Origin of the sequence: Brevibacterium sp. LE-L, from assembly GCF_050214925.1 — a bacterium.
GTDB lineage: Bacteria > Actinomycetota > Actinomycetes > Actinomycetales > Brevibacteriaceae > Brevibacterium.
The window spans coordinates 2,980,504-3,037,677 of record NZ_CP189759.1 but is presented as its reverse complement, the minus strand read 5'-3'; the positions used below and the strand labels follow the sequence as shown (position 1 = coordinate 3,037,677).

49 protein-coding genes (2 of these 49 cut by a window edge) are annotated in these 57,174 nt (G+C 65.0%); 16 read left to right on the top strand and 33 right to left on the bottom strand.

Features of this window, described 5'->3' with window-relative positions; genetic code table 11:
- The 7 genes from iadA to ACQE2J_RS13725 all read right to left on the bottom strand — a co-directional run.
- Positions 1-726 carry the 5' portion of a beta-aspartyl-peptidase gene (gene iadA / locus ACQE2J_RS13755; protein WP_135537960.1) on the bottom strand. Its footprint begins 417 nt before the window's first position, so the window shows 726 of its 1,143 coding nt (coding positions 1-726); its start codon is at positions 724-726; its stop codon lies beyond the left edge, outside the window.
- A 23-nt stretch (positions 727-749) separates the two neighbouring features.
- A complete protein-coding gene (locus tag ACQE2J_RS13750; protein ID WP_425119981.1) occupies positions 750-1,580 on the bottom strand; it encodes an ABC transporter ATP-binding protein in 831 nt (276 codons plus the stop codon).
- Positions 1,577-2,368 (bottom strand): ABC transporter ATP-binding protein, encoded by a 792-nt coding sequence (locus tag ACQE2J_RS13745; RefSeq protein ID WP_426936484.1) that lies wholly within the window; start codon positions 2,366-2,368, stop codon positions 1,577-1,579. The genes ACQE2J_RS13750 and ACQE2J_RS13745 overlap by 4 nt, the downstream gene beginning before the upstream one ends.
- The gene (locus ACQE2J_RS13740) at positions 2,365-3,300 is read right to left on the bottom strand and encodes an ABC transporter permease (protein WP_135537966.1); all 936 of its coding nucleotides are present in this window, start codon (positions 3,298-3,300) and stop codon (positions 2,365-2,367) included. The genes ACQE2J_RS13745 and ACQE2J_RS13740 overlap by 4 nt, the downstream gene beginning before the upstream one ends.
- Positions 3,297-4,397, bottom strand: a complete 1,101-nt coding sequence (locus tag ACQE2J_RS13735) for an ABC transporter permease (protein WP_426936483.1) — start codon at positions 4,395-4,397, stop codon at positions 3,297-3,299. Before ACQE2J_RS13735 ends, ACQE2J_RS13740 begins: the two co-directional genes overlap by 4 nt.
- 20 nt (positions 4,398-4,417) lie before the next feature.
- Positions 4,418-5,986: an ABC transporter substrate-binding protein gene (locus ACQE2J_RS13730; RefSeq protein ID WP_426936482.1), complete on the bottom strand. Its 1,569-nt coding sequence runs from the start codon at positions 5,984-5,986 to the stop codon at positions 4,418-4,420.
- A 202-nt stretch (positions 5,987-6,188) separates the two neighbouring features.
- Positions 6,189-7,676 (bottom strand): malate:quinone oxidoreductase, encoded by a 1,488-nt coding sequence (locus ACQE2J_RS13725; protein WP_426936481.1) that lies wholly within the window; start codon positions 7,674-7,676, stop codon positions 6,189-6,191.
- Positions 7,677-7,740: 64 nt separating this feature from the next.
- On the opposite strand from ACQE2J_RS13725, the gene ACQE2J_RS13720 reads away from it, so the two are divergent.
- Positions 7,741-8,664, top strand: a complete 924-nt coding sequence (locus ACQE2J_RS13720; protein WP_135537970.1) for a LysR family transcriptional regulator — start codon at positions 7,741-7,743, stop codon at positions 8,662-8,664.
- A gap of 92 nt (positions 8,665-8,756) precedes the next feature.
- Here ACQE2J_RS13720 and ACQE2J_RS13715 read toward each other — a convergent pair whose 3' ends face one another.
- The 3 genes from ACQE2J_RS13715 to ACQE2J_RS13705 form a co-directional block, all read right to left on the bottom strand.
- Entirely contained in the window at positions 8,757-10,889 is a 2,133-nt protein-coding gene (locus ACQE2J_RS13715; protein ID WP_240689596.1) for an iron ABC transporter permease, read from the bottom strand.
- A 3-nt stretch (positions 10,890-10,892) separates the two neighbouring features.
- Positions 10,893-11,936 (bottom strand): ABC transporter substrate-binding protein, encoded by a 1,044-nt coding sequence (locus ACQE2J_RS13710; RefSeq protein ID WP_135537971.1) that lies wholly within the window; start codon positions 11,934-11,936, stop codon positions 10,893-10,895.
- An 83-nt stretch (positions 11,937-12,019) separates the two neighbouring features.
- The gene (locus ACQE2J_RS13705) at positions 12,020-12,907 is read right to left on the bottom strand and encodes an ABC transporter ATP-binding protein (protein WP_135537973.1); all 888 of its coding nucleotides are present in this window, start codon (positions 12,905-12,907) and stop codon (positions 12,020-12,022) included.
- 229 nt (positions 12,908-13,136) lie between these two features.
- Between ACQE2J_RS13705 and ACQE2J_RS13700 the strand changes: the two genes are divergently transcribed.
- The 3 genes from ACQE2J_RS13700 (at position 13,137) to ACQE2J_RS13690 (ending at position 17,188) form a co-directional block, all read left to right on the top strand.
- Positions 13,137-14,270 (top strand): metallophosphoesterase family protein, encoded by a 1,134-nt coding sequence (locus tag ACQE2J_RS13700; protein ID WP_135537975.1) that lies wholly within the window; start codon positions 13,137-13,139, stop codon positions 14,268-14,270.
- Positions 14,267-16,873: an AAA family ATPase gene (locus ACQE2J_RS13695; RefSeq protein ID WP_135537977.1), complete on the top strand. Its 2,607-nt coding sequence runs from the start codon at positions 14,267-14,269 to the stop codon at positions 16,871-16,873. The genes ACQE2J_RS13700 and ACQE2J_RS13695 overlap by 4 nt, the downstream gene beginning before the upstream one ends.
- An 81-nt stretch (positions 16,874-16,954) precedes the next feature.
- On the top strand, positions 16,955-17,188 hold the full coding sequence (locus ACQE2J_RS13690) for a hypothetical protein (RefSeq protein WP_135537979.1): 234 nt from the start codon (positions 16,955-16,957) through the stop codon (positions 17,186-17,188).
- A 91-nt stretch (positions 17,189-17,279) separates the two neighbouring features.
- Here the strand turns inward: ACQE2J_RS13690 and ACQE2J_RS13685 are convergent, their stop codons facing one another.
- The 4 genes from ACQE2J_RS13685 to ACQE2J_RS13670 form a co-directional block, all read right to left on the bottom strand.
- Positions 17,280-18,998, bottom strand: a complete 1,719-nt coding sequence (locus ACQE2J_RS13685) for a class I adenylate-forming enzyme family protein (RefSeq protein ID WP_135537981.1) — start codon at positions 18,996-18,998, stop codon at positions 17,280-17,282.
- Positions 18,999-19,082: 84 nt separating this feature from the next.
- Positions 19,083-20,288: an acyl-CoA dehydrogenase family protein gene (locus ACQE2J_RS13680; RefSeq protein WP_426936480.1), complete on the bottom strand. Its 1,206-nt coding sequence runs from the start codon at positions 20,286-20,288 to the stop codon at positions 19,083-19,085.
- A 45-nt stretch (positions 20,289-20,333) separates the two neighbouring features.
- Entirely contained in the window at positions 20,334-21,128 is a 795-nt protein-coding gene (locus ACQE2J_RS13675) for an SDR family oxidoreductase (RefSeq protein WP_135537985.1), read from the bottom strand.
- Positions 21,125-22,147, bottom strand: a complete 1,023-nt coding sequence (locus tag ACQE2J_RS13670) for a phosphotransferase family protein (RefSeq protein ID WP_135537987.1) — start codon at positions 22,145-22,147, stop codon at positions 21,125-21,127. The genes ACQE2J_RS13675 and ACQE2J_RS13670 overlap by 4 nt, the downstream gene beginning before the upstream one ends.
- 176 nt (positions 22,148-22,323) lie before the next feature.
- On the opposite strand from ACQE2J_RS13670, the gene ACQE2J_RS13665 reads away from it, so the two are divergent.
- Positions 22,324-23,295 carry an NADPH:quinone oxidoreductase family protein gene (locus tag ACQE2J_RS13665; protein WP_135537989.1) on the top strand — a complete coding sequence of 324 codons (972 nt, stop codon included), beginning with the start codon at positions 22,324-22,326 and terminating at the stop codon, positions 23,293-23,295.
- Positions 23,296-23,469: 174 nt separating this feature from the next.
- On the opposite strand, the gene ACQE2J_RS13660 is transcribed toward ACQE2J_RS13665, so the two are convergent.
- Positions 23,470-24,843 (bottom strand): MFS transporter, encoded by a 1,374-nt coding sequence (locus ACQE2J_RS13660; protein ID WP_135537991.1) that lies wholly within the window; start codon positions 24,841-24,843, stop codon positions 23,470-23,472.
- Between the two features lie 423 nt (positions 24,844-25,266).
- Here ACQE2J_RS13660 and ACQE2J_RS13655 point away from each other — a divergent pair, with 423 nt between their 5' ends.
- From ACQE2J_RS13655 to ACQE2J_RS13645, 3 genes are all read left to right on the top strand, one after another.
- Positions 25,267-26,247, top strand: a complete 981-nt coding sequence (locus ACQE2J_RS13655; protein ID WP_205683302.1) for an NADP-dependent oxidoreductase — start codon at positions 25,267-25,269, stop codon at positions 26,245-26,247.
- Between the two features lie 158 nt (positions 26,248-26,405).
- On the top strand, positions 26,406-28,019 hold the full coding sequence (locus ACQE2J_RS13650) for a BCCT family transporter (RefSeq protein WP_135537993.1): 1,614 nt from the start codon (positions 26,406-26,408) through the stop codon (positions 28,017-28,019).
- A 10-nt stretch (positions 28,020-28,029) separates the two neighbouring features.
- Complete coding sequence (locus tag ACQE2J_RS13645) at positions 28,030-29,274, top strand: CynX/NimT family MFS transporter (protein ID WP_135537995.1); 1,245 nt, start codon at positions 28,030-28,032, stop codon at positions 29,272-29,274.
- 93 nt (positions 29,275-29,367) lie between these two features.
- Here the strand turns inward: ACQE2J_RS13645 and ACQE2J_RS13640 are convergent, their stop codons facing one another.
- From ACQE2J_RS13640 to ACQE2J_RS13625, 4 genes are read right to left on the bottom strand one after another with little or no spacing between them, the layout of a single operon-like run.
- Positions 29,368-30,093: a DeoR/GlpR family DNA-binding transcription regulator gene (locus ACQE2J_RS13640; RefSeq protein WP_135537997.1), complete on the bottom strand. Its 726-nt coding sequence runs from the start codon at positions 30,091-30,093 to the stop codon at positions 29,368-29,370.
- Between the two features lie 10 nt (positions 30,094-30,103).
- Positions 30,104-31,150 (bottom strand): 4-hydroxythreonine-4-phosphate dehydrogenase PdxA, encoded by a 1,047-nt coding sequence (gene pdxA / locus ACQE2J_RS13635; RefSeq protein WP_135537998.1) that lies wholly within the window; start codon positions 31,148-31,150, stop codon positions 30,104-30,106.
- Positions 31,151-31,195: 45 nt separating this feature from the next.
- Complete coding sequence (locus ACQE2J_RS13630) at positions 31,196-32,629, bottom strand: four-carbon acid sugar kinase family protein (RefSeq protein WP_135538000.1); 1,434 nt, start codon at positions 32,627-32,629, stop codon at positions 31,196-31,198.
- A complete protein-coding gene (locus ACQE2J_RS13625; protein ID WP_205683303.1) occupies positions 32,626-34,089 on the bottom strand; it encodes a GntP family permease in 1,464 nt (487 codons plus the stop codon). The genes ACQE2J_RS13630 and ACQE2J_RS13625 overlap by 4 nt, the downstream gene beginning before the upstream one ends.
- A gap of 388 nt (positions 34,090-34,477) precedes the next feature.
- Between ACQE2J_RS13625 and ACQE2J_RS13620 the strand changes: the two genes are divergently transcribed.
- Together ACQE2J_RS13620 and ACQE2J_RS13615 are read left to right on the top strand one after the other, a co-directional pair.
- Positions 34,478-35,818 (top strand): amidase, encoded by a 1,341-nt coding sequence (locus tag ACQE2J_RS13620; protein WP_135538002.1) that lies wholly within the window; start codon positions 34,478-34,480, stop codon positions 35,816-35,818.
- A 111-nt stretch (positions 35,819-35,929) separates the two neighbouring features.
- Positions 35,930-36,970, top strand: a complete 1,041-nt coding sequence (locus tag ACQE2J_RS13615; protein WP_167854352.1) for a LacI family DNA-binding transcriptional regulator — start codon at positions 35,930-35,932, stop codon at positions 36,968-36,970.
- A 101-nt stretch (positions 36,971-37,071) separates the two neighbouring features.
- Here the strand turns inward: ACQE2J_RS13615 and ACQE2J_RS13610 are convergent, their stop codons facing one another.
- The 5 genes from ACQE2J_RS13610 to ACQE2J_RS13590 all read right to left on the bottom strand — a co-directional run bounded on the left by ACQE2J_RS13610 (position 37,072) and on the right by ACQE2J_RS13590 (position 41,279).
- Entirely contained in the window at positions 37,072-37,311 is a 240-nt protein-coding gene (locus ACQE2J_RS13610) for a hypothetical protein (protein ID WP_135538006.1), read from the bottom strand.
- A gap of 29 nt (positions 37,312-37,340) precedes the next feature.
- A complete protein-coding gene (locus ACQE2J_RS13605) occupies positions 37,341-38,093 on the bottom strand; it encodes an SDR family NAD(P)-dependent oxidoreductase (protein WP_135538008.1) in 753 nt (250 codons plus the stop codon).
- Between the two features lie 38 nt (positions 38,094-38,131).
- Complete coding sequence (locus ACQE2J_RS13600; RefSeq protein ID WP_135538010.1) at positions 38,132-38,911, bottom strand: SDR family NAD(P)-dependent oxidoreductase; 780 nt, start codon at positions 38,909-38,911, stop codon at positions 38,132-38,134.
- Positions 38,912-38,974: 63 nt separating this feature from the next.
- Complete coding sequence (locus ACQE2J_RS13595) at positions 38,975-39,862, bottom strand: polysaccharide deacetylase family protein (RefSeq protein WP_135538012.1); 888 nt, start codon at positions 39,860-39,862, stop codon at positions 38,975-38,977.
- Positions 39,863-40,217: 355 nt separating this feature from the next.
- Entirely contained in the window at positions 40,218-41,279 is a 1,062-nt protein-coding gene (locus tag ACQE2J_RS13590; RefSeq protein ID WP_135538389.1) for a 2,3-butanediol dehydrogenase, read from the bottom strand.
- Between the two features lie 144 nt (positions 41,280-41,423).
- Between ACQE2J_RS13590 and ACQE2J_RS13585 the strand changes: the two genes are divergently transcribed.
- Both ACQE2J_RS13585 and ACQE2J_RS13580 read left to right on the top strand, forming a co-directional pair.
- On the top strand, positions 41,424-43,538 hold the full coding sequence (locus tag ACQE2J_RS13585; protein ID WP_135538014.1) for a heavy metal translocating P-type ATPase: 2,115 nt from the start codon (positions 41,424-41,426) through the stop codon (positions 43,536-43,538).
- Positions 43,539-43,672: 134 nt separating this feature from the next.
- A complete protein-coding gene (locus ACQE2J_RS13580; protein WP_135538016.1) occupies positions 43,673-44,170 on the top strand; it encodes a hypothetical protein in 498 nt (165 codons plus the stop codon).
- Positions 44,171-44,278: 108 nt separating this feature from the next.
- Here the strand turns inward: ACQE2J_RS13580 and rraA are convergent, their stop codons facing one another.
- From rraA to ACQE2J_RS13560, 4 genes are all read right to left on the bottom strand, one after another.
- The gene (gene rraA / locus ACQE2J_RS13575; RefSeq protein ID WP_135538018.1) at positions 44,279-44,746 is read right to left on the bottom strand and encodes a ribonuclease E activity regulator RraA; all 468 of its coding nucleotides are present in this window, start codon (positions 44,744-44,746) and stop codon (positions 44,279-44,281) included.
- Positions 44,747-44,791: 45 nt separating this feature from the next.
- Positions 44,792-45,814: a D-cysteine desulfhydrase gene (locus tag ACQE2J_RS13570; protein ID WP_135538020.1), complete on the bottom strand. Its 1,023-nt coding sequence runs from the start codon at positions 45,812-45,814 to the stop codon at positions 44,792-44,794.
- A gap of 36 nt (positions 45,815-45,850) precedes the next feature.
- Positions 45,851-46,327 (bottom strand): hypothetical protein, encoded by a 477-nt coding sequence (locus tag ACQE2J_RS13565; RefSeq protein WP_135538022.1) that lies wholly within the window; start codon positions 46,325-46,327, stop codon positions 45,851-45,853.
- Positions 46,328-46,558: 231 nt separating this feature from the next.
- Complete coding sequence (locus ACQE2J_RS13560) at positions 46,559-47,902, bottom strand: dicarboxylate/amino acid:cation symporter (RefSeq protein WP_135538024.1); 1,344 nt, start codon at positions 47,900-47,902, stop codon at positions 46,559-46,561.
- Positions 47,903-48,062: 160 nt separating this feature from the next.
- Here ACQE2J_RS13560 and ACQE2J_RS13555 point away from each other — a divergent pair, with 160 nt between their 5' ends.
- The 3 genes from ACQE2J_RS13555 to ACQE2J_RS13545 all read left to right on the top strand — a co-directional run bounded on the left by ACQE2J_RS13555 (position 48,063) and on the right by ACQE2J_RS13545 (position 51,856).
- A complete protein-coding gene (locus ACQE2J_RS13555) occupies positions 48,063-49,064 on the top strand; it encodes an acetamidase/formamidase family protein (RefSeq protein WP_135538026.1) in 1,002 nt (333 codons plus the stop codon).
- Between the two features lie 68 nt (positions 49,065-49,132).
- The gene (locus ACQE2J_RS13550; protein WP_135538028.1) at positions 49,133-49,891 is read left to right on the top strand and encodes an SDR family NAD(P)-dependent oxidoreductase; all 759 of its coding nucleotides are present in this window, start codon (positions 49,133-49,135) and stop codon (positions 49,889-49,891) included.
- A 108-nt stretch (positions 49,892-49,999) separates the two neighbouring features.
- Positions 50,000-51,856 carry an acyl-CoA dehydrogenase gene (locus tag ACQE2J_RS13545; RefSeq protein WP_240689597.1) on the top strand — a complete coding sequence of 619 codons (1,857 nt, stop codon included), beginning with the start codon at positions 50,000-50,002 and terminating at the stop codon, positions 51,854-51,856.
- A 63-nt stretch (positions 51,857-51,919) separates the two neighbouring features.
- On the opposite strand, the gene ACQE2J_RS13540 is transcribed toward ACQE2J_RS13545, so the two are convergent.
- The 3 genes from ACQE2J_RS13540 to ACQE2J_RS13530 all read right to left on the bottom strand — a co-directional run bounded on the left by ACQE2J_RS13540 (position 51,920) and on the right by ACQE2J_RS13530 (position 54,829).
- Complete coding sequence (locus tag ACQE2J_RS13540; protein ID WP_240689598.1) at positions 51,920-52,654, bottom strand: phosphatase PAP2 family protein; 735 nt, start codon at positions 52,652-52,654, stop codon at positions 51,920-51,922.
- Positions 52,655-52,722: 68 nt separating this feature from the next.
- Entirely contained in the window at positions 52,723-53,391 is a 669-nt protein-coding gene (locus ACQE2J_RS13535) for a response regulator (protein ID WP_426936479.1), read from the bottom strand.
- A gap of 112 nt (positions 53,392-53,503) precedes the next feature.
- On the bottom strand, positions 53,504-54,829 hold the full coding sequence (locus tag ACQE2J_RS13530; protein ID WP_426936478.1) for a sensor histidine kinase: 1,326 nt from the start codon (positions 54,827-54,829) through the stop codon (positions 53,504-53,506).
- A 158-nt stretch (positions 54,830-54,987) separates the two neighbouring features.
- On the opposite strand from ACQE2J_RS13530, the gene ACQE2J_RS13525 reads away from it, so the two are divergent.
- Positions 54,988-55,806 (top strand): DUF4352 domain-containing protein, encoded by an 819-nt coding sequence (locus tag ACQE2J_RS13525; protein WP_426936477.1) that lies wholly within the window; start codon positions 54,988-54,990, stop codon positions 55,804-55,806.
- A gap of 66 nt (positions 55,807-55,872) precedes the next feature.
- On the opposite strand, the gene ACQE2J_RS13520 is transcribed toward ACQE2J_RS13525, so the two are convergent.
- Both ACQE2J_RS13520 and ACQE2J_RS13515 read right to left on the bottom strand, forming a co-directional pair.
- Positions 55,873-56,664 (bottom strand): fructosamine kinase family protein, encoded by a 792-nt coding sequence (locus tag ACQE2J_RS13520; RefSeq protein ID WP_426936476.1) that lies wholly within the window; start codon positions 56,662-56,664, stop codon positions 55,873-55,875.
- Between the two features lie 4 nt (positions 56,665-56,668).
- Positions 56,669-57,174, bottom strand: the 3' portion of a protein-coding gene (locus ACQE2J_RS13515) for a 3-keto-5-aminohexanoate cleavage protein (protein ID WP_426936475.1). Its footprint extends 262 nt past the window's final position; the window shows 506 of its 768 coding nt (coding positions 263-768); its start codon lies beyond the right edge, outside the window; the stop codon is at positions 56,669-56,671.

Sequence of the window (57,174 nt, the reverse complement as noted above, 5' to 3'; positions counted from 1 at the left end):
GGCAGCCAGATCGACCGCGTCGGCCAGCAGCTCAGGGGACCGGGTGATGTGGGTGGCGTAGATGGCCTGCGGTGCGATCGGATAGTCGTCGATGAGCCGATGCAGCGGGGCCAGGCGGGTCGTGTAGGGGCCGACGTGGAAGTGGGTGATTCCGGCCTTGCCGGACAGCAGCCCACCGACATGAGACTGGCTGACGAGCTCGGCCAGAGCCTCGACGGTGGGTTGGAACGAACGGCGGTCCGAGATCGCAACCTCGCCGACACCGATGACTTTGTCGATGAGGACGACATCATCGACGACGGCACCAGTCAGGGTCCGTGCCGGGACCTGGTAGCTGCCCGTATAGATGAAGGTGGAGATGCCTTCGGTCTCGAGAGCTCGGGCCTTGGCGAGGAGGTCGGCGTGGCTGCGGGTGACTCCGTCGGTTCCCAGACAGCCGATGACGGTGGTGACTCCGGCGCGCACGATGTCGCTGACCACGATCTCGGGGGTGCGGTTGGCGTAGCCGCCTTCGCCTCCGCCACCGGAGATGTGGACATGAGGGTCGATGAAGCCTGGAGTGGCTGTGAGCCCCTGGGCATCGATGACGGTGGCGTTGGGAAGACCATCGAGCGCCTCGGCGGGGAGATCACCGATGAAGGTGATCTGCTGCCCTTCGATGAGGATGTCCTGCTTACCGAGTCGTTCCGGGGCGCAGATATCGGCACCGCGCAGCAATGTGACCATGTTCCGCCTTCTCCTTGCAGCTGTTATCCGGGGATGATTCCCTTGCCGTCGACCTGGGGAATCGCAGCCAGCAGCTTCGTCGTGTACGGGTGCTGAGGGCTGTCCCAGATCTGATCGGTCGGGGCGACTTCGACGATGCGCCCGGCTTCCATGACGGCGACGCGATCAGCGATGTCACGCACGACTGACAGATCATGACTGATGAAGATCATCGACGCCCCGGACTTGATCGCGAGATCGCGCATCATGCGTGCGATTCGGGCCTGCAGGAAGGCATCGAGGGAAGCGATCGGTTCATCACCGACGAGCACCTTCGGCCCCGCCGCCAGAGCTCGGGCGATCGCGATGCGCTGCCGCTGCCCGCCGGAGAACGAATGGGAGTAGCGCTGTGCTGCGTCGGACGGAAGGTCGACCGCGTCGAGGAGTGATTCGACACTCCAGCGCCCGGAAGGGTCCAGAGCCAGCGCATCCTCGAGCTGGTCGCGAATTCGCCGACGGGGATTGAGCGAGGCATAGGGATTCTGGAAGACCATCTGAATGCCCAACAGGCGCGTGTCGCGCTTCTTCAGCCCCAGTGCCCTCACAGGACTGCCGTCGAAGGAGATCTGTCCTCCGGCCGGCTTCTCCAATCCGCAGATGAGCTTCGCCAGAGTGGACTTGCCGCAACCCGATTCCCCGACGAGCCCGAGGACTTCGGAGCGGCCCAGCTGCAGTGAGACACCGTCGACGGCGCGGAAGCGACCCCCGCCGTCGAGCTTGTATTCGCACGATACGGAATCGAGTGTGAGCAGAGGTGTTTCAGCCGAACCGTGCTTCTCGTCCGCCTCGGTTGGGGTGTCATCGGTCGATGTCATCGGGCGACCTCCGCTCCCGGCAGTGATTCGATGAGTGAACGAGTGTATTCGTGCTCAGGCGCGGTGATCACCGTTTCTCGGTCGCCGGTTTCGACGACGACGCCGTTCTGCATCACCACGATGGTGTCGGTCACCGACGACAGCACCCCGAAGTCGTGGGTGACGAGAAGCACCGCGAGGTCGAGATCGTCGCAGAGCTCCCTGAGCAGTCGGAGGATGCCGGCCTGCACCGTGACGTCGAGCGCTGTAGTCGGTTCGTCGGCGATGAGGACCTTCGGATCGCAGATGATTGCTGAGGCGAATGCGATTCGCTGGAGTTGGCCGCCGGAGAACTGGTGGGGATACTTATGGATTGCCTCGTCCGGATGCGGAACTTTCGTCCGACCGAGGATATCGACGGCTTTCGCAAGGGCCTTCTTCTTCGGCATCTTCTGGTGATGTCGCAGATGATCGGTGATCTGATCGCCGACGGTGAGCATGGGGTGGAACGCTGAGGCGGGATCCTGAAACACCATGGACAGCTGCACCCCGCGGAGACGATTGTGCTGTTTCGCGGGCATACCGACGAGCTCAACACCGTCGAAGTCGATGCTTCCGCTCAGTTCGGCCCCGGCGGGGGAGAGGCCCATGATGGCCAACCCGGTCTGAGTCTTACCGGATCCCGAAGCTCCGGCGACGCCGGTGATGCGGCCTGCTTCAAGATCGAATGAGACATCTTTGAGGATGTGTGCGGTCGTCTTGCCTGTGGTGACGGACAGGTTGAGGCCGTTGATGCTGATCATGCTCATGAGGTCGTCTCACCCACTTCCTGGGCAGTGTGCGGATCGAGGCTGTCACGCAGACTGTCTCCGATGAAATTGAAAGCCATGACGATAGTGAGAATGCACAGGCCGGGGAAGAACGCGATCCACCACGCAGCGAACTGCGAAACGCCTTCACTGATCATGGCACCCCAGTCCGGTGTCGGTGGGACCGCACCCAGAGACAGGAACGACAGTCCAGCCATGGTCAGGATGGCGGAACCGACATCGAGAGTGGCGAGGACGATCACCGGTGAGATGACGTTCGGAGCGATCTCACGCAGAAGGGACCTGCCTGCGCTGAATCCGAGGAGACGTCCGGCGATGACATATTCGCTGCTGCGCGCCGTCATCACCAGGGATCGGGTGACGCGGGCGTAAGACGGCCACGAAACGAGCAGGATCGCGATGATCGCATTCTTCAGGCCGGGTCCGAGCGCGGCGGCGATGACCATGGCCAGGATGATTGTTGGGAAGGCGAAGACGAGGTCGGCGATGCGCATGATGATCTCGTCGACGGCGCGGCCGAAGTAGCCGGCGATCGCACCGAGCACCGAGCCGAGGAGCGCAGAGCAGATGACGACGAACACAGCAGCAGGAAGAGTGGTCCTGGCGGCGACGACGATGCGTGAGAACACGTCGCGCCCGAGGGTGTCTGTGCCGAGGATGTTCTCAGCCCCCGGCCCAGTGAGCCGAGGGAAGTCCTGCGCCAGTGGATCGAACGGTGCGACAAGCGGTGCGAAGATCGCGAGGATCAGCCAGATGACGAGGATGGCAGCTCCGACGAAACCGAGCGGGGTGCGCAGCGATTTCGGGAACCGGAACTGCCAGCGTTTCACTACCGGGCCGAGGGGGTCCCCGGTGGCTGCCTCGGTGCGGGTCGATCCGGTGGCGGGGTGTTTGGGAGAACCGATACTCATCGCACCCTCACTCTCGGATCGACGAAGCCGTAGATCAGGTCGACGATGAAGTTGACGAGAATGTAGACGATGCCGATGACGAGGCCAACTCCCATGATCACGGGGAGATCGAGCGTCGTCGCTCCGCGATACGCATACTGGCCGAGTCCGTTCCAGGCGAAGACCGTTTCGGTGAGGACCGCACCGGAGAGCAGGGACCCGAACGCGAGTCCGACGACGGTGATGATCGGGACCAGCGCTCCGCGGAAGATGTACTTGAACACCACCGTGCGGGTTGGCAGCCCTTTGGCTTTCGCCGCGGTGACGTAGTCGAATCTGATGATGTCGAGGACGCTGGATCGACTGAATCGGGTGAGCAGTCCGATGGTGAAGAGTGCGAGCACGCACGAAGGCAGAACGAGATGTCCGAGAGCGTTCGTGAAGGTCGCCATCTGTCCGGAGAACAGCGCATCCACGGTGTAGAGCCCAGTGACCTTCGGCGGCGGAGTGATCCACGGGTCGAGTCGGCCGGCGCCGGGGACTACCCGGAGTTTGAAGAAGAACACGAAGTAGGCGACGGTCGCGATCCAGAAGGTCGGTGCCGAGATGCCGATGAGGCTGAGTGTGCGAATTGCATGGTCGACGATCGTGTTCTGTCTGAGAGCGCTGAGGAGTCCGAGGAGCAGACCGACAACGACCGAGATGAGGATGGCGCCGATGCCGAGTTCGATAGAAGCAGGAAAGACCTGGCCGATCGACTCCAGCACGGGCGTGCGTGTCTGGTTGGACACTCCCAGATCACCGTGCAGAAGATTGCTCAGATACGTGAAGTACTGGACGATGAGCGGCTGGTCGAGTCCGAGCTCTTCCCGTGTCTGAGCGACGATCTCCGGGTCCGCCGCCGCCCGGTCGCCGAGGATCGCCGCGACCGGGTCGGTGGGGACGAGGTTGGTGAGCAGGAACGTCACCACGGTGACTCCCCAGATCAGGAGGATTGAGATTCCGATCCGGATGAGGATGAAGCGCAGCAGAGGGTGGAGCTTGGGCGGTTCGATCCGCTGAGCCGCGTCGTTTTCAGCAGGGCCGGGCGGAGCCGCATCGCGGGTGCCCTGTGGCACAGTGGAGGCTCCCGCCATCCTCACTCGGCCTTCGCGAAGTCGAATGAGGTGTCAGCGTTGGAGACGAACTTCTGGATGCTCGACCCGACGGCGACGGTGTCGACCGGCTGGACCAGAGGAATCCACACTCCGGTGTCGGTGGTCGCTTTGTACAGCTTCTTGTAGGCAGCGTCACGGTCACTGTCCTTGGCCTTCGACGCTTCTGCTGCAAATTCTGCCAACTTGGGATCGGCGTCCTTTCCCCAGTTGACTCGTTCGGCGACGCTTCCGCCGGGGATGAAGACGTTGTAGTTCGTCGGGTCGGGAAAGTCGGCGCCCCAGGTGCCGATGCCCATGGGCTGTTTGGCCGAGCGGAACCCGTCGAGCTGAGTCGAACTCGGCGCAGGCTTGAGATCGAGGTTGATGTCGGCCTCCTTCAGCTGTGCCTGCAGGGTCTCCGCCAGCTGAGCCAGATCAACGCCGTTGACGGCCTGATCGCTCGAGTAGTGGAAGGGGATCTTCTCCCCGTCGTAACCGGCCTTCTTCAGAAGGGCCTTTGCCTTGGTGAGGTCACGTTCAGGAGCGTCGTCCTTCGATACTGCGCCGACGAATTCGTTCGGCACGAGGCTGGCCATGCGCTGCGATCCCTCTCCCGCGAGATCGATGAGCTTGTCATAGTCGATCGCGGCCATCACAGCCTTGCGGAAGTTCGGATCGGCGGCGGGCCCGCCGAGCTTCTCATCGGTGTTGTTGAAGATGTAGAGGCTGCGTGTCGACGGCAGGCTCGAGACCTTTCCCATCGACTCGTCGATCTGCTTCGCCTGATCGGCGTTGAGATCGTAGGCAACCTGGGCCTGACCGGACTGGATATCGGTCAGTTGGGTTTCGGCGGAGACGTTGCGCAGAACCACCCGCTTGAATTTCGGCTTCGGGCCGCTGTAGTGCTCGTTCGCCGTCAGCACCACCTGGCTGTCGGCATCGTACTTCTCAACCTTGTACGGTCCCGACCCTTGGGAGTTCTCGTTGAGGAACTGTTCGGCACCGTCGTTCTCATCCGTCGTTCCCTCGTTGTCTTTGACGACCTTCGAATTCACGATGCCGATCGAAGCGTTCGGCAGGATGTAAGGCAAGGCCGGATTGGGATCCTTGCTGATCAGCTTCACGGTTTCGTCATCGACCTTCTTCACCTTCACTCCATCGAGGAAGAAGGAGGGGTTGCCCTTGATGCCCTGGAGTCGCTCGAAGGAGAAGACGATGTCATCGACCGTGACCGGATCACCATTGGAGAATTTCGCATCCTTGTCCTTGAGGGTGAGTGTCATCTCCTTGTCGTCATCGGACATCTCGAATGAGCAGAGACCGTCGGTCGGTTTGGTCAGGTCACCGTCTTCGAACTCGAGCGCCGTCTGGTAGACGGCATTGTCAATGGTGGAGCCGGTGAACTCGAACTGTCGATGAGGATCGATCGTCTTGAGATTGAACGCTGTCTCCGCGACGATCGTGTCGCCGGCGCCCCCGGAGTCGTCAGAACCGCCGTTGCAGGCGGCAAGGCCCGCAGTCAGCGCGAGAGTCGAACAGATTGCCACGAAATTGCGGGTCAGACGCTTCATTGTGATCTCCCAAACGTTCAGTGTTGTAGGTCACACTAGAGTTGAAACGCCGGTTGTGCAATTCAACTTGCCACAACATTGTGGGGTTTCTGCTGTGGGCTTCCGCCAACGTCGCATCGGGCGAAACGGAGTCATGTGCAATTGCCTCTTCCACCGCCGAATCCGCGCTTTCGCGGTCGGCCTGCGACCGTGTTCATGTCGATCACCCACCGACCCGGTCCAACCCGAGGGGCGCAGCGGTATCGGCAAGCGTACGAGCGACCGCTTCGGCGTCCCAGTCGGTGCGGTCCCTGTCCGGGATGGCTTCGGACAGGACGGTCTTCCAAGCGTTGTGCCATTGGGTGGGGAAGGCGCGTTTGAGCAGATCGAGCATGATCGGCACCGCCGTCGATGCTCCGGGGGACGCGCCCAGCAGACCCGAGATCGACCCGTCGGCGGAGACGACGAGTTCCGTGCCCTGCTGGAGGATCCCGATCCGTGTGGGATCCGGTCTGACCAGCTGCGCTCTCTGCCCTGCGGGAATGAGCGTCCATTCGTTCTGACGCGCCTGGGGGAAATACCGTCGCAGCTGGGCGAACTTTCGGGTGGGACCGGCCGCCAGCTCCTTGACGAGGAAAGCGACGAGATCAAGATTCTGCACACCGGCCGCGGCGAGGACGTGCAGATTGTCCCACCGCAGTGTGGTGAAGAAATCGGTGAGTCGACCGTGCTCGAGCAGCTTCGTGCTGAAGGTCGCATACGGGCCGAAGAGCAGATGCTCCCGCCCGTCGACGACTCGTCGATCGAGGTGCGGCACCGACATCGGCGGGGCGCCGACATCGGCCTGACCGTAGACCTTCGCCTGGTGCCGGGCGACCACGGCCGGTGTCGAGCACCGGTAGAACGCGGCCCCGACCGGAAGGACGGCATAGCCGCGGACTTCAGGAACCTTCGCCTTCTGCAGAAGTCGCAGGGCGAACCCGCCGGCTCCGACGAAGACGGTCTTCGCCCGCACCCGGAATCTCCCGGCCGGTGACGCACCGGTGATCTGCCAGCCCGTCCCGGTGCGGTTGAGCCCATTGACTTCGTGACCGGTGCGCACCTCACCGGCGGCCGATGCGATGATGCTCGTCAGCGCACGAGTGAGTGCGCCGAAGTCGATATCCGTGCCTCGAGGATGGCGAGCGGCCGCCATCGGCTCACCGGTATTCGGTCGTCCGTCCATGGTCAGCGGCGCCCACTCGGCGATGACCTCGGGATCCTCGGTGTACTCCATGTCCGCAAACAGGGGGTCAGTGCGCAGGGTCGTCACCCGCGCACGCAGGTAGGCGACATCCTCGGCGCCGAAGACGAGATTCATATGCGTGGACGGATGGATGAACTCACTCGGCTCGAGCAGGCCCAGGCGCACGAGATGCGCCCACCATTGCCGGCAGAGGTGGAACTGCTCGGCGATCGAGGCCGCCTTCGACCCGTCGTCGGGATCCGGCATGTAATTGAGTTCGCAGAAGCCCGAATGCCCGGTTCCGGCGTTGTTCCAGGGATCGCTGCTCTCTGCGGCGAGGTCCTCGGCGCGTTCGAGCATGAGAATGCGCCACTGTGGTTCGAGCAGAGCGAGCATCGAGCCCAGGGTCGCTGACATGATGCCGCCGCCGATGAGCACGACGTCGGCGGCGGGAAGGGACGTGGAAGAGGCGGTGTGCGTTGTCATGTTTTCACCATGCGCTTCCCGGAATCATCCGTCCAATGAGCGGTTGGAATTATATGATCCGAATATGGAACAGTCATCTGAACCTCGCGGTGTCCCGCTGGCGGCGCTGCGGGAATTGGTCGCGTTGGCCGACGAGGACGGGCATCTGACCGACGCGGCCGCGTCGCTCGGCATCCCGCAGTCGACGATGAGCCGGCGCATCCACAGCCTCGAGTCCCGCCTCGGCGTGCCGTTGACCGTCCCGCGGGGCAGAGCCATCGGTCTCACCGACGCGGCCAGGGATCTTGTTGCGGCGGTGCGCACACCCCTGCGTGAGATCCACACGGCACTGGCCGACACCGCCGAGGTGGCCGATCCCGAGCATGGGACGATCCGATTCGGGTTCCCGCTGACGATGGGCGCCGGTGAGGTCCCCGACCTGCTGGCCGCTTTCAACCGGGCCCATCCGGGCATCCGGCTCGACCTCAAACAGGCCCACGGAGCCGAACTCGTCGCCGATCTGCAACGCGGTGCCCTCGACCTGGCGATCATCATCCCGGCCCCGCCGGAGGTTCCGCACGAGATCCTCGCCAGCCAATCGGTCGTCGCCGCCGTGCCTGCCGTCCATCCTCTGGCCGAGCGGAAGCAGACCACCGTGGCCGAGCTGGCGGGCGAGGAATTCATCTCCACTCCCGCGAGCTACAACCTGCGGACGCTGACCGACCGATGGTGTGCAGCCGCCGGTTTTGTCCCGCAGGTGAAGATCGAGGTCACGGAATTCTCGACGATCCGCGAATTCGTCGGCCGGGGGATGGGTGTGGCGCTCATTCCGCGCGCCGGACGTCCGGTGGACACCATCACCGAGGTGGAGCTGCGGGGGCCCGGCTACGTCCGGGAGATCGCCCTGTGCTCGGCGGTGCGCCGGCCCGGCCGCGTGGTGACCCGCCTGCGTGACTTCGTCCGTGAACAATCGGCCGGCTGGGCCCGACAGGGCGGGCCCGAAGGCTGACCGACGACAGAGAAAGCCCAGGGGCTGACTGACGGCTGAGAACCTGCGCGCCGCCGATGCAGACCGGCGGCACAGGGTGCGGTCGGGTCGGGTCAGGCGCGCGAGCGGGCGAGCAGATACACGAAGTAGGGGGCACCGATGAGGGCGACGATGAGCCCGGCCGGAATCTGTGCGGGAGCGATGACGGTCCGACCCAGTGCGTCGGCGACGACGAGCCCCACCGCGCCGAGGATCATCGCAGTGGGTACGACTCGCAGATGTCGGCTGCCGACGAGAGCACGGGCGGCGTGCGGAGCGACGAGACCGATGAACCCGACGACCCCGACCGCCGAGACGCTCACGGCCGCGAGGACGGCGGCAATGATGAGCACGCTCAAGCGCACCGGTTCGCGGGCAACACCGACCAGTCGGGGAGTGTCGTCATCGAGGGCGAGCAGATCGAGCTCTCGAGTCCACACGAATGCCACCGGGATCGCGATGAGCAGAACCACGGCGACGGGCGCGACATCGGCCCACACCCGGCCGTACGTGGAACCGGACAGCCAGGTGAACAGGGCGGGGGTGTCCCAGGGGTTCGCGCGGACGAGGAACAACGTGGTCAGCGCGGTGAATCCGAACCACAGGCCGATGCCGACGAGCACGAGACGGTCGGTGTTCATCCCGCCCCGCCACGACAGGCCGTAGACGATCGCGAAGGCCACGAGTGCACCGGCGATGCCGACAGCGGAGACGAGCCCGACCCCTGCACCCGGGATCACGGTGACGACGATGACCGCGCCCAGACCGGCCCCGCCCGTGATGCCGAGCAGACCGGGTTCGGCCAGAGGATTGCGGGCGCTGGCCTGGACGAGTGTGCCCGAAAGCCCGAGAGCGGCACCTGCGGCCAGCGCCGCCGCGACCCGCGGAGACCGCGAATCGAACGCGAAATCGATGACCGGCGCCGCCCGATCCTGCAGCCACAGAAGGACGTCGCCGAGGAGGTAGAGCCGTTCCCCGACGAGCAGCCCGAGAATCGAGACGACGAGGAGCAGCACGGCACCGGCACCGATGACGAGACCGGCCCGACGGGGGCCGATCACCGTCGACCGTGCCGCCGACGTCGCCTGCGCGGGTGTCGACGCGCGCAGCGTCCGGGCGAGGAGGACGAGCACGATGGCGCCGAGGACCGTCGTCGTCACCCCGGACGGCAGGGTGATCGCGGCAGTGGCGCCGATGATCGCCCGCAGCACCGCATCGGCGAGGATGACGATGATCGCCCCGATGAGCCCGGCCGCGGGAATGAGCACGGCATGCCGGGCGAGGATCGGGAAGGCCTTGGCAAGCAGCCGGGCAATGACGGGAGCGCAGAGCCCGACGAAGCCGATCGGTCCGGCCAGGGTCACCGCCGTAGCGGTGAGGACGACGGCCAGAAGGATCCCGATGGCCCGAGTGGATCGGACCGAGACTCCCAACGCGGAGGCCGCATCATCGCCGAGTCCGAGCAGATCCAAACGCCGGGACAGGGCGATCGCCGCGACGAGGATGAGCGCGATGACCGGGATGCTGCGCAGGGCCGCGGTGCCATCGAGCTGATTGAGGGTTCCTGAACCCCACGCGAAGAGACTCGTCGTCTCCTCGGAGAAGAGGATGAGCAGCGCCGAGGTGCCCGCCTGCAGGGCCATCGCCGTCGCCGTTCCGGCCAGTACCAGACGCGTCGTCGACGACTCCGCACCGCCGGCGAGTCCGAGCACGAGGGCTGCAGCGAGCAGACCGCCGAGGAACGCGACCCCGCCCGAGGCCCACATGGGGATGCTGATCCCGAAGGCGGTGACCACGGTGACAGCGAAATAGGATCCGCCGGTGACCGCAAGGGTATCCGGAGAGGCCAAGGGGTTGCGCGCCAGGGATTGGAACAGCGCCCCGGCGATGCCGAGAGCGATTCCGACGAGGATGCCCGCCCCCACGCGCGGCAGCCGCGACCCGAGGACTATGTCACGGACACCGGGTCCCGCCTCGGCGAGGGGAGAATCCGACCCGATGAGGGAGGCCAGCAGATCCCGGACGCCGATTCCCGAGGTGCCCTGGGTGATGTGCCAGATCGAGAGGAGGGCGAGGACGATGATGAGCCCGAGCAGAACCCCGGCGGCTGACAACGCACCGACGACCCCGCCGCGCCGACTGGCAACGGTCGGCGCCGCCGGTTCCCGGCCTGCGTGCGGGGTCATCGTGGGTGCGGTCGCGGTCATGGACTACTTCGTCAGCGCGTCGACGTAGGCGTTGAGGACCTGTTCGGAGGACTTCGGTCCGCCGAAGGTCCAGATTCCGGCCGGGAAAGCGGTGACGCGGTCCTCCTTGACGGCAGGGATGTTCGCCCAGATGTCGTTCTTCTTCAGCAAGTCGACGTAGTCCTCGGACTCGGGGTCCTCGGTGCCGGTGTAGAAGAAGTTCGCCTCGCCGACCTTCGCGATGCCCTCGATGTCGGTCTGTCCCAGCCCGTACGCGGGGTCGACTTCGCCGGTCCACGCGTTCTTCAGACCCAGTTCCTCGCCGAGCTCACCGATGAGCGAACCCTGCCCGAAGGGACGCAGCGCAACGTTCGAACCGTTGACCCAGCCGTCGAAGTAGACGAATTCCGTGGTCTCCGGCTTCGCCTCGGCGATGGTCTTCTTCGCATCCTGGAGTTCGGTGTCGAAGTCGCTGAGCACGGCTTCGGCGCGTTCGGTGCGGCCGGTCGCCTCGGCAACGGTGGTGAACGTGTCCTTCATGTATTTGACCGGGTCGTCTCCGTTCGCACCGGCCATTGCCATGACGGGGATTCCCTGGTCCTCGAGCTGCCCGACGATCTTGTCCTTGCGGTTCGCCGTCTCGATGATGACGAGATCCGGGTCGGCCGAGAGGATCGACTCGACATTGGGTTCCTGACGGGTGCCCACGTCGGTGGTGGATTCGGGCAGCGCCTCTGCAGTGTCCCACGTGGTGAATCCCTTGACGTCGGCCGCTGCGACAGGGTCGACGCACAGGGTGAGCAGATCCTCGGTGTACTGCCACTCGAGCGAGACGACCTTCGTCGCCGGCTTGTCGAGGGAGACCTCGTGGCCGGTGTCATCGGTGACCGTGACCGGATCCGTCGAGGTGGTGGTCGAGTCGTCCTGGCACGAGGCTGAGGACTGCGACTGCGCGTCCGCGGGGGCGTCGGTCTGCGTGGTCCCGCACCCGGTCAGAGCGAGGGCGCAGATTGCCGTCGCCGAGGCGAACGCAGCGAATGCGGAACGGGGCAGGGGTGTTGTCGTCATGGTCTTCTCTCTGGTGAGCCGATGAATGATCGGACGGTCTCGATTTTCGGTCGGTGAGGTGATTCGGCTGGGGGCGCCTGGGTTCAGACGGCAGCGCGGCGGCGTCGCCGGTGGAGGGCTTCGACCCTGACCAGCCCTGTGTCGTCGTCGATGCGAGTGGAGATGGGCAGGCCGTAGACCTCGCTGAGGACTTCGGCGGTGAACACGCCCTCGCAGGTGCCGGCCGCGCGAATGCGTCCCCGATCGAGCAGGACCACGTGATCGGCCACCGTGGCGGCATGCCCGAGGTCGTGGAGGACGACGCCGACGGCGATGCCGTGGTCGTCGGCGAGTTCGCGCATGAGGTCGAGGATCTCCGCCTGGTAGCGCAGATCGAGATGGTTGGTCGGTTCGTCGAGCAGGAGCACGCCGGTGTCCTGAGCCAGGCAGGTGGCCAGCCACACGCGCTGGAGTTCGCCGCCGGAGAGCTGATCGACGGGCCGATCGGCCATGTCCGTGGTACCGGTGAGGGACAGTGCCCGGTCGATGGCGCTGCGATCTGCATCCGTGAGCCCGGCGAAGCGCTTCCGATGCGGATGCCGACCGAAGGTGACGACTTCACGGACGCTGACTCCGCTCGGATGCGGGCGCGACTGCGAGAGCAGGGTGACGGTCCGGGCGAATTCCTTGGCCGTCAGGGCGGCAGCGTCGGTGGTGGAACCGGCGGCGGCACTGCTGCCTGCTTCGGCAGCTGCGCCTACTTCGGCGCCGCGGGTTTCGGCACCGGCGGCATTGCCAGCGGCGCTGATGACGACATCGCCCGCGGCGATCGGGTGGAGGCGAGCCAAAGAGCGCAGCACGGTCGATTTGCCCGAGCCGTTGGGGCCGAGGAGGGCCGTCACCTGTCCGGGGACGATCGACAGGCTGACATCGTGGACGACCTCGGTCCGGTCATACTTCAGGAGCAGCCCTGAGGCGGTCAATGCAGTCACGTTCACAAATGCTTAGCCTAACCTAATTAGCTGCGTGCGGTCGCGGGTTCGCGTCTGCGGAGGTCCTCAGGCCGGCGCAGTCGCCGTCCGTTGGTGCGGTATGATTTCGCGTTTGCCGAGGTGAAAGCGGTGGGACGGCACCGCGAGCGTGCTATGAGTCACTTATGTCAGAGGTGAAAGATATGGTGGGAACTCGCCCGTAGGATGGGGATGAGATGAGGAGGTGCAGATGAGATTCATCGCCACGGGGGACTGGCAGCTGGGCATGACGGCACACTTCCTCAGCGCGGAGGCCCGCCCGCGGTTCCACCGCGCCCGACTCGATGCCGTCTCGCGCATCGGCGCGCTCGCCGCGGAGAGGGGAGCGGAGTTCGTCCTCGTCTGCGGCGACGTCTTCGAAACCAATCAGCTCGATCGGGCCATCATCGCCCGCACCTTCGAAGCGCTCGCCTCGTGCCCGGTTCCCGTCGTCCTGCTGCCCGGCAACCATGACCCCTTGGACGCAGCGTCGATCTACGACTCCTCGGCCTTCACGCGGAGAGTGCCCGCCCACGTTCATGTGCTCCGGGACAGTGAGCCCTTCGAAGTGATCCCGGGAACCGAGATCGTCGGAGCTCCGTGGTTCTCCAAACACCCCCAGGGCGATCTTGTCGCCGCCGCTGCCGCAGACCTCACCGAGGTGGCCCCCGGCTCCGTCCGCATCATCGCCGGTCACGGCGCCGTGAGCGTTCTCAATCCTGACCGGGATTCCGTCGCGACCATCGACACCGACCATCTGCGGACCCTGCTGCGCGAGAACCGTGCCCAGTTCATCGCCCTCGGCGATCGGCACGCCACCTATGAGGTCGCCGAACGGATCTGGTACCCCGGTGCCCCCGAAGTCACCTCGCGCCGTGAAGACGACCCCGGCAATGTCCTCCTCGTCGACATCGACCCGGACACCCATGAGGCCGAGGTCGAAAAGATCGCGCTCGGCACCTGGACATTCACAGTCGTCGAAGCCGATCTCAACTCAGCCGACGATGTCGACGCGCTCGAACAGCGACTCAACGCTGTGGCCGACAAAGACAAGACCGCGGTGTGGCTCGTCCTGCGCGGCACTCTGCCGACGGCCGCGAAAGCCAGGCTCGATGAGATCCTCGAGCATTTCACCGACCTCTTCGCCCTCGTCTCCTGGTGGGAGAGGCACACTGATCTCGCCGTCATCGCCGCAGACGAGGACTTCGCCGACCTGGGACTGAGCGGATACCTGCAGGAGACGCTCGACGAGCTCTCCGCTCGCGCCACGGCCGATGACGACTCAGCCCTGGCGGCCCAGGACGCACTCGGCCTGCTCTACCGATTCGCCAGGAGCAACTCATGAGACTCCACTCGATCCGCCTCGTCAACTATCGTGGCATCGCCGAGGCCACCGTCGAATTCGGTTCCGGGGTGACGATCGTCGAAGGTCCGAACGAGATCGGCAAATCCTCGATCCACCAGGCCATCACCCAGCTGCGAGAAGACAAAGCCAGCTCCCGCAAAGCCAGCGTCAAGGACACCCAGCCCGTCGGCTCCGACGTCGGCCCCGAAGTCGAGCTGCACCTGACGACCGGCGAATACGAAGTCCGCTACAGCAAACGCTGGCTCAAACAGTCCTTCACCGAGCTGAACATCCTGCGCCCCGTCCCGGAACAGCTCAGCGGCGACGAAGCCCACGAACGGTTCCTCGCCATCCTCGACGACACCGTCGACGTGGATCTGCTCGACGCCCTCGACGTCGCGCAGGGCAGAAGCCTGGCTCAAGCCTCATTGGCCGAGATCAAAGCCCTGCACGGTGCACTGAACGAATCGGGAGAAGAACCGGCCGACCACGACGCCTTCCTCAACCGGGTCGAGGCCGAATACGGCAAACACTTCACCGCCAGGGGCAAAGAGACCGGCGAATTGAAGAGGCTCGGCGAGGAATTCCCGGCAGCCGAGGAGCTGTATGAGAACCTGGTCGCCCGCAGCGAGGACATGGATGCGCTCATCGACCGGCATGCACGCGCCACTGACCGGCTGAACAGCGTGAATGAGCAGCTGAAGGCGGCAGTCACCGAAAGGGCAGAAGCCGAAGAAGCCTCCCAAGCGCTGTCCGGACTCAAGGCCGAACTCGACAGAGCCCGCGAGTCGGCAGAGTCCGCGCAGCGCGAAGAGCAGCGAGCGGTCGAAGCCAGGGACCGTCGTCAGGAACTCATCACCGAGACCACGGCCGCGCAGAAAGCCCTGCAGGCTGCCGAAGCGGACCGTGACAAAGCCGTGAGTGCCGAAAGCGAACACGACACCGAATTCGCAGAGGCACAGAACGAGCTGGAAGCGAAGCAGAACACGCTCGACGAGGCGCGAAACGAATCGAAGACGGCATCGGCAAACCTCGCTCGAGCCCGCGCCCGCCGCGAGGTCAGCGAACTGCGCCGACGTCTGAGGAACATCCGCGAACAGGAGCAGAAGGCCACCGAGGCGAAGGCGAACATCGGATCGATCTCCGTCACCGCCGCCGATTTCGACCGTCTCAGCAGCCTCGTCACCGAGGTGCGGATCGCGGAGAAGACGAAGACTGCCGCTGCCGCGCAGATCGTCGCCACCCGTCTCGGCGCGAGGAGCGTCAGCATCGACGGCACAGCACTGTCAGCAGACTCGACCGAAGAATTCGCCGTCGTCAAAGACATGCGGATCATCATCGATGAGGCCGCCGACATCACTGTGCGCCCCGGCCAGTCACCGGCCGAGCTCGACCGGGCGGTCGATTCCGCGCAGACCGCGCTCGATGCCGAACTCGACCGGCTCGGGGTCGACACCCTCGCCGAGGCGCGTGAGCGCGCCGATGTGCGCACCGCAGCAGAAGCGGTTCTGGCCGAAGCGAACTCCACCCTGCGTGTGCTCATCGGCGACGACGACCGAGCCGGACTCGATGCGGCGCTGTCTCGAGCCGAACTGCTGGCCGGTGACTCGGCAGACGAGAACAACGGCGACGAAGATTCCGTCGAAGACCTCGAAAAGGCCGTTGAAAGGGCAACAGCACACGGTGAGAGTGCACAGGAAGCCGTCGAGTCCGCGCGGGCGGCGCTCGATCGCACTCGCGTCGATCGGGACGAGGCGCGAGTCGCGGCGGTTCGCGCCCATGCCCACTTCGAGCAGGCGTCGACGACCCGGAAGACCCTCACCACCCGACTCGCGTCTGAGCGAGAAGCGAATTCCGACGAGGCACTCGAGGTCGCGGTCACGAGCGCAGCAGAGCATTCGGAGGAACTTGCGACTGCTGCGGCGTCGGCTCGTGCACGATACGAGGCGGCGGATCCGGAGACCCTGGAGATGCGGCTGCAGAATGCCGTTCAGCTGCTCGAGAGCAAACAGAAGCAGCAGGACTCCGACCGGCAGGAAGTCGACCGTCTCTCGGCACTCATCGATGACCGGGCCGGGGAGGGCATCTACGATCAGCTCAAAGCGGCGGAGGAGAAGCTCGAATCGCTGCGATCGGACCTCAACCGAGTACGTCGTCAAGCCGAAGCGATCCGGTTGCTCAAGGAGACCGTGCTCGCGCACAAGGAGGAAGCGCAGCGGAAGTACGTGGCCCCGTTCAAGGAGCAGATCGAACGCCTCGGCCGGGTGATCTTCGGTCAAGGACTGTCGGTGGAGATCTCCGAGGACCTCGAGATCGTCTCTCGCACACTCAACGGCCGCACGGTCGCCTTCGACTCGCTGTCGGGCGGGACGAAGGAGCAGCTGGCTCTCATCGGCCGACTCGCCGTGGCCACGCTTGTCGACGAAAGCTCGGGTGCTCCGGTCATCCTCGACGACGCGTTCGGCTTCTCCGATGAGAAGCGGTTGGCCGCGCTCAACGTCATCCTCGGCAATGTCGGCCGCAACGCGCAGGTCATCCTGCTCACCTGCCAGCCCGACCGTTTCGGGAGCATCGGCGGTGCGGAGACCGTCAGCCTGACCTGAGGTCGGCCACTCCCGCCTGACGTCGGCAAACAGCCTGCTTTCCCCCTCAGCTGTACAGCTGCCATGCGTGAATCTGAGGCCATGGTTGAGAAGACTTACAAAGACGAAGTCATCGTCCGCTACTCAGGCGGCGGGTACTACCGGACACGTTGGATCCCCTTGGTGTCGTTCAAGTCAATCCGTCTCGGTGCTTACCGGTACCAGAAGTGCCCGGTCCACGGACGGTGGGAAACGGTGGGGATCGTCGACGACGAGGACCTGAGCCCAGAGATCATCAGCGAAGCCGACCGGTACCCCGCTTCCCGCATCCCCTGACCGGCACCGGTTGTCTTGAATTCCTGGAGCGGGATCCGGCGAGCGGCCCTTCCTCTCTCCTCCGAAGCGTCGGTTGCTCAGCCGCGCAGCCTCACTTCGAGTTCGTCGCCGCCTTGCGCGCCGCCTCGGCGGCTTCGACGGCATCGGCCCGAATGGTTCGGCGCAGGATCTTGCCCGAACTCGTCTTCGGCAGCTGATCGATGAAGCTCACCTGGTGCGGAGCCTTGTATGAGGCGAGCTTCGTGCGGCAGAACGTCATGATCTCCTCCGCGGTCGCCTCGGCGCCGGGCTGCAGGGTGACGAAGGCCGCGACGTCCTCTCCGCGGTAGTCGTCGGGAATACCGACGACGGCGGCCTCCTGGACAGCCGGGTGCATGTAGAGGACGTCCTCGACCTCACGCGGCCAGACCTTGAAGCCCGAGGCATTGATCATGTCCTTCTTCCGGTCGACGATGAACAGCCAGCCGTCCTCGTTCATGAAACCGACATCACCGGTGTGCAGCTCGCCGTTCGGGATCTGCTCGGCAGTGGCCTGCGGATTGTTGAGGTAGCTCGAGACCACCTGCGGACCGGAGATCGCGACTTCGCCGACCTCATCCGGGCCGACTGGTTCACCATTGTCGTCGAGGATGCGGATCATCGCGTCGGGCTGGGGGAGGCCACAGGCGAGGTTGCCGCTGTCAGGGTCGACCGGCGCCTTGAAGCCGTGGGGGACGGTAGCGACCTGCGCGCAGGTCTCGGACAGACCGTAGCCCTGTCCGACATAGATCTTCGCGCGTTCCTCGAACTTATTCACCAGCCCCTCCGGCAGCGGTGCGCCTCCGGACATGAGCGACTTGAACGATGCGAACTTCTCCGCTGCGAAGTTCGGATGCGCCAGCATCGCCGTGTAGATCGTGGCGGGACCGGCCATATACGACGGCTTCTCTCGAGCACACAGGTCGATGAGCGAACCGGGATCGAACCGGTAGTTGAGGCTGAACCGAGCAGCGCCGGCCACGGCCGCGAGGAACTGGCAGATGAAGCCGGTGATGTGGAACAGCGGGGCGAGGGAGACGAATCCGTCGCCGACTTCATGGTCGGTATTGCGCAGGCAGTACCGGGAGTTGCTCGAAATGTTCGCATGCGTTGCCGCAGCGCCCTTCGACCTTCCGGACGTTCCCGACGTGTAGGCGATGAGCCCGAGGTCGGACGGTTCGGGGGAGTGCGGGGTGAAGTCGGTGTCGAGGTTGTCGGACACGACCGCGGAGAACTCGAACCGGCCGTCTTCGGCGGGAAGATCTGCGAAACGCGGCATCTGAGCGAACATCCCAAAGATCGCTTCCGGCCCTTCGGTCTGGAAATTCCGGTCGTCGTTGAGCACGACGAGGGGGAGATCCGCTGCGTAGTCCTTGACCCTGTCAAGGTAAGCCGCCTGAGAGACGACGAGCCCTTTGATCTCGGAATCGGCGAAGATGTGTGTCAGTTCCCCGCGATACATCGGGTTGAGAGGAACCACCGTGCCGCCAGCCTTCCAGATCCCGTAGGTCGAGACCACGAAGGCGGGAGAATTCTGATCGTAGATGCCCACGCGATCACCGGGCCCGATGCCGTGTGCGGTGAGGAAAGCGGCGAAGGCGGTCGACCACTGGTCGAATTCGGCCCAGGTGAGGCTGAATCCGTAGTAGTTGATGCCCTCGGCATCCCCGTGGGCCGCCACGGTCGCTGCCAGGTCGGCCAGCGGGGTGGAGTCCGGGAGCACATACGGTTCCTGAGCGACATCTCCCAAGGTGGTCAGCCAGGGGCGGGAGTCGAACCAACTGTTCGTCATTGAACATCCTTTCTCGGCGTAACCGGGCCCGCACATCATCAGGCGGGCCCGGTGGTGTTTCACTGTATCGCGGCCGACGTGGAATCAGCCGCGGTACTTCTTGAATTCATTGCGGGCGATCGACCGCTTGTGCACCTCGTCGGGGCCATCGGCCAGACGCAGTGTGCGCATGTGCGCCCACAGCCTCGCCAGCGGGAAGTCGTCGGTGACGCCGCCTCCGCCGTGGACCTGGATGGCCCGGTCGATGACCTTGAGCGCCATGCTGGGGGCGACGACCTTGATCTCGGCGATCTCGTTCTTCGCGACCTTGTTGCCGTACTTGTCCATCATGTCCGCGGCATGCAGGGTGAGCAGTCGGGCCTGATCGATCTCGATCCGGGACTCGGCGACCCAGTCCTGGATGTTCGCCCGGCTCGAGAGCTTCTCACCGAAGGTCACTCGCTCCTCGGCACGCTTGACCATGAGCTCGAGTGCGCGTTCGGCGGCCCCGATGGCGCGCATGCAGTGGTGGATGCGTCCGGGACCCAGACGGGCCTGGCTGATGGCGAAGCCTTCGCCCTCACCCTTGAGGATGTCCTTGAACGGCACGAGCACATCCTCGAACACGATCTCGGCATGCCCTTCCCGGTCCGCATAGCCGAAGACGGGAAGGTTGCGGACCACATTCACCCCGGGGGCGTCGATGGGCACGACGAGCATGGACTGCTGGCGGTGCACCTCGGCGGTGGGATCGGTCTTGCCCATGACGATGAGCACACGGCAGTTCGGGTGCATGCCGTTGGAGGCGAACCACTTGCGGCCGTTGAGCACGAAGCCCTCGTCGGTGCGGTCCTTGCGCATCTCGACGTTCGTGGCATCGGAACTGGCCACGGCCGGTTCGGTCATCGCGAAGGCCGAGGCCATCGTGCCCTCGAGCAGAGGGCGCAGGTACTTCTCCTTGTGCTCATCGGTGCCGAAGAGGGTGAAGACCTCCATATTTCCGGTATCCGGGGCGTTGCAGTTGATGGCCTCCGGCGCGATCTCGATGCTGCGACCGGTGATCTCGGCCAGGGGCGCGTATTCGAGGTTCGTTAGCCCCGGGCCCCATTCGGGGTGCGGGTGGAACAGGTTCCACAGTCCCTGCCTCTTCGCTTCGGCTTTGAGGTCCTCGAGGATCTGCGGCTGCGTGTGCGGACTGGCCGCGGCGGCCATCTGATCGTGGTAGATCGGTTCGGCTGCGTAGACGAATTCGTCCATGAACGCCGTGAGGCGTTCCTGATATTCGCGTCCCCGTTCGGTCGTTTCCAACACGTGGGCTCCTTCTGCTTCGTTGTGGTTCGTCGGGTTCGGTGAGGATCAGAGGTCGTTGAGACGTGCTTGGTATCGCGACATGCCGCGCAGCCACCGGTCGTAATCGCTGCTTTTCATCCGGTACATCTCGAGCACTTCGGGGTGGGGGAGGATGAGGAACTGCTCGTCTTCGACCGCGTCGACGACGATGGTCGCCACCTCGTCGGCTTCGAGCACAGTCCCCGCTGAGGTCACTGCCTTCTGTGCTGCACCCCCGTCGGTTCCTGCGGCATCGAGGAGGTTCGTGTTCACGCCCATCGGGCAGATCACCGAGGCGCGGATTCCGTCCTCGCGGTACGTCATGGCCAACCATTCGGCGAACCCGACCGAGGCGTGCTTGGTCACCGAATAGGCGGCCGACCCGATCTGCGTGAGCAGACCGGCCGCGGAGGCAGTCGCAACGAAATACCCCGAACCGGCTTCCTGCCAGCGGGGAACCAGGGCCTGGGCGGCACGGACGTGAGCACGTAAGTTCACATCGATGATCGTGTCCCAGTCCTCATCGGAGTCCCCGAGCATCCCCGGACCGATGATCCCGGCATTGGCGAAGTATGCGTCGACCCCGCCGAGGCGGTCATCGGCGAAGGCGATGAGCTCGCTGATCCCGGCCACCGAAGACACGTCCCCGGTCCACGCGTGAGCGCTGCTGCCGAGCGCGGCCGCGGTGTCAGCGACGCTGGGGGAGAGATCGGCGAGGACGACCGCGGCACCGCGGTCGATGAGTTCGGCGGCCAGGGCGGCACCGATCCCACCAGCGGCACCGGTGACGATGACTGACTGACCGGACACGTGCGAGGTCATGATCTCTCCAGGAGTTCGAGGGCTTGGCGGGCAAGGTCTTCGACGCCTTCGCCGGCGACTTCGGGATCGAGGTCGAGGTCGCCCATCTTCCCCGTCGCCAGGCGGGTGTAGACGCCTTCGCGAATGCAGGCGAGCTTCCACATCGCGAACGCGGAGTAGTAGCCGACGTCGTGGACTTCGTGGCCGCTGACCTCCTGATAGCGGTCGATGAGTTCGGCCGTGGTGGGAAACCCGTCTGAGGCCCGCGGAACCCAGATGCTCGTGTACTCCTCGGGGACGGTGAGCATTGCGACGAAATAGCCGAGGTCGGTGAGCACTTCACCGATGGCGGTGAGTTCCCAGTCGACGACGGCATTGACCGCGCCGGTCGGGGAGAAGATCATGTTGTTGGGTTTGAAGTCTCCGTGCGCGATTCCCACCGGGGACCCGGCCGGATCGGGCATGGCCTCGAGCAGCGCATCGTGGACCTCGTGGATGGCTGGGGTCTCGCGCATGGCGATCGCCTCGACCTGTCCCAGCCAGCGTCGCAGCTGTCGTTCGATGAGTCCGCCGGGTCGTCGCAGATCGGACAGGCCGACCGCGTCGATGTCGACAGCGTGGATGGCCGCCAGTGCGTCGACCATTGCGAAGGCACAGTCGCGTCGGTTCGTCTCCGGCAGCTCCGCCCAGTCAGCGGGAGTGTTGAGCGGGGAACCGGGGCAGTGGTCCATGAAGACGAACGGCACGTCGAGGACCTCGGGATCGTCGACGATGTCGAGGACATTCGGCACCGGGACGGCACTGTCGGACAGGGCCGCCATGATCCGGCCCTCGCGGGCGACGTTGTGTGCGCTGCCGCCCTCGTGGCCCAAGGGCGGGCGGCGCAGCACCCAGCGGGGTCGACCGTCGACGGTGATGGTGAACGTGAGGTTCGAACGCCCGACGGACATCACTTCGACGTCGTAGTCGCTGATGCCGAACCTGCGTTCGATCCATCTGCCGATGCGCTGGGCATCGAATCCTGCCGGTTCCTGCGTCATCCTTGACCTTCCCGAGTGAACAATCGTTCAGTTGAGTTCACAGTATTCAAACCACGCGAGGGAGTCAAGCGGTGAAAGTGATCACGGTCACTGCCTCCGATGTGATAGAGGTGAAGTGATCACCGACACCGAGGCCGGGGTGGCCCCGTGTGTGACCAAGCAACAGTGAGGACACTATGAAAGCCATTCGCGTCACCGCTCTGACCGGTCCCGACGATGTCGAATTCGCCGAGGTGGAGCGTCCGGTCCCGGGACCGGGACAGGTGCTCATCGAGGTTGCGTATGCCGGGGTGACCTTCCCTGAGCTGCTGCAGACTCGCGGCATGTACCAGGTCAAGCACGACCTGCCCTTCACGCTCGGATCCGAGGCCTCCGGAGTCGTCGTCGAGGTGGGGCCGGACTCCCGCTATTCCGTAGGCGACCGGGTTGCGGCGATCACGGGGTCGGGCACGTTCGCCGAATACCTCGTCGCCGGTGACGAAGCCACGGTGAAGGTCCCCGACGCTGTCACGCTCGCCGATGCGGCCGGCATGCCGATGAACGTGCTCACCGCCGACTTCGCGCTGCGGGTGCGAGCGAATGCGCAGCCAGGTCAGAGCCTGCTCGTCCATGGCGCCGCCGGCGGTCTCGGCTCGGCGGCAGTGCAGCTGGGTCTGGCCATGGGGCTCGACGTCATCGCGGTCGTCTCGACCGAGGCGAAGGCCGAGGCGGTGCGTGAACTCGGTGTGAGCCATGTGGTCTTTGCCGAGGGCTTCAAGGATGCGACGAAGGAGATCCGCCCGAAGGGCGTCGATTTCGTCTTCGACCCGGTCGGGGGAGATCGTTTCACTGACTCCACGCGCGTACTCGCCCCGTTCGGACGCCTGCTCGTCCTCGGCTTCACGGCTGGGGAGATCCCCTCGATCAAGGTCAACCGACTGCTGCTCAAGAACATCTCCGTCGACGGCGTCGCCTGGGGTGCGGCGACCTGGGGCAGCCCGACCTATATCCACGAGCAGTGGGAGGCTGTGGGGGAGCACCTGGCGGCCGGACGCCTCAACCCGCTCAGGCATGCGACCTACCCGCTGACGGGCGCCGCCTCTGCGCTCAGGGAACTCGACGAACGCTCTGTCCGCGGCAAGGTCATCCTCGAAGTCGCCGGGGATTGAGCCGTGGACGTCTGACCGGGGCTTCTTCGGCGACGAACTGGTCCCGATAGGCAGCGGACCGAGACCACTCCGGCCCCTTGGACTCAGATGACCGACGGCGCTGCAGGCGAAGATTTCCGCTGCAGCGCCGTCGGTCGGGTCGGGCGTAGGCGATTCGTCAGGTCGACGCGTCGATCACTTCGCTCCGGAGAGCACAGGCTCATCGAAGACGATGTCGGCGCCCTCTTCGGGCAGACCGCATCCGCGCAGTGAAGCGCCCTTGGTCTCCTTCATGAACAGCGCCGCGATGAAGCCGATGAGGCAGGCGCCCATGACGAAGTAGGCCGGTATGAGTGTGTTGCCCGTGGCGCCGATGAGCGCCTCGGCCGCCGATGGCGCGGTGCCGCCGAACAGTGCGGTCGAGACGTTGTAGGAGATCGCGAAGCCCGCGAAGCGCACGGGACCGGGGAACATCGCCGGGAACGTCGCCGAGATCGTCGAGATCTGCGGAATGTAGAGGAGTCCGAGGACCGCCAGGCCGACGAGGGCCCAGACGAAGCCGTTGGCCATGAGCATGAACATCGGGATCGCTGCGACGAAGAGTCCGATGAGGGAGAAGTACCAGACGGGCTTGCGCCCGACCTTATCGGAGAGCATTCCGCCGAAGGGAATGAGAATCATCATGAACGCCTGAGCCAAGAACATCACGGTCAGCGAGGCATTCGATCCCATGCCGACGGGCCCCTGGAGATAGGCAGGCATATAGGACAGCAGCGTGTAGTTCACGACGTTGACCGCGACGACCATTCCGCCGAGGATGAGCAGCTGCTTCCAGTGGTCGGTGAACAGAATGCGGAAGACTTCCTTGACCGACTTGCCCTGTTCGGCGTTGTCGAGTTCCTCGTAGACGGGGGACTCATCGAGCTGCGAACGCATGTAGAGCCCGACGACGCCGAGGACACCGGCGAAGACGAACGGGATCCTCCAACCCCAAGCCATCATGGATTCTTCGCTGAGGCCCAGCTGCAGGAGCAGGACGAAGAGCGAACCGGCGGCCATTCCGGCCAGAGTGCCGAATTCGAGGAAGCTGCCGAAGAAGCCGCGGCGCTTGTCAGGTGCGTATTCGGCCATGAAAGTCGCGGCTCCGCCGTACTCGCCTCCCGAGGAGAAGCCCTGGATGACGCGCAGCAGCACGAGGATGATCGGTGCAGCGACGCCGATCGTCGCGAAGCTGGGCAGCAGTGCGATGCAGAAGGTCGATCCGGCCATGAGCAGGATCGTCAGGGCCAGGACGCGCTTGCGACCGAGTCGGTCGCCCATCGGTCCCCAGACGATGCCGCCGAGGGGGCGGAAGATGAAGGAGACGGCGAAGGTCAGCAGCGCCAGAAGTTGGCCGTGGCTGCCGGGAAAGAAGTGCTCGGTGATGTAGACGATGGATACGGCGTAGAGGCCGTAGTCGAACCATTCGGTGGCGTTGCCCAGCGCTGAGGCGCCGACGGCTTTGCGCACCGTCTTGAGGTCTGCCTCGGCAGGGGCCTGGGCGTCAGGATGTGTGTTGGGGTTACTCACAAGATCCTCCGATCGTGCAGGGCCATCATCGAGGTGGCCCTCAAGAGAGAAGCGATTACGAACGCTACGAGCATCGACGGGGCCTTTCAACGTGCCGGGTCTGTCAAGCCGGCGGCGTGTCTACGTCGACCTCCGAGGAATGTGAGCGTCTGACCTGGGGAAATACTCTGCCGACGGGGAATCGGCGCCCCCACGGGGTTTCCCAGGAAACTCTTCAGTTATCGTTATCTGAATTCTCTTGACACAAAGTCTCTTTCATGGCTGACTTCGTGCTGAGCGAAGTACGGAGTAGTGTTCGCGCTTTGGTGCTTCGCATCGACATCGGATCTCCCCGGCGCTCGGACGGAACCTTCGCCCGCGCAGCGATTTCGAACCGGTCGACGCCCCCTGGCGCTCGCCCGAAAGACGCGGGAAGATGGGGCCATGACGGAAACGAACGCGGATACATCAGTCATCTCTGACAGGGCCACGATGCGGGCCATCAGCCAGGACGAGCTCGGAGGCCCCGAAGTCCTCCATGAGGTCGAGCTGCCCGTCCCGAAGCCGGGCCCATCCCAGATCCTCGTCCGCGTCCACGCCGCTGGTATGAACCCCACGGACTGGAAGCACCGAGGCCACCGTGCCTTCCTCCCAGCACCGCCGTTCGTCCTCGGCTGGGACGTCTCCGGTGTCGTCGAGGCCGTGGGCATCGGAGTCACCCTGTTCAAGCCCGGCGACGAAGTCTTCGGCATGCTGCCGTATCCCTTCGGTGTGGGGGCCCATGCCGAATTCGTCCTCGCCCCGACCCGTGCCTTCGTCCCGAAGCCGGAGGGCATCGACCATGTGCAGGCCGGGGCGATCCCCCTTGCGGCTCTGACTGCGTGGCAGGCTCTCGTCGACACCGCCGAGATGGCAGAAGGCGACCGAGTCCTCATCCATGCCGCTGCGGGAGGAGTCGGCCATCTGGCTGTGCAGATCGCGAAGGCCCGGGGCGCCTATGTGATCGGAACTGCGAGCGCACCGAAGCACGGCTTCGTCCGTGATCTGGGCGCGGATGAGGTGATCGACTATCACGAGGTCGACTTCGCCGAGGCAGCGCAGGACATCGATATCGTCCTCGACACGATCGGTGGGGAGTACCAGCCGCGTTCGCTGCAGACGATGAGAAGAGGCGGAATCCTCGTCTCGACCATTCCGATCCCGTTGGAGGGCATGTCCGAGCAGGCCGCAGCGCAGGAAATGCGCATCGAGAACATCCTCGTCGAAGCCGACCATGCAGGAATGACGGCGATCGCCGATCTCGTTGAAACCGGTCAGCTGCGTGCCTCGATCGCCGGCACGTTCCCCTTGGAAGAAGCGGCCAGGGCGCACGAGGAGCTGCAGACCAATCGCACGGCAGGCAAGCTCGTCCTGACAGTCGTCTGAAAACGCCGGAGTGAGGGACACATCACGGCGCCTTCGTTGCCCGAATGCGAAACGCAGGCCCTAGACTGGGCCGCTGCGAATCCCGGCAGAACGATCGATGGCAACGTGCGGCCCCACCTCGAACAGCGGTTCGGTGGAGCCCGAAAGGCAGCAGAGACATGGACAGGACCGAAGCAGAGCCGCGATCAGTCGAGCAGGAGACGCCGCCGGCCGCGGTCGAGGACGGTGCGGCTCCCGAGGTGAGGACGCGCGGACGCATCGACCTTCCCGTGGCTGGCGCCAGCGTCGGCATCATCGGGCTCTTCGTCGTCTTCGCACTCATCCTCCCCGAGCAGATGTCATCGTGGGTCGGCACCGCATTCGCTGCGTGCGCGGACATCTTCGGCATGTACTGGCAGTTCCTTCTGCTGGCGACATTCCTCATCGCTCTCGTCCTCATCTTCACCCCCTGGGCCAAGGCGAGGCTGGGCAGTCAGGAACGGCCGGATTTCAATCGCTTCAGCTGGATCGCCATGATCATGACGACCCTGCTCGCTGCCGGAGGAGTCTTCTGGGCGGCGGCCGAACCGATGTACCATTACGCGACGACCCCGCCGTACTTCACCGACAGCGGCAGCAGCGGTTTCGACGCCGTGGCCGCCGCACTGGCCACGAGCTTCATCGACTGGGGGTTCCTCGCCTGGGCGATCCTCGGCTCACTGGGAACGATCGTGATGATGCGTGCCGCAGAGAAGGGCATGCCGCTGCGCCCGCGCAGCCTGCTCTACCCCGTCCTCGGCAAGCGTGCCGCCACCGGACCCATCGCCGCCGTCGTCGACGTCGTCTGCATCATCTCCGTGGCTGCCGGAACGATCGGTCCCGTGGGCTTCCTCGGCCTGCAGGTCTCCTACGGACTGAACTCCCTGTTCGGCATTCCCGATATCTACCCGGTGCAGCTGGTCGTCATCGCTGTGCTCACGGCCGTTGCCGGGGTCAGCGTCTTTTCCGGTGTCAGCCGAGGAATCAGATTCCTGTCAAGCGCCAACGTCTGGATGGCTCTGGGTCTCATGGCCGCAGTCCTTGTGCTCGGCTCGGCCTGGTTCGTCATCAAGAGCTTCTTCGGCGGTTTCGCTCTGTACATGACCGACTTCTTCAGCATGACGCTCTATCGCGGTGACACCGAGTGGCTTTCGGGCTGGACGGTGTTCTTCTTCGGCTGGTTCCTCGGCTATGCGCCGCTGATGTCGATCTTCGTCGCCCGCATCTCCAAGGGGCGCACCGTGAGGGACCTGCTCATCAGCACCACTGTTCTGCCTCCGATCGCGACGACCTTCTGGTTCACAGTCCTCGGAGGAACCGGCATCTTCCTCGAGCAGCAGTCCGCCGGGTCGATCTCCGGACCGTTGACGGACGGAGGACTGCCCGCCGCAGTGATGGCCATCAGCGACAACCTGCCGCTGTCGTTGCTCATCAGCCTCGGATTCCTCCTTCTGACGATGACGTTCGTGGCGACGACCACGGACTCCATGTCGTTTGCCATGTCGCAGTCGTGCATGCGGACTGGTGAGCCGTCTCCGAAGCTGCGGGCGACCTGGGCGCTGCTCATCGGCATCACCGCCGCAGTGCTCATCAGCCTCGGCGACGGCGGGGTCGACGCCCTGCAGTCGGCGATCGTCATCACGGCCGTCCCGGTGGCCTTCGTCATGCTGCCGTCGCTGCTCGCCGCGCCGATCTATGTCAGGCAGATGGCCAAAGAGCAGGACCACGCCAAGGAGCAGAACCGAGCCGAGTAGGGTATTCCCCATGCCCACTCTTCCTCACCGGACCGATGCCGTTTCGCCAGTGCCCGGCAACGACCGGACCTGGATCGCGATCGTGGCATGCGGCGTCGTCGCGGCGATGCATGTGTGGAAGCTGCCCGGCGCGTTGACTTTCATCCGCCAGGATCTCGGGATGAGCCTGGTCCAATCCGGGACCTTGCTGGGGATCGTCCAGGTCGGAGCGATGGTCTTGGGACTGAGCGGCTCCATCCTCTCCGAACGCATCGGTCTGCGCACGACGATGCTCGTGGGGCTGTCCATGCTCTCGCTCGGCTCACTCGTCGGTGCCCTCTCGCAGCAGACCTGGCAGCTGATGACCACTCGCGGCTTCGAAGGCATCGGATTCCTGCTCGTCACCCTCGTCGCACCACCACTGATCCGTCAGAACACGAGTCAGGACCGGGCCTCGGTGGCGATGGGATGGTGGTCGGCGTTCCAGGGCATCGCCGTGTTCCTCGCCGTGCTCGTCTCCACAGTTCTCCTCGATGGCATGGGCTGGGTGAACTGGCAGTTCTGGTGGATGGTCATGGGGGTGCTCACCGCGGCGATGATCCCCATCAGTCTGCGGACGGTGCCCGGCGATTCGACGCATTCGGTTGATCTCGGGCCGGCGCTGTCGAAGATCGGACACACCCTGAAGACGCTGATGCCGTGGATCATGTCCCTGATCTTCGCCTGCTACACGCTGCAGTGGGGTGCGATCATCGGATTCCTGCCGGACATCGTCGGTGGGCACAGCGGCCTCGTCGTCGGCCTGGCCACGGCCGTCGTCGGCGGAGTGAATGGTGTGGGCAATGTGATCGCCGGACAGATGCTCAATCGCGGCGTGAGACCTCGCGCGATGGTGATGACGGGTATGACCAGCATGGTCATCACCACTGTGGTCATCTTCGCTCCGGACTGGTCAGCTGTGTCCGGGGGAGTCTGGATCCAGCTGGCGGCGGCCGTGGTGTTCTCCGGAGTCGCCGCGCTGATCCCGGCGACCGTCACCCGGATCGCCGTGGATGCGGCGCCGGCAGACGGATCCGCCTCTGCGGTGATGGGGCTGATGATCCAGGTCTACAACGCGGCGAACTTCATCGGACCGGTCGTGCTCACCTCGATCGCCGCGGCGGCCGGGGGCTGGCACCTGTCCTGGGTCGTCACGATCGGTGCTTCGCTCATCGGCGCCGGTCTTGGTGCTTTCTTCCTCAATTCGCGGCGACTGACCATGTCCTTCACAGGTTGACGCGGCTGCGCGGCTGCCTCTCGACTGCCGCCGAGGAGCTCAGCCGCACCATTCCTTTTGGGTGGCACCGCGTTCGAGCTCGGCTGACAGCCGTCATGGCACAGTGCGCGGTCCGTCCTCATCGATCCAGACCCAGCCTTCGGGCATGGGTGCCCAGGCCGGCACATCGCGGTCGGCCTTGGAGCTGTCGGCAAGCACGATGACGCTGCGGGCGTGTTCGGCGATGAGCTCTTTGGTATGAGCTTCGTCGAGCGTGGGTTCGCCGAGCCCCTTGGCAGGATCGACGGCATCAGCGCCGAGGAAGGCGATATCGACGTGGATCCTGCCGAGGGCATGATCGCTCAGCGCCCCCGTCGTTCCATGCGACTTGGTCGAGACCTCGCCGCCGACCATGATCACCTTCGGGCCCATCGGCACGGCCAGCGCCAGAGCGATCTCCAAACCGCGGGTGACCACGGTGAGATCGCCCCGACTGCGGATGCGCTCGGCCAGACGCACCGTGGTCGACCCGGCGTCGAGGAAGATGGTGCGCACACTCGGATCGCTCAACCGGGCCAGAGCCCATGTGGCGATCGCGTCTTTGGCCTCGGCCTGGAGCTCCATGCGCTGGCCCAGCGGTGGCTCGACGTAACCGGCGGCGGTGGCACCGCCGATGGTGCGGATGACATCCCCGGCGTCGTCCATGTCGCGCAGGTCCCTGCGGATCGTCGACTCAGAGGTGTCGAGCTCTCGCGCCAGACGGGAGATCGTCCACGAGCCGGTCTTGAGCAGAGCGAGGATCTCCTCGCGCCTCTTCTGCGTGCCTGTGCGAATCGCCATGATGCACTCCTCAGCTCGGCAGGTACTCCGCTCGGATGCCGTCGACGAAGGGCGCGTAGCCGATGGCAGCCCGGTAGGCCGAGCGCATGGTTCCCGCATCGGCGAGCCCCTGCCCGGCGATGTCGAAGGCAGTGCCGTGATCGACCGAGGTGCGCAGGATCGGCAGCCCCACGGTGACCGAGATCGTCCCGTCGAAGTCCCAGGTCTTCGACGCGATATGGCCCTGATCGTGGTATTGGGAGAGGATGCCGTCGTACCGTCCGGTCAGTCCTTGGTGGAAGACGGAATCGGCAGGAACCGGTCCGGCGACTTCGAAGGCTCCGGCGCTGTTGACCTTCTCGACGGCGGGGCGCAGGATCTCGATCTCTTCATCCCCGAAGGCCCCGTTCTCACCACCGTGCGGGTTGAGAGCGGCGACGGCCAGCCTCGGCGAAGGGACTCCGTAGAGCTGGAGGGCCCGGTGGGCGCGTTCGATCGAATCGACCTGGGTGTCGACGGTAAGCGCGTCGAGGGCCTTGCGCAGCGACATGTGACGGGTGGCGAAGAAGATCTGCAGCTTGTGGTCGGGAACCTTCGTGTTCTCGACGACGAACATCGTGTCCTGCTTCGTCACTCCCGTGAGCTCGCCGAGCATCTCCGTGTGCCCGAGGTGCTTCGACCCGGACTCCCACACGGCCTCCTTGTTGATGGGGCCGGTGACGATGCCGGCGATCTGCTGGGCCATCGCCGCTTCGGTCGCGAGCTCGATGGCGGTGACCGCGGCCCGACCGGCACGGGCATCGACGACGCCCCAATCGGGCAGGTCATCGCCGAGGACTCCGATGTCGAAGACGTCGATGACTCCTTCTCCGGCGGATGGAGTGGACCAGTCGGAGATGGCGCGCAGCTCCACATCGAGGCCGAGCACCTCGACGGCGCGCTTCATCACCGACAGATCGGCGACGGCGATTCCATGCTGATCGTCGCGGCCGGCGAATTCGGCGAGGACCTGGGCGGTGATCTCCGGTCCGATTCCGACCGGGTCGCCTACCGTGACGGCGAGTGCTGGTGGGGTCATGTCGTACTCCTCAGTGTTGTTGTGGACGGATCGGGATATCAATGGTCAGGGACGCGTGGTTCGGGATACGGTGCTCAGGTGGTCAAGACACATCGCGGCAGTCGAGGAGTCGCCGATGAGCCCGCCCTTCGTCACGATCGGCAGCCCCGCGGCTGAGCCACCGGCGATGCGCCCGCCGACGGCCAGGGGGATGATCTCCGCATCGATCTCCATCCCGACAGCGCCGAGTTCGCTCAGCACCGCAGCGGTGACGTCTCCGCCCGTGGTGTACAGGCCGGCAACGGCGTGCGAGTCGATGACCTCAGAGGCGATGCGGGCCAGCCGCAGCGGAATGAGCTCAGACTGCTCGTCGCTGAGTTCGCGCAGGTCCGTGGCATCGACGACGGTGGCGACGATGATCGCACGCGCCGAGGTGACGGAGCCGACGGCGGCACAGGTGGCCTCGACGTCGGGCAGACCCTCGGAGTCGAGGACTGCTCGCATGACGGTGACGGAAGGGTCTTCGGAGAGTTCGGCCAGCTGGTTGCGGGTGACTTCGGTGGCCGACCCCGAGACGCCGAAGAGGATGCTGCCGGTGCGGTCGGGCAGGAGCGCTTGCGCCAGGGCCAGGGTGCCCGGACCCGGGTCGATGGCGACCCACCGGAGCCCTTCGCCGGCATTCAGCCCGGCCGCCGCCCGTGCGCTGCCTGCCGTCGCTTCGGCCGGACTGTTCGCGATCTCGCGCGTGAGTTCGGCGACGACGTCCCCGATGAGATCGACGTGCTCGGTGGTGAGAGCATCGACGATGATCACCTCGGTTCCGGCAGCGATTGCGCCAAGGAGCGCGGAGCGGATCGCTATCCGGCCGGAGAGCACGGTCGACAGGTCGATTGTGCGGCATTCGAGGTCGGTTCCGGTCGCGAGGACGTCGGCGACAAGCGAGGTCGTCACGGGGGAGCGGACGTCGTGGCGCAGCTCCGTGTCTTCGAGCAGCCGACCATGCATGAGCTGCCGGCCGCCGACGGTGACGCGTCCCGAGGAGGGGAAGGCCGGAATGCACATGCCGACGACACGATCGGCAGCCCGACCACCGGTGCTCGTCGCCTCGGGTTCGAGCGACCGACGTGCGGTCTGCAGGTCCGATTGTGTGCGCAGGGCCGCCTCGGCGGTGGTGCCGACATTGCCGCGCAGAGTCGTGTCGATTCGACACGAGAGAATGTCGACCTCACCGGCGGCGCGGATGATCTCCTCGGTGATCGCCTGCGCTTCGGCCGGCGGCAGATGCCGGCTGTTGGCGTTGACGACGATGGCATCGTACTCATCCAGAGCCGCAGTGATGGAGACGGCCCGGCCGGTGCCCGTGATGGTCATCGTGCGCAGACCCGCCTCGGCGAAGAGCGCACCGCAGGCGTTTCCTCCGGTGAGGTCGTCGGCGATGATGAGGATCCGGGAGCCCGACTGGGCGTGGCCGGGGCCGCTGTTCCCGTTCTGCTGATTCATACGACCAGATCGAGCACGAAGAGGAGCGGAATGGAACCTGCCCAGACGGCGGTGGTGATGCCCGACCAGCCCTTGATGGCGTTGATTCCGTCGAGACCTGAAAAGCGGGTCACGACCCAGAAGTATGAGTCGTTGAAGTAGGAGAAGACCATCGAACCGGCGGTGCACGCCATCACCGCCACCAGGGGACTGAGTCCCAGAGGGGCGACGAGAGGGGCGGACACAGAGGCGGCGGTGATCATGGCGACCGTGCCCGAGCCCTGCGCCACTCGGACGAGCGAGGCGATGAGGAACGGCACGAGGAGCGCCGGCAGGCTGATCGACGCGATCGCCTCGGCCAGGGCGTCGCCGACACCGGATTCGGTGAGCACCATGCCGAAGCTGCCGCCGGCACCGGTGATGAGCAGGATGAGGCCGGCTGAGGCGGCGCCTTCGGCGAGCCAGTTCTGCACATCGTTCTTCGGTGTCACCCGGGGCAGCAGCGTGTACACGGCGAGGACGAGCCCGATGATGAGGGCGACGACGGGGTTGCCGAGGAAGGCCAGGGGTGCGACCCACGCTGAGGGTTCGTAGGCGTCTCCGGAGAGTTCTCCCTGGGCATTCTTGTCGATCGCTGTCGACACGGTGTTGGCGACGATGAGCAGCAGCGGCACGATGAGAGGGAGGAACCCGAGGAAGGCTCCGGGCTTCTTCTGCGAAGTCGCAGCGGTCTCATCGGTGGGGGTGGTCTCGGGATCGTCTCCGGTGACGGTGTCGACTCCGCTGCCACCGGTCGGGTGCGGCCCGGCCGATCCTGCTGCTGCGACGCGTCCGTAGACATCGTGCCTGACCTGGGAGTTGAGGAAGGGTTCGAGCTTCGGCCCGATCCAGCGGGCGTAGATGACGACGACGGGCAGGAGGACGACGGTGAAGATCAGTCCGGTGAGGATGACGGCACCGATATCGGCACCGAGGATGCCCGTCGCCGCAAGCGGCCCCGGCGTCGGCGGCACCATATGGTGCGTCAGCGTCATTCCGCAGCCCAGCGCCAGTGCGAGGGTGATGTACCCGCCCCTCTTGACTCGGGCGATCGACCGGGCCAGCGGGTTCATGATGACGTAGCCGGAGTCGCAGAAGACCGGAATCGACACGAGGGAGCCCACAGTGCCCATGGCCCAGGGTTCCCGTCCCTTGCCGAAGGCGCGGAGGAATGCTCGTGCGAGGGAGTCGGCGGCGCCGGAGACCTCGAGGATCTTGCCGATTCCCACACCGAGGCCGATGACGATGCCGATGCTGGCGAGGGTGTTGCCGAAGCCGGTGGTGATGGCGTCGACGAGTGAGAGCAGATCCTGGCCGGCGACGATGCCGGTGACGATCGATGCGACGAGTAGGGCGATGAAGGCATCGAGTCGGGTGGCCAGGACGATGACGACGATCGTCACGATGCCGGCGACGAGTGCCAGGATGAGTTGCAGGTCCATGTGTGTCCTCCGCGGTGAGGCCGGTCCCGTTCCAGGGCCGGGGTCGATCCGGGGTGACTCTCGCAGCGTTCCCGCTGTCCGAGAGTCTGAGCGTCGATATGGTGCCGACGTTCGCCTGCCGAACCAGATCATCGGATGCCAAGTTGAGCAGTATGAGCAAGTATTGCGCATACATGAACATTTATGCAATGTACTTCGGCGGCTTTTCGTTTCGAAGCGCGGCCGGTGGCAGGCGCTGCGTCCGACCGCGGAGTGCCGACGCTTGCAATGCAATCGATTGCAAAAATGTGACTGACGCTATAGCGTTCTCATCATGTCTAATAGAAGGACTCAAGGACGAGCCGCCGGAAAGAGGAGGCCGAGAACCGCTGCGGAGGGGAGCCGCCCGATGGACCAGAGCGCAGAGGACGAACCGTCGACAAGTGAGACATCGGCATATGAGCTGCCGGATTGGGCGGACCGACTCGCCGCATCCCGAAGGACACTCGATTCCCTGCGGGATCCGGATTCCCGAGCGCGCGGCCTCAATGCGATCGTCGACGTGGACGCGAGCCGGGTCGATGAGACGCTGATCGAATCGGCTGCCCGCCGAGGCTCGCCGCTGGCGGGACGCATCGTGGCCATCAAGGACATGATCGACGTCGCCGGAATCGCCACTCGGTGCGGCTCGGATCTGTGTGCAGGGGAGCCGAAATCCGGGGACGCCGAGGTCGTAGCCGAGCTGCGCCGATCCGGGGCGATCGTCGGAGTCAAGACGACCACGCACGAGTTCGCCTACGGTCCCACCGGAGATGTGACGAACAGCGGACCTGTTCTCAATCCGCACGATGACACTCGGATGGCGGGCGGATCCAGCGCAGGGTCGGCGGCGCTGCTGGGCGAAGGTTCTGTCGATCTGGCGTTGGGAACGGACACCGGAGGTTCCGGGCGCACGCCGGCCGCCTTCTGCGGAGTCTATGGTCTGCGACCGACCTCGAACTCGCTGAGTTCGGTAGGCGTCTTCCCGCTTTCGAAGAGCCTCGACACGGTCAGCCCGATGGCCGGAAGCGCGGAAGGGCTGAGTGATCTGTGGACGGCGCTCACCGGAGAGATGACCGAAGTTCCAGCGGCTTCGGCCCGGCTGACGATCGCCGAACTCGAAGGTGGTCAGTGGTCACATCTGCAGCCCGAGGTCGCCGAGGCGATCGTGACCGTCCGCTCCAGGCTTGCCGAGATGGGACACCGGATGACGAGGAGAGAACTGCCTGAGACTGCACGAACCATCGAGCTCTACGATCTCGTCCAAGGCGCCGAAGCCGCTGCTGTGCACAGCGAGAACATGGCCGACCATCCCGAGCTGTTCCAACCGGAAGTCCGCGGCCGGCTCGAAAGCGCACGTAAGATCCCCGGGTGGCAGTATGTCAATGCCCTTGAAGAACTGACCACCATGCGCGAGCACTCCGACGGGGTCTTCGGCGGTGCGGACATTCTTCTGTGCGCAACGACGCCGGTGGCGGCTCCGCCGGTCGGCGCTCGCGCCGATTTCGCCGCAGGACGATCGACGGTGCGTGAAGTGGCACTGCATCACACCATTCCCTTCAGCGTGCTCGGCCTGCCTGCCGTGAACATCCCTGTATGGGGCGCGGGGCGACCGCTGCCCGTGGGCGTGCAGCTGATTTCCAGATCCGGAAATGAAGGTCAGCTTCTCGCTCTTGCCGAGGCCGTCGGCGACCTGCGCTGCGCGGACTGAGCAGCCGCTGGGGCGAAAACCACCACCTCGGCGGTGGAGGAAGTCGCCTCAGCAGGAGCAATGCACGTGTGCAGCGAGGAGAACAGGCGCCGATGTTTGTACGATGGGAAGATGCAGAGTCCACGCGGTTCCGAGGGTAGGCGAGCCAGCCGCATCACCATGGCGGATATCGCCGCTGCCGCCGATGCCGACGTGTCGACGGTCTCGCGCACGCTGGGCCGGGAACGGGATTCTATCCGAACCCAGAAGGGCAGGCGCATCTGGGAGATCGCCGACGAGCTGGGCTATTCGCCCAATCTCACCGCTTCGTCGCTGCGGACGAACACGACCAGGCTCATCGCCGTCTTCGTCCCACGTCTGCGCGATGAAGTCCTCGCCCTCATGTACGAGGGGATCGAGGAAGAGCTGCAGGGGCAGGGGTACCAGTGCATTGTGCTCTCGACGGGGGATGATCCGGAGGTTCAGCTGGCCAAACTCGACGTCGCGATTCAGCGCGGGGTCGACGGGATCCTCTTCGGTGATGCGATGGTCGGGTCCCAAGTGCTGTCCAAGGTCGAGAAGGCCGGTATCCCGTATCTGCTCTTCAACCGTCCCCTTGAAGGGCACCGGTCAGTGACCTGCGATGACTTCCACGGGGGAGTCCTGGCCGCCGAACATCTCATGGAACTCACCGATGGTCCCCTCGTGGTGTACAGGGCGATGGACTACGCCGAGAACCTCGTCAATCGGTCCGAGGGATTCATCCGAACGGTCAGAGAACAGGGTCGGACCCCGATCGACGGGTTCCACCTCAACGGCGGGATCTACGCCGAGGACGGAATCCTGGCGGCTCGGGAGATGATCGCAGAATGCGACGCACCCTTCGGCGCCTTCGTCGTCAACGACACGGCAGGGATCGGCGCTCTGGGCGAATTCTCGCGCTCCGGTCTGACTCCGGGAAGCGATGTATTCGTCGTGGGCTTCAATGACATCTCGTTGGCCAAGGCCACTCCGATCGCGCTCTCGACGATCGTCAGCCCCACCCGCGAGCTGGGACATCTGGCAGCCTCCTCACTGCTGAGGATCATCGGCGGGGGCGATCCGGAGTCGGTGCAGCTGCCCGTGGAGCTGGTGGTGAGGGAGTCATCTGTTCCGCTCGCGAACCAGCCGTGAACGCACGGGCTGCCCGGTCGCAAGGAACGACCGGGCAGCAGGGCGTGCTCGGTTCGCACAGAGAACTCGGATCATGTGGCGCGGGCGATGTGCTCGGGAGGTCAGGTGCGTTCGACGCGGCCGTGCTTCCAACCGCTGATGTCGATGCCGAATCGGCTGCGGACATGGGCGAGCAGCTCGTCGATGTCGTCGAAGACGAGATGCGAGCCGTTCCGGCCGCGCAGCGCCCACCGGTCCTGCATGGTCACAAGTGTCTGACCGGGAGGCAAGGCAGAGCGCAGCTGCCCCAACAGCCGATACTTCACGCCCTTCTCATTGATGTGGGCCGTGGCCTCCGACACTGCCCGTGACGAATTGCAGGCACCGCACATCAGGGCATCACATCTCCGCTGTTGGGTCCCAGCGTCTGCCCGGTGTAGAGATCGCCCCCGGGAGAGGACGCCAGAAGGAGTGCTGTCGGAGCCACTTCCTCCGCAGTACCGAAGCGACCGATCGGCAGCTCGGCCTGTTTTTCGCGCTTCCACTCATCGCTGAGGCCGTCGACCAAAGGCGTGTGGATCGGGCCGGGAGCGATCGAGTTGACGAGGATGTTCTCAGGAGCCAGCTCGAGGGCCATCGCTTTGGTCATGCCGATGACGCCGGCCTTTGCCGCGACATAGTGGGTCAGTCCGGTTCCACCCTTGATCCCCAGCTGCGAAGCGACGTTGATGATCCTGCCGCCGCCTCGGCGCTGGAGGTGCGGCAGTGCGAAGCGGGCGGCGAGGAAGACTCCCTTGAGGTCGATGTCGATCGTCCTCTCGAACGTTTCGACGCTCATTTCGGCCAGCGGAGTCTCGTCGAGTGTCCCCGCCGCCGAGACCACGATGTCGAGCCCGCCGAGGCGCTGCGCCACGCGATCGACCGCGGATTGCATCGATTCGGCGTCCGTGACATCTGCGGTGACAGCGATGGCGGTTCCGCTGTTCGACAGCGACGCGGCAGAGGCTTCTGCCGCCTCGCTGTTGATGTCGAGGACGGCGACCGCGGCTCCCTGCTCGACGAAGATCTGGGCGATCGCGGCTCCGATTCCGCTGGCGCCTCCGGTGATGAGCGCGACCTTGGACTTCAGCTGTTCCTGTGTCATGTGTTCCTCTTCCAGAAGGTGTGTCTCAGGGCGGTGTCTCAGCTGGGCCAGCGAATGGTCAGCCCACCGTCGACGATGAGTTCCTGGCCCGTGACATACGCGCTGTCATCGCTGGTGAGGAACCGGATGGTGCGGGCGCATTCGTCTGTGGTGCCGACTCGGCCCCAGGGGATGATGGAGCCCGCGGCCTCGAGTCCTTCCTTGCCCAGAGAATTCGCCCCGTCCAGTGACTGGGGACTCTCGATGAGCCCAGGAATGACCGCATTCACGCGGATGCCCTGCGGTGCCAGCTCGACGGCAAGAGACCGGCACAGACCGAGGACGCCGGACTTGGCAGCCGCATAGTGTGCGTGCTCTTCCCAGCCGTAGACTCCGCCGGCGATCGAAGAGGTGGCGACCATCGCTCCGCCCTTGCTCATCTTCGCCGCTGCTGCCTGGAAGACGCGTAAGACGCCGTTGAGGTCGACATCGAGCATCTCGCCCCATGAGTCGTCAGTCATATCGTCGAGGGCGTTGCGGCGGAGGATTCCGGCGGCAGCCACCGCGATGTCGAGTCGCCCGAACTCGTCGATGGCGGCCTGTGCCATGGCTTCGCACTCTTCGGTGCTGCGCACATCGGCGGGCAGCGCGATGCACCTGGCGCCTTCGGCTTCGACGGCGGTGATCGTCTGCTGCACGTCGTGATCGTCTCCGGGGAAGTAGTTGACCACGCTGTGGGCTCCGGCACGGGCGTAGGCCACAGCAAGTGCCTGTCCGATTCCGCTCGCACCGCCGCTGATCACAGCGACCTTGCCGGCCAGTCCGTCATCGTTACTCATTGGTTCCTCTCCTTGTGTGGGTGAATGGTTCATCAGACGCACCGCTCACCGACCGGGGCCGCTTCAGCCCTTCTTCCGAGGTGAGCGCTGAGCGAAGTCGGCTGCGACGTCCTTCATATAGGCGAATTCGACGCCTTCGTGCGCGGCCATGTGATCGAACAGGCGCTCGAGCATGAGGAGGTTCTGCGGACGGCCCGAGACATCGGGATGGATGGTGATGGGGAAGACGGCGTAATCCATTTCGCGGTAGACCCAGTCGAACTGGTCGCGCCACAGATCCTCGATGTCGCGTGGTGAGACGAAGCCGTGCGAGGTGAAGGAAGATTTGATGAACATCATGGGCGGCAGGTCATCGAGGTACCAGGAGGCAGGGATCTCGATGAGATCCGTCTCCGTGCCGCGGACCAAGGGCTTCATCCACTCGTGTGCTGACTCGGCGTCGTAGTCGATCTTGGTCCACTGGTCGCCGACGCGAACGTAGTATGGGGTGTGGTCATCGTGCATAAGGGAGTGGTCGTAGAGGAATCCGCGCTCGGCGAGGAGCTCGTTGGTGACCGTGGAGAACTCCCACCATGGTGCGACGTAGCCGACGGGTTTCGTGCCGGACCGTTTGGTGATGAGGTCCGTGCAGTAATCGAGGATCTCCTCTTCCTGCTTGCGCGTCATGGCCAGGGGGTTTTCGTGCGAATACCCGTGGACGCCGATCTCGTGTCCGGCCTCGACGACCTTGTCGAACTGCTCAGGGAAGGTTTCGATGGAGTGACCGGGCCAGAACCAGGTCGCCGGCATGTTCCGGCGGCGGATGAGCTCGAGCAGTCGGGGGACGGCGACCTCGCCGGCGAACATGCCGCGGGAGATGTCGCCGGGGGAGTCCTCTCCGCCGTATGAGCCCAGCCAGCCTCCAACGGCGTCGACGTCGATTCCTACGGACACGAAGATCTTCTTTGACATGTGGACTCCATTTCTCCATTGATATGTGGTTTCGCAGCGGTCGATGGTCAGCGAACCGGGGTCGGGAGGATCGGTCTCAGTCGCCGTGCATTTTGCCGCAGCCTCGCATCTTCTGCATTCATTGTTGCAATCGATTGTAAAACCGATAGTGCGACTGTAGCGCAGACGAATGTGGCCCGCAACACTCCTTCGCGCGGTCGCGGTTGGCTGGGCGAGTGTGGCCGAGGGGAGTCGAGAGGGTGGCTGCGGATCCACGTCCCCGACGAAAGGAGGAGGTCCTCCCGTCGCTCTGCTCCGACACGCTGCGGTGTGGGGAGAGCGGCGGGAGGACCTGTTCGTGCTGGTGCCCGGGTGGTCAGGCTCGCGGATCGACGATGATCTTCACGTGCTGTTCGTTGTTGTCGATGAGTTCGTCGAATCCACCGGTGATGAGTTCGTCGAGGCCGATGCGAGCGGTGATGAATGCCGAGAGATCGATCTTGCCGCTGCCCGCCAACTCGATCGTCGACGGGTGATCGCCGGAGTAGCCGATCGTTCCGCGCAGGTCGATCTCTTTGAGGACGAGCTTCGGCATGTCCACTTCTGGTTTGTGGCCCCAGATCGAGACATTGACGATGACCCCGCCCGGTCGGACTGCGTCGAGGAGCATGTCGAGAACCACCGGGACCGAAGAGCACTCGAAGCCGACGTCGGCGCCCTTGCCGTCGGTGCGTTCCCGGACGGCCTCCGCGACGTCACCGTCGCGAGGATCGAAGACCTCGTCGGCGACGCCGGTGGTCAAGGCCATCTTCTTCCTGGCTTCGGAGAGCTCGGAGATGTAGACGGTCAGGCCTTCGGCCTTGAGCACCGCAGCCGTGAGCAGACCGATGGGCCCCGCGCCACCGACGATGGCGACCTGACCGGACTGCGCTTCAGAGCGGGCATAGGCATGGTGGGCGACGGAGAGCGGTTCGATGAGCGCCGCCTGGTCGAGGGGGATGTCTCCGATCGGATGCACCCAGCGACGCTGCACGACGATCTTCTCGGCAAGGCCGCCTCCGCGCCCGCCGAGGCCGATGAAGTTCATGTCCTTGGACAGCTGGTAGCTCTCACCGATGCTCGTGTCGACGTCGTCGGCGATGATGTAGGGCTCGACGACCACCGTCTGTCCGACCTTGAGGTCGGTGATGCCCTCGCCGAGGTCGGTGATCGTCCCGGAGAACTCATGCCCCATCGTCACCGGTGCAGATTCTCCGGAGATCGGGTGAGGGTGGCCTGCCGGTGGGACGAAGATCGGACCTTCGAGGTATTCGTGGAGGTCCGTTCCGCAGATTCCGCACCAGGCGACGTCGATGGCGACGGTGCCCGGCAGGAGATCCGGTTCCGGAATGTCTTCGATGCGGATGTCTTTGCGGTCGTAGAACCGTGCTGCTCTCATCATGTTTCCCTTCGAGTGGTGCCGCGGCAGCGGGTGTCTTCGAACGATAGGCCCGGAAGCCGCCGGAGAGCCAGGGTTGCACGAGATTGCGTGGTGGGGTGAATCACCGTTGAACAATACCCTATGGGGGTATATGTTGAGGGTATGGACAAGCATCGCACTCATCGGCATTCGGATCACGAGGAACACGGCGGTTTCGGCGGACATGAGGGTGCCGCAGATGGAGCCGGCCACGCGGATCATGCCGGCCACGCCGGCCACGATGATCATGTCGCGCAATTCCGACGACTGTTCTGGATGATGCTCGTCATCGCCGTTCCCGTCGTCGCATTCAGCCCGATGTTCGGCCATCTGGTCGGCTACGAAGTCCCCGATGCCGGGTTGGTCGGAGCGTTGTCGTGGCTCGCGCCGATCCTCGGCACGGTCATGTACGTCTGGGGCGGCAAGCCCTTCCTGACCGGAGGCGTCTCCGAGATCAAGGGACGCAGCCCGGGGATGATGCTGCTCATCGCCTTGGCGATCACGGTCGCCTTCGTCTCATCATGGGGATCGTCCCTCGGTCTCCTCGACCCGCAGCTCGACTTCTGGTGGGAGCTGGCGCTGCTCATCGTGATCATGCTTGCCGGGCACTGGATGGAGATGCGATCGCTTGCGCAGACCACCTCGGCGCTGGACAGTCTGGCGGCGCTGCTGCCGGATGAGGCGGAGAAGATCGAAGACGGCGAGGCGGTGGTGGTGTCGCCCGATGACCTTGTGGTCGGTGACGTCGTCCTCGTCCGTCCGGGGTCGTCCGTGCCGGCGGATGGTCGCATCCTCGAAGGGTCGGCGAGCATGGACGAATCCATGGTCACCGGAGAGTCGGCGACTGTGCGCCGTGGCGAAGGCGATGCCGTCGTCGCCGGGACCGTGGCCACGGACTCGGGGCTGCGGCTCGAGATCACGGCGATCGGAGAGGACACCGCGCTCGCCGGAATCCGCAAACTCGTCGCCGATGCCCAGAATTCCTCGTCCCGGGCCCAGCGCATCGCCGACAGGGCCTCGGCCTGGCTGTTCTGGTTCGCTCTCGGATCGGCCGTGGTCACGGCCGTCGTCTGGTCGCTCATCGGCATGCCGGACTCCGCGGTCGTCCGGACGATCACCGTCCTCGTCATCGCCTGCCCGCATGCCCTCGGCCTGGCGATCCCGCTGGTCGTGTCCATCGCCACCGAGCGGGCTGCTCGTGCCGGGGTGCTGGTCAAGGACCGGCTGGCGCTGGAGACGATGCGCACCGTCGACTCCGTCCTGTTCGACAAGACCGGAACCCTGACAAAGGGTGAACCGACGGTCACCGGCGTCGAGGTGGTGCCGGGCGCTCATTCGGCACGAACAGAAGCCGAAGTGCTCCGTCTGGCTGCCGCGGCAGAGGCCGACAGTGAGCACCCGCTGGCGCGGGCTCTCGTCCGGGCCGCGGACGAACAGGGCCTCGACGTTCCGTCCGCAGCCGAATTCTCCTCGTCTCCCGCAGTCGGTGTCAGGGCTGTCGTCGATGGTCGGACCGTCGAGGTCGGCGGGCCGAGGCTGCTGGCCGAACACGATGCTGCAGAGGCGCAGATCGCCGACCAGTGGCGGTCCGAAGGCGCCATCATCCTTCACGTGCTGGTCGACGGCGCGGTCATCGGCGCGCTGCGGCTGGCCGATGAGATTCGTCCGGAGTCACGCGACGCTGTTGTGGCCCTCCACGCCATCGGTGCTCAGGTCGTGATGATCACCGGTGACGCCGAGGCGGTCGCGAAGTCCGTGGCTGCCGATCTCGGCATCGATCGCGTCTACGCCGGCGTCCATCCCGCAGACAAGGCTGCCAAGGTTGTTGAGTTGCAGGACGAGGGTCGGCAGGTGGCGATGGTCGGCGACGGGGTCAATGATGCGCCTGCACTGGCGCAGGCCGACGTCGGCATCGCCATCGGCGCCGGCACCGATGTGGCGATCGGCTCGGCTGGAGTCATCCTCGCGTCCGACGACCCGCGCTCCGTGCTCTCGATCGTTGAACTCTCCCGGGCGACCTACCGCAAGATGAAGCAGAACCTGTGGTGGGCGGCCGGTTACAACCTGCTGTCGGTTCCGCTGGCAGCAGGCATCCTGGCGCCGATCGGCTTCGTCCTGCCGATGAGCGTCGGTGCCATCCTCATGTCGATTTCGACGATCGTCGTGGCGCTCAACGCTCAGCTTCTGCGCCGGCTCGACCTGCGTCCCGAATCCGCGGTCGAGCACGTGTCCTCGTGACGCTGATTCGCGCGTGAGGGGAGAGGCACCCGGAGGAATCGGGCTCAACCGAAAGCCAGCCGGCTTCCTCGCGGAGGCGTTCGGCTTTGGGGGTGCCGCACTCGGGCAGGGGCTGCACCGATAGGCTGGTGCCCATGAAGTCAGTTGCCCGTCTCATCTGCACAGCTTCGATTGCCTTGGTGCTGCCTCTGAGCGCTTGCGGCTCCAGCGACGAAGAGCCCGCGGCGGACTCGACTCCGACGCAGACCATGTCGGTTGTGACACAGGGCTTCGACTCGCTCGAAGACCTGTCCGACTATGTGGCGGAATCGCTGGATGGGGTCGAGGTGCATCTTGAATCGGAGACGAACCCGGACTTCGATGCGCAGAACGAAGCCGACCGCCTCCACGTCGATTTCACGTCGGACCAGCAGCGGGCAGCGGACATGGAAGCGACCGCACTCATCGTCCAAGCGGCCTCGCAGGCCGCCTTCGACTACGACATCCTCATGGTCACCGGTGACGTGTCGGCCGGGGAGTGGTCGTATCTCTACGACCGAGACACGGTCAAGAAGCTCACGAGCGATGGAAGCATCGTCGTCGCCGATGTCTGGGACGCTGCAGAACAGAGTTTCGACACCCTCCACCGCTGAGGCCGCCCCCTCAGGCCCGACTCCGGGGACAACAGGCCAACGACAGAGGCCGACGCAGAACCTCTGCGTCGGCCTCTGTCGGTTCCATTTCTCGAGGGGGGGCTCGACCTATTTCTCGACAGCGACCCCATCGGCATCGGCGAAGACCATCGCTCCGGGACGGATCGTCGCCCCGCCGATCACGACGGGCACGTCGATCTCTCCGACTCCGTCCTTCGCGCTTTTGCGCGGATTGCTGGCCAGCGCCTTGATGCCGAATTCCATCTCGGCCAGAGCTTCACGGTCGCGGACGGCTCCGTTGATGACCACTCCGGACCACCCGTTGCTGACCCCCGCCTCGGCGATCATGTCGCCCATCAGGGCGGTGGCGATCGAACCGTCGCCGTCGATGACGAGGACGGCGCCGTCACCGGGTTGGTTGAGAGTCTGCTTGACCAAGGCGTTGTCCTGGAAGCACCGGATGGTGCGGGCGGGGCCGGAGAATGAGATCTTGGCCCCGAAATCTCCGAAATTCAGCGCGACGGAGTACAGCTCATCGCCGCGCTCGTCCCAGAGGTCTGCTGTCGATACTGTCATGATTGCGCCTTCCGCTGATCGTGTGAGCGAGTGTATGCGTGGTGATCAGGCGAATGCCTGAGCCCGAGCATAGAGTCCGGGCACCCCACCGGAGTGGATGAAGACGACATTCTCCTCTGCGGAGAACCTGCCCTGCCGGACGAGGTCGATGAGACCGGCAGCCGCCTTGCCGGTATACACGGGGTCGAGGAGGATCCCCTCGGTGCGGGCGAAGAGTCGCACGGCCTCGACCATTCCTGCAGTCGGCAGGGCGTATCCGATACCGTAATAGTCGCCGAGTCCCACCGTGTGCTTCCGGGCGGCCGGGGACAGGCCGAGAAGCTCGGCGGTGGATCCGACGAGACCGTTGATCTTCGTCTCCTGGTCTTCGCGTGCGCGGCTGACATTGATCCCGACCACGGCGGTACTGCTGCCGGCCGCCTGGAGACCGACGATGAGGCCTGCCTGCATGCCGGCCGAACCGCTGGGTGTGATGATCGTCGTGGATTCGAGCCGCGCCGAGGCGAACTGATTGAGCATCTCCTGCGCGCAGTCGACATAGCCGAGGGCACCGATCGGGTTCGAACCGCCGACAGGGATGACATAAGGATTCTTGCCTTCTGACCGCAGGGACTCCGCCAGGGACTCGGCCTCACCGAGGAGGTCGGCGCCGTTGCCGAGTACCGTGACCGAATCGGCGCCGAGGAGATCGAAGAGCAGGAAGTTGCCCGTGAACTCCGGCGGATTCGACCCTGCCGGACCGAGGCCGGTCCCTTCGGGGCCGAGATCCTCTTCGACGATGAGGTGACAGTCGAGCCCTTCACGACGGGCCGCGGCGAGAGTCAGGCGGCAGTGATTGGACTGGACGCCGCCGACGGTGACCAAGGTGTCGGCTCCCTGCGCCAGTGCATCGGCGATGAGGAACTCGAGCTTGCGCGTCTTGTTTCCGCCTTGGGCCAGTCCCAGCTGATCATCCCTCTTGACCCAGATCTGCGGCCCGCCCAGGTGCGCGCTCAGCTGCGGCAGATGTTCGAGCGGAGTCGGTCCGGAACTGTAGCGGCGACGTGGAAAAGCCTCAAGAGTGACCATGGTCTCCGAGTGTACCCGCAGGTCCGGACTCAGTTCTCACCTCGTGAAGCGCGCTGTGAGCACGGCGCGATCCGCGTTCTTCGCAGCGGCATGCCTGTCCACTTCGAGAGTGAGCAGACGGCCGGTCGTCCGGTTGGCATAGACGGCGGTGGCCGTCGTCTCGTCGGCGTCGGCGGCCACGCGCTTCCACTGCTTCACATGAGCATCCCCCTGCGCAGTGAGAGCTCTGACGACTTTTGGCCGTGCTCGTTTCTCCAGGTCGCCGGTCGTGCCTGAGACCCACGCGCGGATGAGGCCGTCCGCATAGTCCGCGGCGGTGTTCGGGTGACCGACGCTGTGTGTGTCGGCTGCCGTTCGTCTCACTTCAGGCGCCTCCGACTCAGTCGATGTCGATGCGGTCGTCTGCGCGCCGGACGGCTCTCCGGCAACGGCCGGACCGGCCGAGAGCAGACCGCTGCCGAGGACGACGGCGGCCGCTGCGGCAGACACACGGTGAGCGGCGGTGATGAACATGGTGGCGAATCCTCCTGCAGATCGTGGTCATTGCTGGAGCTGAGTATCGTCCGCCCAAGTGAGAAGCACCGCCCGGAGCCTGAGCAAAGGCTTGGAAGCCGAAGTCCGATTGCGAATGTTTCATTGCGATCATGCGGCATCTCCGAGATATTCGACCAGGGCTCGGAGTCACCGACGATGAAGCCGCAGAAGTATGACGAAAACAAGTGACCTGACGGAATCAAATCGTGATCACGTCTGGTCGGCGGACGTCGTGTCGGCCGACGCTTCGGCGGAGGTGGCTCGTGCGTCCTCCTCCTGGTCCATCCAGTCCTTCCCATCGAGGATGCGAGCGACCATCATGGAGCTGGCCTGATCGCCGACAGAGTTCACGGTGGTCGCCGGCGGGTCGATGACTGTGCCGATGATCTGGATGATCGGCAGCGCTGCTGCCGGGAAGCCGTAGAGGGTGATGATCATCAGCTCGCCGATGAACCCGCCCGAGGGGATTCCGGCCATGACCATCCCGGCCAGCAGCGCCACAGCGACGCCGATGAGGATGTTGCCCGGGGTGAAGAAGTCGCGGCCGAAGACGGCGAAGAGGAAGGAGATCTTAAGTATCGCGGACAGGCTCGAACCTTCCATGTGGATCGTCGCTCCGATCGGAATGATCGTCTCCCTGACATCGCGGGGCACGCCGATGCGCTCGCCGGCTCGCAGGTTCGCCGGAATCGCCGCCACCGAGGAGGACGTGCCCAAGGAGATCGCCGTCGGTTCGATGATGTTGCCCCAGAAACGGGTGACTCCGCGACGGCCGCCTGCGAAGAAGGCATAGAGAGTGAACGCGAGGATGAAGTAGACGATCGCCACCGGGTAGTAGACGAGGAAGGCGCGCACATAGTCGCCGACCAGCTGCGCCCCGAGCTCGCCGATGAGGGCCGCGAAGTAGGCGCCCAAGCCGATCGGTGCGTAGTACATGATGATCGAGGTGAACTTGAGGAACACCTCGGAGCCGGAGTTGAGGAACTGAGCGAACGGCCTGCCCGCCTCACCGATCTTCGACGTGGCGATGCCGACGACGACGGCGAAGACGATGAGTGCGAGCATGTGCTCGGCGGAGAGGATCTTCGAGAAGTCGTCGACGACGAAGGTGGATACGAGCTGATCGCCGATCGATCCGACCTCCTCGACGTCGTCGGGCTGAGACATCTCGACCTGGACCCCCTCTGTGGCCTTCGTCATCCACAGGGCTGCGATCATGACGACCGAGGCGATGATGCCGGTGACCGCGAAGACTCCGAGCATGCCGCCGAGGATCTTTCCCAGTCGCTTGGCAGAGGACATTCCCGCTACCGCTGAGGCGATGGAGAAGAACACCAGAGGCACGACAAGGGTGAACATCATATTGATGAACAGAGTGCCGAAGGGTTTGATGACGGTGGCGCGCTCTCCGAAGACGAGTCCGATGATCGCACCGATGACGACCCCGGCGAGGATGAACAGCGGGAAGCGATAGTTGCGCAGGACCCGAAGGAGCCCCGACTTCTGCGGCTGATGGCCGGAGCCCGTCGGGCTCGAATCGACGAGGGAGGGCATAGAGCCTGCCTTTCACATAGTGCGTGGCGGCAGGAGAGACCGCCAGGAGAGATCATAGTGGGCATTCACGATCAGCTGGTTGGAATGTCGCCGTCGGAGGGACGACCGAGTGCTTGCGGCAGGCCATTGGCTGCGTGATCGCCATCACTTACCATGAGATATGGAGATCTTCGACTTCGCGCCGCGGCCGGATCAGTTCGCCTACACCTTCGGCGGTGTTGCACCGGTGGCCGCAATCGAACCCGGCACGGCATTGCGGCTGTGGTCCGAAGACGCGTTCAACAACGCGATCACCTCACGATCCGATGTGCCGAGCGCGCAGCTCGATCCGCACAGGCTCAACCCGCAGACGGGCCCCTTCTACCTCAACGGCGCTGAACCGGGCGATACCTTGGCCATCCACATCGTCGATCTGACGCCCGCCCGCAGCTGGGGCGCCTCGGCGACGATTCCGTTCTTCGGCGGGCTGACGGCCACAGACCGGACCAGTCTGCTCCACGACGCACTTCCGGAAGCGGTATGGATCTATGACATCGACACTGCCGCACAGACTGTGGGCTTCCAGACCCGGGCAGGCGATTTCGAACTCGCACTGCCTCTCGAACCGATGCTGGGCACGGTCGGAGTCGCGCCCGCTGGGGGAGAAGCGCACTCATCGCTGACTCCCGAGCGTTTCGGCGGCAACATGGATACGCCGGAGATGCGGGTCGGCAGCACCGCATACTTCGGTGTGAATGTCGAGGGAGCGCTGTTCTCCATCGGCGATGGTCACTACCGCCAGGGCGAAGGTGAGGCATGCGGCACCGCGGTGGAGGGGGCGATGAATTCGACGATCATCGTCGACCTCATCAAAGGAGGGGCTCCGCTGTGGCCGCGGTTGGAGAGCGATGAGCACTGGATGGTTGTGGGCTCGTCGCGTCCGATGGAGGATTCGTGGAGGATCTCTCAGGTCGAGATGATCCGCTGGCTCTCGGAGCTCTTCGGTCTGGACAGTATGGATGCTTACCAGCTGCTGACTCAGATCGCGTTGGTCCCGGTGGCCAACGTGGTCGACACCAATTACAGCGTCATGACGAAAGTGGCGAAATCTCTGCTGCCGAGTGCCGCGGCATTCGACGGCATCCACGCGGACCTGCGTCGGCGTGCACGGGAACTCCGGTAGCCGGAGGGGCGCATGTCACTGAGCCGAGTGATGTGCGTCGTGGTGAGTTCGGGAAAGAGGCACGACAAGTGGATCTGAGGATCGGCGGGAAGACCGCCATGGTCACGGGCGGAACGCGAGGAATCGGTCGGGCAATCGTCGAGGCTTTTCTCGCCGAGGGCGCGAATGTGGCCTTCTGTGCTCGCAGCACTCAAGAAGTCGCCGACACGGAACTGGAATGCGCAGCACAGGGGAGGGTCATCGGAACGGCGCTCGATGTCAGCGACAGCACGTCGCTGAACAACTGGGTCGAGTCCACCGCTGAGGAATTCGGCGGAATCGACATGGTCGTCGCCAATGTCAGCGCCTTGGCGATACCGGACACAGAAGAGAACTGGTACCGCTCATTCAACGTCGACCTGATGGGGACGGTGAACTTGGCGAAAGCCACGATCGCCCACCTCAAGGACAGCGAAGCCGGGTCGTTGATCGCCATCTCGAGTGTCTCGGGTCGAGAGGCCGACTTCGCTTCGGGCCCGTACGGGACGATGAAGACCGCAATCATCGGGTATATGGCTGGGTTGGCTCTGCAGCTGGCTGAGACCGGAGTGAGGGTCAACACCGTGTCTCCGGGGAACACATACCACCCGAACGGTGTATGGCCCGGCATCGAGACCGGCGACCCCGAACTCTTCGACTATGCGCTCGGACTCAACCCGACCGGACGCATGGGCACTCCTGAAGAGACCGCAGCCAGCGTCGTCTTCCTCTCCAGCCCGTGCAGCAGCCGAACGTCGGGCGCGAATCTCCTCATCGATGGTGCTCTCACGAGGGGAATCCAGTTCTGAAGAGGCGACTCAGGGCCCTGCCCAGGAACACAGCGGACCGGGCAGGGCCTCGTGCTTGCAACCGCGGTCAGTCCTTTACTGAACGAACGTTTGGCCTAAACTGAAGCTGTGACTGATGAAAACACCGGCAATGGCGTCGTGCAGGCCACCACAGAGTCCATCCTTTCGACCACCGACATCGATTTCCTTCTCTACGACTGGCTGAGAGTCGATCAGCTGTGCAGCAGGCAGCGCTTCTCCGACCACTCGCGTGAAGTCTTCGACTCGGTGCTCTCCGCGAGCGAAGAGTTGGCCAAGGAGCAGTTCGCCCCGCACGCGCGCAAATCCGACCTCAATGAACCGACCTTCGACGGCAAGACGGTGACGCTGATCCCGGAGATCAAGGCCGCACTCGGCCAGTTCGCCGACATCGGACTGCTGTCGGCGACGATGGACGAATCCTTCGGCGGCATCCAGCTGCCCCAGACCGTGGCGAAGGCCTGCTTCGCCTGGTTCCAAGCGGCCAATATCGCCACCGCCAGCTATCCGATGCTGACCATGGCAAATGCCAACCTGCTGCTCGAATACGGGACCGAAGAGCAGATCGAGAAGTATGTCCTGCCCGAACTCGACGGGCGCTTCTTCGGCACCATGTGCCTGTCCGAGCCCGAGGTCGGCTCCTCGCTGGGCGATGTCACGACGAAGGCCGTGCCCGATCCGGACGGAGGAGAAGGGGCTTTCCGCGTGCACGGGACGAAGATGTGGATCTCCGGCGGCGACCATGAGCTCTCAGAGAACATCGTCCACCTCGTCCTCGCCCGCGCCGAAGGCGACCAGCCCGGAGTCAAAGGACTCAGTCTGTTCCTCGTGCCGAAGCACCTCGTCGACGACGACGGCAGCCTCGGCGAACGCAATGACGTCGTCCTCTCGGGCCTCAACCACAAGATGGGCTGGCGCGGAACGACGAATACTCTGCTCAACTTCGGCGAGGGAGCCCACACTCCCGCCGGCAGAGCCGGTGCCGTCGGCTACCTTGTCGGGGAGCGGGGCAAGGGGCTGGCCTGCATGTTCCACATGATGAATGAGGCCCGTATCGGAGTCGGTGCGGGAGCCGTGGCCGTGGGCTATCACGGGTACCTCGACGCCCTCCGCTATGCCCGCGATCGTCGTCAGGGGCGTCCCGACGGAGCCAAGGGCGCCGACTTTCCGCCGGTGCCGATCACCGCGCATGCGGACGTCCGGCGCATGCTCATGGCTTCGAAGAGCTACGTCGAAGGCGGCCTCGGACTCACCCTCTACGCCGCTCGTCTCCTCGACGATTCCGAGACGGCCGAAACCCAGGCCGAGCGCGATCGCGCGGCTCTGCTGCTCGACGTGCTCACCCCGATCGTCAAGACCTGGCCGAGCGTATGGTGCCTCAAAGCCAACGACCACGCCATTCAGGTGCTCGGAGGAGCGGGTTACACCCGCGACCACGATGTCGAGCAGCTCTACCGAGACAATCGGCTCAACCCGATCCACGAAGGCACGCACGGCATCCAAGCCAAGGATCTGCTCGGCCGCAAGGTCGTGATATCCGGGGGAGAGGGACTGCGGGTCCTGCTCGAGCAGATGCGTACGACCATCGCCGAGGCGGCCGACACCTCTGCCTGGAACGACGAAGCCTCGGCGCTGAGTTCGGCGGCTGACCGGATCGAAACCGTGACCGCCGCGGTGTGGTCCGATGGGGATCCGGTCTCGGCGCTGGAGAACGCGTGGACCTATCTCGAAGCGGTCGGCCACACCGTCATGGCGTGGCTGTGGCTGCAGCAGGGCATGACCGCCGAGGCGACTGCCCAGGACCGCGGAGACTCATCTTTCCTGCAGGGCAAGATCGCAACCGCGCGGTACTTCTTCACTCATGAGCTGCCGCTGACCGGCCCGTGGTTCGACCTCGTTGAGAGCCGGTCGACGACGTTCGCCGATCTCGACGACTCCTGGTTGTGAGGCTGGGCTGAGAGCCGTGTGACTGTCGGGTTCGTCTGCGGGACGGCGGAACCTCGCGCCTCATCACGTCCGCAGGACGGGCCGTCGTCGGTCTGCCGCTATGAGGATGCGCAGGAAGAGTCCGCCCGCTAAGAGACCGCCGATGAGGTCGGTCGCCCAATGCCAGCCGAGAGCGAAGGACACCATGACGGAGTTCACGCTCACCGCAGCGACACCCCACCACAGCAGTCGCACGGTGCGGGTGGAGACGGTGCTGTAGGCACAGATGAGGTAGGCGACCGCGCCGTAGATGAGCACCGCCTCGGCGGCGTGTCCGGACGGGTAGCTGATTCCGCGCCCGCCGAGTCCGAGGAGACCGTCCTGGAAGAAGCGGGGGTCATGCAGCGTCGTCGCCGGTCGCGCGAGCAGGATCTTCATCGAACCGATGCCGAGATAGAAGGCCGCCTCAGTGGCGAGGGCGAAGAGGACCGGTCGCCACGACTGTCTCTTGCGCGACAGCACGATCGCGGTGATCGCGAGCACCGGCAGACAGACGGCCTGCCCGGCGATGGGATCGAGGATGTGCTGGAAGAACCAGACGAGATCGGGTTCGGCCAGGTAGAGCCACCGCCGGTTGAGTGTGTAGTCCCAGACGCGCAGGGGTCCGGCAGCGGCGGCCGTGACTGCAAGGAAGGCGATCGCGAGGGTCCAGATTGAGGTTGCTCGGGACAGCAGCCCCCGCACTCGAGTCTTCCAAGGACCACGATCTGTGGGGCTGCTGATCAGCTTCTCGGATTCGACATATGACTCAGCAACCATCAGCTACGAGTTTAGACGGCGTGGACAATCACTTCTGCTGTGGGTGATAAAGAAACGGTGAATTCTGCTCAGAATCCTCGGGCCCGGACGACCGTGGTCGCGACACGGACCCGATTGTCGGTGTCGAGTTTGATGTTGATCCTGTTGATATGGGTCTTCACCGTGGCCAGACTCATGAACGTCTCCTCTGCGATCTGCTGATTCGACAGGCCTTCTGCCACGAGTGCGGCGATCTCCCTTTCACGGTCGGTGAGTGCCGAGAGCAGAGTCGCGGCTTCTCGCTGCAGGCGACGGTCGGAGTCCGAGGTGATCTGGGCGATCACCTGGCGCATGGACTGCGGAGCGAGGATCGGTTCCCCGGCGTGGACCTTACGGACCGCGACAGCGAGTTCCACCGGGCCGATGTCCTTGAGCAGATAGCCCGCGGCTCCCGCCTCGAGTGCTCGGAAGAGATGGTCGTCGCTGTTCATGCTCGTCAGTGCCACCACTTTCGGCGCCCGCACGCTGTTGAGCAGTCGCTCAGTGGCTTCGATCCCGCCGATTCCCGGCATTCTGATGTCCATGAGGACGATATCGGGATAGTGGAGGGCCGCGGCCTCAACTGCTTCCTCACCGCTCATGGCCGAACCGACGACCTCGATATCGTCGGCCGCCTGCAGGATTCCTCGGATTCCGGTGATGACCATGGGGTCGTCATCGACGATCATGACGCGGATCGGAGAGACGGTGTGGTTCATGTGCGTCACACTACCCGAGACCCGTGACACGATTCGCTGTGCCTCGGGCGCCTGTGCCCCATCACGGCCTCGCGGAGGCGTGCGACGGGCGCGCGGGCCGCGAGGGCGCGGCTCAGGTCTGCGGCGGGAACGGCGGGAACGGCGGGAAGCTCACCACGACGTGGAACTCCTTACCGCGCACACCGATCGACGCTTCGCCTCCGAACATTTCGGTGCGTTCGCGGATGCCGACCAGCCCGGCTCCGGACCCGGTCGAAGCCAGCTGAGGCTCCAGCGCGTCCGGGGTGCGGATGAGGGGATTGGTCACCGAGATCTGCACACCGCCGGCGGCCGAGACTGCGATATCGACCGTCACCGGCGAGCCCGGTGCATGCTTCATCGCATTTGTCAGTGCCTCTTGAACGATGCGATAGACCGTCCGGTCGAGAGCCGGCGGGCAGGACTCGACGTCCTGGATGATGATGAGGGGACGGACGTGCGTTCCGGTGGACTGCACGGAGGCGATGAGCTGCGGCAGCGCGGTCATCGTCGCGCGGCTCGGCGGTGCCGAGGGTTCCTGCTGCGGTCGCGGATCGGACAGATTGCCCTCTCTGACGTCTCCCACCAAGTGGCGCAGATCCGCCAATGAGGCACGAGCCTCCTGCCGCAGAGCGGAGGCGGTCGACGCGACCTCAGGATCGGTCTGCGCCCCCACCTCCAGCGCGCCGCTGTGCAGTGAGATCACCGATAGGCGGTGGGAGAGGGTGTCGTGGAGTTCGCGTGCCAGCAGCTCTCGTTCGGACTGCCGGGCGATCTCGGCCGTGAGCGACTCATTGCGCAGAGCTTCACGCTGCGCGACCGATTCCACGGCTCTCATCCTCTTGGTCCGACGCAGAAGCGCACCGACTCCCAGCGCCGCCCCGAGACCGATGAGGCAGGCCGCAACCGTGATGATTCTGATCGCCAGGTGCGAATCGTCCGGCGGGATCGTGGCTTCGATGCCCGACACCTGCGCAGGGTCGGGCAGGAAGAAGATGCTGAAGGGATTGTACTCGGGCGGAGCCAGACACATCCTCACCGTGGCGAACACGACCAAGCCGGTGCCCACCGCCGAGGCAGTGATCGCCTGCCTCCTGGGTGCGCGGATGACGAGGTGGAAGACGGCGATGAGGAGGAGAAGCGCATCGCCCCAGGCTGCGGTGAGCAGGGCGCCTGCGATGAAGGGGCCCCACGGCCACCGGCGGCGGATGAACACCAGTGCCCACACCAGGAACAGCAGGAGGACCGCGACCAGCCCGGTGTCATTGAGCTCGCCCTCGGCGAACGCCCAGGAGTTGGCAGTCAGGGCCATCGACGAGGTGAGGATCCCGAAGAGATAGACAATGAGGCCGACGAGGAGGCTGCCGGCTATGCGCACGCCGCGAGGGATCGTCGGCGGAGGGACGGGATGTTCTGACACATATGAATCGTAACTGGGGCACTGACACACGTAGTCCACCATCGGGCTGGGGACGGTCAACCGTTCGGTCGGCAGACTCCAGCCCGAATGCGGACGTGCAGGACGGTCGAAGCGACGAGGCTGGAGAAGTCAGCCAGAAGCCGTCTCGAAGGAGCGTCATGTCCCAGCCGCAGAACCCCCAGAATTCCCCGCAGCAACCCCAGTCCTCGCAGCCTCAGTACCAGAATTCCCCGCAGTACCAGATCCCGCACAGCCCGCAGGGCCAGCCGGCGCCCCAGCCCCACGACCCGCAGCAGTGGGCGCCCGCACAGCATGCACCCGCATTTGGTGCCGGCGGCAACTACCCGCCGCAGCAGTCCGGCGGCTCCGCTCAGAAGCCGCCGAAGCCGAAGAAGCCACTGCTCAAACGCTGGTGGTTCTGGCTGCTCGTCATCATCGTCGTGATTGCGATCTTCAGCGCGCTCGGCGGTGGTGGAGACGAAACCACCACCGGTTCCTCGGCGGAGAACTCGGCCGATTCCGAGCAGTCCGGAAAATCCGCGGATGAGAAGGACGCGGACGAGCCTGCCGAGGATGCCGCGCACGGAGTCGGTGACACGGTGGCCGCCGACGATTGGGAGATCACCGTCGACTCCATCGAAGACGGTGTGTCGAAGGTCGGTGACGAGTATCTGGGTGCCGAAGCGCAGGGCCAGTTCGTGCAGATCGCACTGTCTGTGAAGAACACCGGATCGGAACCGGACTACTTCTTCGAAGACGACATCAAACTCGGCGATGACAACGGCAACACCTACTCGGCGGATTCCGAGGCCGGCATCTACGCCGCCGAGAACAACATCCTCTTCCTCGAAGAGATCAACCCCGGAAACACGGCGAAGGGCGTGCTCGTCTTCGACGTCCCCGAAGACGTCGACGCCGACCGTCTCACCTTCGCCGGCGGACTCTTCTCCGACCCGGTGGAGATCTCCCTGCAGTGACTCCTGGGTGCCGCGCGCCCGGCAAGCTGGGACCGGTTCGATCCGCGGCCGCGGATCGAACCGGTCCTAGTCGCGCAGGCGCCGCGCCCGTGCGGTGATCGACCGGGCCGCGTTCACAGTCTGGTCGAGGAAACCGCGTCCGAAGAGACGGACATGGGCGAGAAGCGCGAAGAAGCTGTGCGCCGGCAGATCCTCACGCCATCCCTCCGGCAGAGGATGAGCCTCCTCGTAGCCGGCGAAGATCTCCTCGAGGTGCGCAGTGCCGAAGAGGTCGAGCAGCGCCAGGTCCTCCAGCCGATGGCCGCCATGGGCGGCCGGATCGATGAGGGTGCCTCCCGCGGCCGTCCACAGGAGATTGCCTGACCACAGGTCGCCGTGGATTCGCGCAGGCTCCTCGACACCGTGACCGCAGATCCCGTCGAAGCTGCCCACGCCGATCGCCCACGCCGCCGAGGCGATCTCCGCTTCCTCCTCGCCGCTCAGCTCTCCTGAGAGGGACGACAGCAGCGGGAGGAGCCGTCGATCGGCCCAGAAATCAGCGAATGAGGACCCTGACTCGGTGCTCACCTCGAAAGGGGCATCGAGCGGACCGAAGAATGCCGAATCCGCCGGGGTCCACCCGAAGCCGGGAGCTCCCGCATCATGCAGCCCGGCCAGCTTGCGCCCGAATTCGCGTGCCACGGCAGCGCTCGGGGCGACCTCGCCGAGCCGTTCGAGCCGCAGGAAGTCCGCCCCGTGGTCGAGGACCTCGACGACGGGAACGACTCCGGGTTCGGCCAGCCACTGCAGACCGGCGGCCTCGGCGGCGAAGAAACCGGCCGGGGCGCCGGGACGCTGTTTGATGAAGTCGGAAGACATGGTCTCAGGGTAGTGGGTGGACGCGGGCTGACGAGCCGAGCTCGGCGAGGAGCCCGGCCGCGACGGAGACGAGAGCGCCATTGCCGGACGCCTGCGTGCCGTCGATGAGGACCGGGGTGTCCTCCAAACCGGTGCGGATGCCGTGCCCGCGGCGGATGGCTCGCGCATTGACGACCCAGGAGGCGATGCCCTCACCGTGATGGACCTGAGGCAGGTCGACGTCCGCCTCGGCGAGGACCCGTTCGATGGCCGCAGCCTGAGCCAGGGCCGCATCCGGGTCGGTCACGGTGGGCTCGACGAGCACCCGACGGCACCGGTCCGCCGCCCCCGAATCGACGAAGGCTGCCGCATCGCTGACACTGAGCAGACCCGCCTCGATTCCGACGCCGCGCCCGCTGAGCAGCGTGCACACCTCGCCGATCCCCGCTTCCCCCTGATTGGCGCTGACGAGGTCGGGCAGCTCGGTCCACTCGGTGATGAGGGCCAGCCGCTGCTGCGGATCGGGTTCGA

What these genes read in the sequence shown, in the direction of transcription:
- ACQE2J_RS13750 (WP_425119981.1), bottom strand. Translation starts at nt 1,580, where the DNA reads ATGACATCGACCGATGACACCCCAACCGAGGCGGACGAGAAGCACGGT.
- ACQE2J_RS13745 (WP_426936484.1), bottom strand. Translation starts at nt 2,368, where the DNA reads ATGAGCATGATCAGCATCAACGGCCTCAACCTGTCCGTCACCACAGGC.
- ACQE2J_RS13740 (WP_135537966.1), bottom strand. Translation starts at nt 3,300, where the DNA reads ATGAGTATCGGTTCTCCCAAACACCCCGCCACCGGATCGACCCGCACC.
- ACQE2J_RS13730 (WP_426936482.1), bottom strand. Translation starts at nt 5,986, where the DNA reads ATGAAGCGTCTGACCCGCAATTTCGTGGCAATCTGTTCGACTCTCGCG.
- ACQE2J_RS13725 (WP_426936481.1), bottom strand. Translation starts at nt 7,676, where the DNA reads ATGACAACGCACACCGCCTCTTCCACGTCCCTTCCCGCCGCCGACGTC.
- ACQE2J_RS13720 (WP_135537970.1), top strand. Translation starts at nt 7,741, where the DNA reads ATGGAACAGTCATCTGAACCTCGCGGTGTCCCGCTGGCGGCGCTGCGG.
- ACQE2J_RS13715 (WP_240689596.1), bottom strand. Translation starts at nt 10,889, where the DNA reads ATGACCGCGACCGCACCCACGATGACCCCGCACGCAGGCCGGGAACCG.
- ACQE2J_RS13710 (WP_135537971.1), bottom strand. Translation starts at nt 11,936, where the DNA reads ATGACGACAACACCCCTGCCCCGTTCCGCATTCGCTGCGTTCGCCTCG.
- ACQE2J_RS13700 (WP_135537975.1), top strand. Translation starts at nt 13,137, where the DNA reads ATGAGATTCATCGCCACGGGGGACTGGCAGCTGGGCATGACGGCACAC.
- ACQE2J_RS13695 (WP_135537977.1), top strand. Translation starts at nt 14,267, where the DNA reads ATGAGACTCCACTCGATCCGCCTCGTCAACTATCGTGGCATCGCCGAG.
- ACQE2J_RS13690 (WP_135537979.1), top strand. Translation starts at nt 16,955, where the DNA reads ATGGTTGAGAAGACTTACAAAGACGAAGTCATCGTCCGCTACTCAGGC.
- ACQE2J_RS13685 (WP_135537981.1), bottom strand. Translation starts at nt 18,998, where the DNA reads ATGACGAACAGTTGGTTCGACTCCCGCCCCTGGCTGACCACCTTGGGA.
- ACQE2J_RS13675 (WP_135537985.1), bottom strand. Translation starts at nt 21,128, where the DNA reads ATGACCTCGCACGTGTCCGGTCAGTCAGTCATCGTCACCGGTGCCGCT.
- ACQE2J_RS13670 (WP_135537987.1), bottom strand. Translation starts at nt 22,147, where the DNA reads ATGACGCAGGAACCGGCAGGATTCGATGCCCAGCGCATCGGCAGATGG.
- ACQE2J_RS13665 (WP_135537989.1), top strand. Translation starts at nt 22,324, where the DNA reads ATGAAAGCCATTCGCGTCACCGCTCTGACCGGTCCCGACGATGTCGAA.
- ACQE2J_RS13655 (WP_205683302.1), top strand. Translation starts at nt 25,267, where the DNA reads ATGACGGAAACGAACGCGGATACATCAGTCATCTCTGACAGGGCCACG.
- ACQE2J_RS13650 (WP_135537993.1), top strand. Translation starts at nt 26,406, where the DNA reads ATGGACAGGACCGAAGCAGAGCCGCGATCAGTCGAGCAGGAGACGCCG.
- ACQE2J_RS13645 (WP_135537995.1), top strand. Translation starts at nt 28,030, where the DNA reads ATGCCCACTCTTCCTCACCGGACCGATGCCGTTTCGCCAGTGCCCGGC.
- ACQE2J_RS13640 (WP_135537997.1), bottom strand. Translation starts at nt 30,093, where the DNA reads ATGGCGATTCGCACAGGCACGCAGAAGAGGCGCGAGGAGATCCTCGCT.
- pdxA (WP_135537998.1), bottom strand. Translation starts at nt 31,150, where the DNA reads ATGACCCCACCAGCACTCGCCGTCACGGTAGGCGACCCGGTCGGAATC.
- ACQE2J_RS13630 (WP_135538000.1), bottom strand. Translation starts at nt 32,629, where the DNA reads ATGAATCAGCAGAACGGGAACAGCGGCCCCGGCCACGCCCAGTCGGGC.
- ACQE2J_RS13625 (WP_205683303.1), bottom strand. Translation starts at nt 34,089, where the DNA reads ATGGACCTGCAACTCATCCTGGCACTCGTCGCCGGCATCGTGACGATC.
- ACQE2J_RS13620 (WP_135538002.1), top strand. Translation starts at nt 34,478, where the DNA reads ATGGACCAGAGCGCAGAGGACGAACCGTCGACAAGTGAGACATCGGCA.
- ACQE2J_RS13615 (WP_167854352.1), top strand. Translation starts at nt 35,930, where the DNA reads ATGCAGAGTCCACGCGGTTCCGAGGGTAGGCGAGCCAGCCGCATCACC.
- ACQE2J_RS13605 (WP_135538008.1), bottom strand. Translation starts at nt 38,093, where the DNA reads ATGACACAGGAACAGCTGAAGTCCAAGGTCGCGCTCATCACCGGAGGC.
- ACQE2J_RS13600 (WP_135538010.1), bottom strand. Translation starts at nt 38,911, where the DNA reads ATGAGTAACGATGACGGACTGGCCGGCAAGGTCGCTGTGATCAGCGGC.
- ACQE2J_RS13595 (WP_135538012.1), bottom strand. Translation starts at nt 39,862, where the DNA reads ATGTCAAAGAAGATCTTCGTGTCCGTAGGAATCGACGTCGACGCCGTT.
- ACQE2J_RS13590 (WP_135538389.1), bottom strand. Translation starts at nt 41,279, where the DNA reads ATGAGAGCAGCACGGTTCTACGACCGCAAAGACATCCGCATCGAAGAC.
- ACQE2J_RS13585 (WP_135538014.1), top strand. Translation starts at nt 41,424, where the DNA reads ATGGACAAGCATCGCACTCATCGGCATTCGGATCACGAGGAACACGGC.
- ACQE2J_RS13580 (WP_135538016.1), top strand. Translation starts at nt 43,673, where the DNA reads ATGAAGTCAGTTGCCCGTCTCATCTGCACAGCTTCGATTGCCTTGGTG.
- rraA (WP_135538018.1), bottom strand. Translation starts at nt 44,746, where the DNA reads ATGACAGTATCGACAGCAGACCTCTGGGACGAGCGCGGCGATGAGCTG.
- ACQE2J_RS13570 (WP_135538020.1), bottom strand. Translation starts at nt 45,814, where the DNA reads ATGGTCACTCTTGAGGCTTTTCCACGTCGCCGCTACAGTTCCGGACCG.
- ACQE2J_RS13565 (WP_135538022.1), bottom strand. Translation starts at nt 46,327, where the DNA reads ATGTTCATCACCGCCGCTCACCGTGTGTCTGCCGCAGCGGCCGCCGTC.
- ACQE2J_RS13560 (WP_135538024.1), bottom strand. Translation starts at nt 47,902, where the DNA reads ATGCCCTCCCTCGTCGATTCGAGCCCGACGGGCTCCGGCCATCAGCCG.
- ACQE2J_RS13555 (WP_135538026.1), top strand. Translation starts at nt 48,063, where the DNA reads ATGGAGATCTTCGACTTCGCGCCGCGGCCGGATCAGTTCGCCTACACC.
- ACQE2J_RS13540 (WP_240689598.1), bottom strand. Translation starts at nt 52,654, where the DNA reads ATGGTTGCTGAGTCATATGTCGAATCCGAGAAGCTGATCAGCAGCCCC.
- ACQE2J_RS13535 (WP_426936479.1), bottom strand. Translation starts at nt 53,391, where the DNA reads ATGAACCACACCGTCTCTCCGATCCGCGTCATGATCGTCGATGACGAC.
- ACQE2J_RS13525 (WP_426936477.1), top strand. Translation starts at nt 54,988, where the DNA reads ATGTCCCAGCCGCAGAACCCCCAGAATTCCCCGCAGCAACCCCAGTCC.
- ACQE2J_RS13520 (WP_426936476.1), bottom strand. Translation starts at nt 56,664, where the DNA reads ATGTCTTCCGACTTCATCAAACAGCGTCCCGGCGCCCCGGCCGGTTTC.